The organism is Streptomyces sp. NPDC001507, from assembly GCF_042894765.1.
Lineage (GTDB): Bacteria > Actinomycetota > Actinomycetes > Streptomycetales > Streptomycetaceae > Streptomyces.
Window position 1 is genome coordinate 115,929 of the sequence record NZ_JBIAVV010000013.1, and the last position, 55,928, is coordinate 171,856.

Annotated in this window: 54 protein-coding genes and 2 pseudogenes (2 of these 56 cut by a window edge); 24 read left to right on the forward strand and 32 right to left on the reverse strand. The window is 71.6% G+C overall.

From position 1 onward, the window contains the following. A protein-coding gene (locus ACFY0K_RS36565) for a YceI family protein (RefSeq protein ID WP_390643467.1) crosses the window boundary here: on the reverse strand, positions 1–688 show its 5' portion. It extends 227 nt beyond the left edge of the window; the window shows 688 of its 915 coding nt (coding positions 1–688); its start codon is at positions 686–688; its stop codon lies off the left edge, out of view. Between the two features lie 283 nt (positions 689–971). On the opposite strand from ACFY0K_RS36565, the gene ACFY0K_RS36570 reads away from it, so the two are divergent. Beyond that, a complete protein-coding gene (locus tag ACFY0K_RS36570) occupies positions 972–2,675 on the forward strand; it encodes a helix-turn-helix domain-containing protein (RefSeq protein ID WP_390643468.1) in 1,704 nt (567 codons plus the stop codon). A gap of 51 nt (positions 2,676–2,726) precedes the next feature. Then, positions 2,727–3,104 (forward strand): annotated as a pseudogene (locus ACFY0K_RS36575) (FAD-dependent monooxygenase); the annotation flags it as partial. Here the strand turns inward: ACFY0K_RS36575 and ACFY0K_RS36580 are convergent. Both ACFY0K_RS36580 and ACFY0K_RS36585 read right to left on the reverse strand, forming a co-directional pair. Beyond that, positions 3,083–3,568, reverse strand: a complete 486-nt coding sequence (locus tag ACFY0K_RS36580; protein ID WP_390643682.1) for a DUF5990 family protein — start codon at positions 3,566–3,568, stop codon at positions 3,083–3,085. The pseudogene ACFY0K_RS36575 and the gene ACFY0K_RS36580 overlap by 22 nt on opposite strands. A gap of 103 nt (positions 3,569–3,671) precedes the next feature. Continuing rightward, the gene (locus ACFY0K_RS36585; RefSeq protein ID WP_390643469.1) at positions 3,672–5,009 is read right to left on the reverse strand and encodes a jacalin-like lectin; all 1,338 of its coding nucleotides are present in this window, start codon (positions 5,007–5,009) and stop codon (positions 3,672–3,674) included. Positions 5,010–5,504: 495 nt separating this feature from the next. Between ACFY0K_RS36585 and ACFY0K_RS36590 the strand changes: the two genes are divergently transcribed. Continuing rightward, positions 5,505–6,185, forward strand: coding sequence for a lamin tail domain-containing protein (locus ACFY0K_RS36590; protein ID WP_390643470.1), 681 nt, complete (start codon positions 5,505–5,507; stop codon positions 6,183–6,185). Between the two features lie 73 nt (positions 6,186–6,258). Here ACFY0K_RS36590 and ACFY0K_RS36595 read toward each other — a convergent pair whose 3' ends face one another. After that, positions 6,259–7,215, reverse strand: a complete 957-nt coding sequence (locus ACFY0K_RS36595; RefSeq protein ID WP_390643471.1) for a ScbA/BarX family gamma-butyrolactone biosynthesis protein — start codon at positions 7,213–7,215, stop codon at positions 6,259–6,261. A gap of 399 nt (positions 7,216–7,614) precedes the next feature. On the opposite strand from ACFY0K_RS36595, the gene ACFY0K_RS36600 reads away from it, so the two are divergent. Beyond that, entirely contained in the window at positions 7,615–8,349 is a 735-nt protein-coding gene (locus tag ACFY0K_RS36600; protein ID WP_390643472.1) for an HAD family phosphatase, read from the forward strand. Positions 8,350–8,708: 359 nt separating this feature from the next. After that, complete coding sequence (locus ACFY0K_RS36605) at positions 8,709–9,374, forward strand: ScbR family autoregulator-binding transcription factor (protein ID WP_390643473.1); 666 nt, start codon at positions 8,709–8,711, stop codon at positions 9,372–9,374. 749 nt (positions 9,375–10,123) lie between these two features. Here ACFY0K_RS36605 and ACFY0K_RS36610 read toward each other — a convergent pair. Then, positions 10,124–11,395, reverse strand: a complete 1,272-nt coding sequence (locus tag ACFY0K_RS36610; protein WP_390643474.1) for an FAD-dependent oxidoreductase — start codon at positions 11,393–11,395, stop codon at positions 10,124–10,126. Positions 11,396–11,681: 286 nt separating this feature from the next. On the opposite strand from ACFY0K_RS36610, the gene ACFY0K_RS36615 reads away from it, so the two are divergent. The 4 genes from ACFY0K_RS36615 to ACFY0K_RS36630 all read left to right on the forward strand — a co-directional run bounded on the left by ACFY0K_RS36615 (position 11,682) and on the right by ACFY0K_RS36630 (position 14,705). Beyond that, on the forward strand, positions 11,682–12,884 hold the full coding sequence (locus ACFY0K_RS36615) for a hypothetical protein (RefSeq protein ID WP_390643475.1): 1,203 nt from the start codon (positions 11,682–11,684) through the stop codon (positions 12,882–12,884). Between the two features lie 171 nt (positions 12,885–13,055). Further along, entirely contained in the window at positions 13,056–14,141 is a 1,086-nt protein-coding gene (locus ACFY0K_RS36620) for a hypothetical protein (RefSeq protein WP_390643476.1), read from the forward strand. 22 nt (positions 14,142–14,163) lie between these two features. Beyond that, on the forward strand, positions 14,164–14,571 hold the full coding sequence (locus ACFY0K_RS36625; protein WP_390643477.1) for a hypothetical protein: 408 nt from the start codon (positions 14,164–14,166) through the stop codon (positions 14,569–14,571). Beyond that, complete coding sequence (locus ACFY0K_RS36630) at positions 14,556–14,705, forward strand: hypothetical protein (RefSeq protein ID WP_390643478.1); 150 nt, start codon at positions 14,556–14,558, stop codon at positions 14,703–14,705. The genes ACFY0K_RS36625 and ACFY0K_RS36630 overlap by 16 nt, the downstream gene beginning before the upstream one ends. Before the next feature lie 13 nt (positions 14,706–14,718). On the opposite strand, the gene ACFY0K_RS36635 is transcribed toward ACFY0K_RS36630, so the two are convergent. Both ACFY0K_RS36635 and ACFY0K_RS36640 read right to left on the reverse strand, forming a co-directional pair. After that, the gene (locus tag ACFY0K_RS36635) at positions 14,719–16,599 is read right to left on the reverse strand and encodes a glycoside hydrolase family 5 protein (RefSeq protein WP_390643479.1); all 1,881 of its coding nucleotides are present in this window, start codon (positions 16,597–16,599) and stop codon (positions 14,719–14,721) included. A 175-nt stretch (positions 16,600–16,774) separates the two neighbouring features. Then, positions 16,775–17,485: an alpha/beta fold hydrolase gene (locus ACFY0K_RS36640; RefSeq protein WP_390643481.1), complete on the reverse strand. Its 711-nt coding sequence runs from the start codon at positions 17,483–17,485 to the stop codon at positions 16,775–16,777. A 158-nt stretch (positions 17,486–17,643) separates the two neighbouring features. Here ACFY0K_RS36640 and ACFY0K_RS36645 point away from each other — a divergent pair, with 158 nt between their 5' ends. Then, positions 17,644–18,333: a DUF6215 domain-containing protein gene (locus ACFY0K_RS36645; protein ID WP_382734780.1), complete on the forward strand. Its 690-nt coding sequence runs from the start codon at positions 17,644–17,646 to the stop codon at positions 18,331–18,333. A gap of 90 nt (positions 18,334–18,423) precedes the next feature. Here ACFY0K_RS36645 and ACFY0K_RS36650 read toward each other — a convergent pair whose 3' ends face one another. The 4 genes from ACFY0K_RS36650 to ACFY0K_RS36665 form a co-directional block, all read right to left on the reverse strand. Further along, positions 18,424–19,029, reverse strand: coding sequence for a hypothetical protein (locus ACFY0K_RS36650; RefSeq protein WP_390643482.1), 606 nt, complete (start codon positions 19,027–19,029; stop codon positions 18,424–18,426). Between the two features lie 588 nt (positions 19,030–19,617). Then, the gene (locus ACFY0K_RS36655) at positions 19,618–21,648 is read right to left on the reverse strand and encodes an NAD(+) synthase (RefSeq protein ID WP_390643483.1); all 2,031 of its coding nucleotides are present in this window, start codon (positions 21,646–21,648) and stop codon (positions 19,618–19,620) included. 191 nt (positions 21,649–21,839) lie between these two features. Continuing rightward, positions 21,840–22,676 carry a PaaX family transcriptional regulator C-terminal domain-containing protein gene (locus tag ACFY0K_RS36660; RefSeq protein ID WP_390643484.1) on the reverse strand — a complete coding sequence of 279 codons (837 nt, stop codon included), beginning with the start codon at positions 22,674–22,676 and terminating at the stop codon, positions 21,840–21,842. Positions 22,677–22,765: 89 nt separating this feature from the next. Beyond that, entirely contained in the window at positions 22,766–23,758 is a 993-nt protein-coding gene (locus ACFY0K_RS36665; protein WP_351961085.1) for a phospholipase D-like domain-containing protein, read from the reverse strand. A 263-nt stretch (positions 23,759–24,021) separates the two neighbouring features. Here ACFY0K_RS36665 and ACFY0K_RS36670 point away from each other — a divergent pair, with 263 nt between their 5' ends. The 3 genes from ACFY0K_RS36670 to ACFY0K_RS36680 all read left to right on the forward strand — a co-directional run bounded on the left by ACFY0K_RS36670 (position 24,022) and on the right by ACFY0K_RS36680 (position 27,369). Then, positions 24,022–24,378 carry an FAD-dependent monooxygenase gene (locus ACFY0K_RS36670; protein WP_390643683.1) on the forward strand — a complete coding sequence of 119 codons (357 nt, stop codon included), beginning with the start codon at positions 24,022–24,024 and terminating at the stop codon, positions 24,376–24,378. Positions 24,379–24,380: 2 nt separating this feature from the next. After that, a complete protein-coding gene (locus ACFY0K_RS36675) occupies positions 24,381–26,765 on the forward strand; it encodes an ATP-binding cassette domain-containing protein (RefSeq protein ID WP_390643485.1) in 2,385 nt (794 codons plus the stop codon). Positions 26,766–26,862: 97 nt separating this feature from the next. Beyond that, entirely contained in the window at positions 26,863–27,369 is a 507-nt protein-coding gene (locus tag ACFY0K_RS36680) for a MarR family winged helix-turn-helix transcriptional regulator (protein ID WP_390643486.1), read from the forward strand. 113 nt (positions 27,370–27,482) lie between these two features. Here the strand turns inward: ACFY0K_RS36680 and ACFY0K_RS36685 are convergent, their stop codons facing one another. From ACFY0K_RS36685 to ACFY0K_RS36715, 7 genes are all read right to left on the reverse strand, one after another. Continuing rightward, the gene (locus ACFY0K_RS36685; RefSeq protein ID WP_351961088.1) at positions 27,483–27,920 is read right to left on the reverse strand and encodes a universal stress protein; all 438 of its coding nucleotides are present in this window, start codon (positions 27,918–27,920) and stop codon (positions 27,483–27,485) included. A 219-nt stretch (positions 27,921–28,139) separates the two neighbouring features. Continuing rightward, a complete protein-coding gene (locus ACFY0K_RS36690) occupies positions 28,140–28,994 on the reverse strand; it encodes a DMT family transporter (protein ID WP_390643487.1) in 855 nt (284 codons plus the stop codon). 70 nt (positions 28,995–29,064) lie between these two features. Beyond that, complete coding sequence (locus ACFY0K_RS36695; protein WP_390643489.1) at positions 29,065–29,985, reverse strand: NADP-dependent oxidoreductase; 921 nt, start codon at positions 29,983–29,985, stop codon at positions 29,065–29,067. 149 nt (positions 29,986–30,134) lie between these two features. Further along, the gene (locus ACFY0K_RS36700) at positions 30,135–31,088 is read right to left on the reverse strand and encodes a PfkB family carbohydrate kinase (RefSeq protein WP_390643490.1); all 954 of its coding nucleotides are present in this window, start codon (positions 31,086–31,088) and stop codon (positions 30,135–30,137) included. Continuing rightward, positions 31,085–32,563 carry a purine-cytosine permease family protein gene (locus tag ACFY0K_RS36705; protein ID WP_390643491.1) on the reverse strand — a complete coding sequence of 493 codons (1,479 nt, stop codon included), beginning with the start codon at positions 32,561–32,563 and terminating at the stop codon, positions 31,085–31,087. Before ACFY0K_RS36705 ends, ACFY0K_RS36700 begins: the two co-directional genes overlap by 4 nt. Before the next feature lie 80 nt (positions 32,564–32,643). Further along, complete coding sequence (locus ACFY0K_RS36710; RefSeq protein WP_388603749.1) at positions 32,644–33,636, reverse strand: ADP-ribosylglycohydrolase family protein; 993 nt, start codon at positions 33,634–33,636, stop codon at positions 32,644–32,646. Beyond that, a complete protein-coding gene (locus ACFY0K_RS36715) occupies positions 33,633–34,352 on the reverse strand; it encodes a GntR family transcriptional regulator (protein WP_390643492.1) in 720 nt (239 codons plus the stop codon). Before ACFY0K_RS36715 ends, ACFY0K_RS36710 begins: the two co-directional genes overlap by 4 nt. 184 nt (positions 34,353–34,536) lie before the next feature. On the opposite strand from ACFY0K_RS36715, the gene ACFY0K_RS36720 reads away from it, so the two are divergent. From ACFY0K_RS36720 to ACFY0K_RS36730, 3 genes are all read left to right on the forward strand, one after another. Beyond that, the gene (locus ACFY0K_RS36720) at positions 34,537–34,743 is read left to right on the forward strand and encodes a DUF2180 family protein (RefSeq protein ID WP_351716927.1); all 207 of its coding nucleotides are present in this window, start codon (positions 34,537–34,539) and stop codon (positions 34,741–34,743) included. A gap of 73 nt (positions 34,744–34,816) precedes the next feature. Further along, positions 34,817–35,260 carry a Fur family transcriptional regulator gene (locus ACFY0K_RS36725; protein WP_390643493.1) on the forward strand — a complete coding sequence of 148 codons (444 nt, stop codon included), beginning with the start codon at positions 34,817–34,819 and terminating at the stop codon, positions 35,258–35,260. A 209-nt stretch (positions 35,261–35,469) separates the two neighbouring features. Next, a complete protein-coding gene (locus tag ACFY0K_RS36730; protein WP_390643494.1) occupies positions 35,470–36,705 on the forward strand; it encodes an MFS transporter in 1,236 nt (411 codons plus the stop codon). 24 nt (positions 36,706–36,729) lie between these two features. Here the strand turns inward: ACFY0K_RS36730 and ACFY0K_RS36735 are convergent, their stop codons facing one another. After that, positions 36,730–37,413: a hypothetical protein gene (locus tag ACFY0K_RS36735; RefSeq protein WP_390643495.1), complete on the reverse strand. Its 684-nt coding sequence runs from the start codon at positions 37,411–37,413 to the stop codon at positions 36,730–36,732. Positions 37,414–37,663: 250 nt separating this feature from the next. Here ACFY0K_RS36735 and ACFY0K_RS36740 point away from each other — a divergent pair, with 250 nt between their 5' ends. Both ACFY0K_RS36740 and ACFY0K_RS36745 read left to right on the forward strand, forming a co-directional pair. Further along, complete coding sequence (locus tag ACFY0K_RS36740; protein ID WP_390643496.1) at positions 37,664–38,332, forward strand: Type 1 glutamine amidotransferase-like domain-containing protein; 669 nt, start codon at positions 37,664–37,666, stop codon at positions 38,330–38,332. A 147-nt stretch (positions 38,333–38,479) separates the two neighbouring features. After that, positions 38,480–38,962 carry a hemerythrin domain-containing protein gene (locus ACFY0K_RS36745; protein WP_390643497.1) on the forward strand — a complete coding sequence of 161 codons (483 nt, stop codon included), beginning with the start codon at positions 38,480–38,482 and terminating at the stop codon, positions 38,960–38,962. 33 nt (positions 38,963–38,995) lie between these two features. On the opposite strand, the gene ACFY0K_RS36750 is transcribed toward ACFY0K_RS36745, so the two are convergent. From ACFY0K_RS36750 to ACFY0K_RS36770, 5 genes are all read right to left on the reverse strand, one after another. Continuing rightward, on the reverse strand, positions 38,996–39,973 hold the full coding sequence (locus tag ACFY0K_RS36750) for a hypothetical protein (protein WP_390643498.1): 978 nt from the start codon (positions 39,971–39,973) through the stop codon (positions 38,996–38,998). Positions 39,974–40,044: 71 nt separating this feature from the next. Further along, complete coding sequence (locus ACFY0K_RS36755) at positions 40,045–41,766, reverse strand: MFS transporter (protein WP_390643499.1); 1,722 nt, start codon at positions 41,764–41,766, stop codon at positions 40,045–40,047. A 101-nt stretch (positions 41,767–41,867) separates the two neighbouring features. Then, on the reverse strand, positions 41,868–42,272 hold the full coding sequence (locus ACFY0K_RS36760) for a MarR family winged helix-turn-helix transcriptional regulator (RefSeq protein WP_390643684.1): 405 nt from the start codon (positions 42,270–42,272) through the stop codon (positions 41,868–41,870). 158 nt (positions 42,273–42,430) lie between these two features. Beyond that, positions 42,431–43,087, reverse strand: a complete 657-nt coding sequence (locus tag ACFY0K_RS36765; RefSeq protein WP_390643500.1) for an NAD(P)-binding domain-containing protein — start codon at positions 43,085–43,087, stop codon at positions 42,431–42,433. A 294-nt stretch (positions 43,088–43,381) separates the two neighbouring features. After that, positions 43,382–44,143 (reverse strand): IclR family transcriptional regulator, encoded by a 762-nt coding sequence (locus ACFY0K_RS36770; RefSeq protein WP_390643501.1) that lies wholly within the window; start codon positions 44,141–44,143, stop codon positions 43,382–43,384. A gap of 192 nt (positions 44,144–44,335) precedes the next feature. Between ACFY0K_RS36770 and ACFY0K_RS36775 the strand changes: the two genes are divergently transcribed. Continuing rightward, entirely contained in the window at positions 44,336–45,649 is a 1,314-nt protein-coding gene (locus ACFY0K_RS36775) for an amidohydrolase family protein (protein ID WP_390643502.1), read from the forward strand. After that, positions 45,646–45,963 carry a hypothetical protein gene (locus tag ACFY0K_RS36780; protein ID WP_390643503.1) on the forward strand — a complete coding sequence of 106 codons (318 nt, stop codon included), beginning with the start codon at positions 45,646–45,648 and terminating at the stop codon, positions 45,961–45,963. Before ACFY0K_RS36775 ends, ACFY0K_RS36780 begins: the two co-directional genes overlap by 4 nt. On the opposite strand, the gene ACFY0K_RS36785 is transcribed toward ACFY0K_RS36780, so the two are convergent. The 3 genes from ACFY0K_RS36785 to ACFY0K_RS36795 all read right to left on the reverse strand — a co-directional run bounded on the left by ACFY0K_RS36785 (position 45,924) and on the right by ACFY0K_RS36795 (position 47,214). Next, a complete protein-coding gene (locus tag ACFY0K_RS36785) occupies positions 45,924–46,253 on the reverse strand; it encodes an NUDIX hydrolase (RefSeq protein WP_390643685.1) in 330 nt (109 codons plus the stop codon). The genes ACFY0K_RS36780 and ACFY0K_RS36785 overlap by 40 nt on opposite strands. 3 nt (positions 46,254–46,256) lie before the next feature. Next, positions 46,257–46,418 carry a hypothetical protein gene (locus tag ACFY0K_RS36790; protein ID WP_390643504.1) on the reverse strand — a complete coding sequence of 54 codons (162 nt, stop codon included), beginning with the start codon at positions 46,416–46,418 and terminating at the stop codon, positions 46,257–46,259. Between the two features lie 232 nt (positions 46,419–46,650). After that, positions 46,651–47,214 carry an NADPH-dependent FMN reductase gene (locus tag ACFY0K_RS36795; RefSeq protein ID WP_390643505.1) on the reverse strand — a complete coding sequence of 188 codons (564 nt, stop codon included), beginning with the start codon at positions 47,212–47,214 and terminating at the stop codon, positions 46,651–46,653. A 141-nt stretch (positions 47,215–47,355) separates the two neighbouring features. Here ACFY0K_RS36795 and ACFY0K_RS36800 point away from each other — a divergent pair, with 141 nt between their 5' ends. Further along, on the forward strand, positions 47,356–47,850 hold the full coding sequence (locus ACFY0K_RS36800) for a MarR family winged helix-turn-helix transcriptional regulator (RefSeq protein ID WP_382724327.1): 495 nt from the start codon (positions 47,356–47,358) through the stop codon (positions 47,848–47,850). 220 nt (positions 47,851–48,070) lie between these two features. On the opposite strand, the gene ACFY0K_RS36805 is transcribed toward ACFY0K_RS36800, so the two are convergent. Together ACFY0K_RS36805 and ACFY0K_RS36810 are read right to left on the reverse strand one after the other, a co-directional pair. Beyond that, entirely contained in the window at positions 48,071–49,570 is a 1,500-nt protein-coding gene (locus ACFY0K_RS36805) for an MFS transporter (protein WP_390643506.1), read from the reverse strand. A gap of 242 nt (positions 49,571–49,812) precedes the next feature. Continuing rightward, a complete protein-coding gene (locus ACFY0K_RS36810) occupies positions 49,813–51,150 on the reverse strand; it encodes a PLP-dependent aminotransferase family protein (RefSeq protein WP_390643507.1) in 1,338 nt (445 codons plus the stop codon). 93 nt (positions 51,151–51,243) lie between these two features. Here ACFY0K_RS36810 and ACFY0K_RS36815 point away from each other — a divergent pair, with 93 nt between their 5' ends. After that, positions 51,244–51,867, forward strand: a complete 624-nt coding sequence (locus tag ACFY0K_RS36815; RefSeq protein ID WP_390643508.1) for a DJ-1/PfpI family protein — start codon at positions 51,244–51,246, stop codon at positions 51,865–51,867. Positions 51,868–51,944: 77 nt separating this feature from the next. Here the strand turns inward: ACFY0K_RS36815 and ACFY0K_RS36820 are convergent, their stop codons facing one another. Beyond that, a complete protein-coding gene (locus tag ACFY0K_RS36820; protein ID WP_390643509.1) occupies positions 51,945–52,838 on the reverse strand; it encodes a dihydrodipicolinate synthase family protein in 894 nt (297 codons plus the stop codon). Positions 52,839–52,933: 95 nt separating this feature from the next. On the opposite strand from ACFY0K_RS36820, the gene ACFY0K_RS36825 reads away from it, so the two are divergent. Next, on the forward strand, positions 52,934–53,407 hold the full coding sequence (locus tag ACFY0K_RS36825; RefSeq protein WP_382724332.1) for a winged helix-turn-helix transcriptional regulator: 474 nt from the start codon (positions 52,934–52,936) through the stop codon (positions 53,405–53,407). Positions 53,408–53,522: 115 nt separating this feature from the next. On the opposite strand, the gene ACFY0K_RS36830 is transcribed toward ACFY0K_RS36825, so the two are convergent. Both ACFY0K_RS36830 and ACFY0K_RS36835 read right to left on the reverse strand, forming a co-directional pair. Then, on the reverse strand, positions 53,523–53,924 hold the full coding sequence (locus ACFY0K_RS36830) for a tautomerase family protein (protein WP_390643510.1): 402 nt from the start codon (positions 53,922–53,924) through the stop codon (positions 53,523–53,525). A gap of 230 nt (positions 53,925–54,154) precedes the next feature. Next, a pseudogene (locus ACFY0K_RS36835) lies at positions 54,155–54,547 on the reverse strand (enoyl-CoA hydratase/isomerase family protein); the annotation flags it as partial. A 563-nt stretch (positions 54,548–55,110) separates the two neighbouring features. On the opposite strand from ACFY0K_RS36835, the gene ACFY0K_RS36840 reads away from it, so the two are divergent. Beyond that, positions 55,111–55,928, forward strand: the 5' portion of a protein-coding gene (locus ACFY0K_RS36840) for an alpha/beta hydrolase (RefSeq protein ID WP_390643511.1). 85 nt of this gene lie beyond the right edge of the window; the window shows 818 of its 903 coding nt (coding positions 1–818); its start codon is at positions 55,111–55,113; the stop codon falls past the right edge of the window.

Consider the following 55,928-nt stretch of genomic DNA (forward strand, 5'->3'; position numbering starts at 1 on the left):
GGCTGACGCCGTGCATCGTCAGGGTGCCGAGGAGCGTCCACTTGCTGCCGCCCCGGTAGGCGAAGCGCGTACTGGTGAAGTCGATGTACGGATACCGCTCGACGTCCAGGAAGTCCCCGGAGCGCAGGTGGTTGTCGCGGGTCGTGTTCCCGGTGTTGATGCTCGACGCGTCGATGCGCACCCGGACCGTCGAGCGGCTCATGTCCGGGGCGACGCTGACCGAACCGTCGAAACGCTCGAACCGGCCGTGGACATGTGCCATGCCGACATGCTTGGCGATGAAGCGGATCGCGGTGTGCGGTGGATCGAAGACCCAGCCGCCGGTCGGCGGCAGCGGCAGCTGCCGGGCCGGCTGCAGCCGGATACGGGCGGGTTCCGGGCAGCTGCCGGCGACGATCTCGACGGTCTCCCGGTGCGGGTCCAGACCCTCGGCGACGATCAGCAGGCTGTAGCGCCCGGGCGGCAGTGCCGCCACGAAGAAGCCGAAGGGATCGGTGGTGCCCCGGGCCGCCACCTGGTGGGTGTCCAGCGCGGTGACCGTGACGTCGGCGCCGCCGAGCGGCTGGTCGACGGGGTCCAGGACGGTCCGGGCGACCCCGCCCGCACCGGGCGGGAGGGGCAGGGTGAGTTCCGCCGGACGGTCCGGGGCGTCCTTGGACCACCGGCGCCTGAGCAGTCCGAGGGCCATGCTGTTCACCTTTCGTGTTGCGTGCGTGGGGGGGAGTAAGTGGGGGGAGACCAGGGCGGCCGAGGCACCGGCAGGGCCGTCGGCGACGGTCAGGACGTCCGTCACGACGTCGGTGTGCACGGGGAACTCCGGAGGGGAAGGGACGGAAGCCGGCCGTTCAAGATCATGAACCGACGGGGGCGGCCATGGGTGTCTCAATCCGAGACACCCGGTGTGCGGCGGATCCCGGTCGGGCACACCGGTCGTTGCCCCTTCAACTGTTCCCGGTACGGTGAGGGGCGCCATGACCACCGCAGAGCATCCCCCCACGGCCCGCCCCGCGCTCGGCCGGCTGCGCCGGGCCCGCGCCCGCTTCCTCGCCGGGCATCCGCCGCCGGCGGACGTGCCGGACGAGGTGGCGGCCGCCTGGCGGCGCGCCCGTTTCCACGGTGTACGACCCGACACCGCGACCCCCGCCGCGGGCCGCGCCCCGCAGTCGCCCGAACCCGAACTGCTGGCGGTGGCCCGCCCGGTGCTGGAGCGGCTCACCCCGGTACTCGACCACGAACGCGCCACCCTCCTCCTCACCGATGCCCGGCTCCGGGTGCTGTGGTCCGCCGGGCACGCCCCGCGGGACACCCTCTGCCGCGACTTCTCCGAGGAGAGCGTCGGCCCCAACAGCGCGGCCCTGGCCCTGCGCACCGGCCACCGCGCCGAGCTGCACGGACCCGAGCACATCCTGGACGTGTGGCAGGAGGTCTCCGCGGTGAGCGTGCCGCTGCGGGCCCCCGGCGACGCCAGGCCGGTCGGCACGGTCACCGTCGCCTCGGCCCTCGGCGGCCGCGCACCGCATCCGCAGGCGGCCCTGGCCGAGGCGACGGCCGCGGTGGTGGAGGCGGAACTGCGGGCGCACCTCCGTCCGCCGGAGCGCGCCGTGCTGGATGCCTACCTCGCGGCGTGCGCGCGGCAGGAGCGGCCGGTGGTGGCGTTCGCGGGCCACAGCCGGCTGGTGAGCGAGGCGGCGGCCCGGCTGCTGTCGGCGCGGGACATCGAGGAACTGGAACGCGCCGTGCACGAGGTGCTGCGCAGGGACGCGCCCGGCACCCGGCTCCCGGACGGCGCCGCGGTCGAGATCGTCCGCCACCTGGGCGAGACCGCCGGCGCCGTCGCCGTACTCGAACCGGTGCCCGGCCGCGCCCCCGCCGCTCCGGCGGGACGCCCGGCCGGCGCGCTGGCCGGGCACTCGGTGCCGTGGCGGCACGCCACCGAACGCGCCGCCGAACTGGCCGCCGCGCACGGCCCGTTACTGCTCGTCGGTGAACGCGGCACCGGAAAGACCGCCTTGGCCCGCGAGTTGCTCGGCGCACCCGAGCCACTCGTCTTCGACGCGGCCGAGGGCGACCTGCACGAGACGCTGCCCGCAGTCCCCCACGGCGGTCTCGTGCTGCGCCACGCCGAACGCCTCGCGCAGTCCGACGTGGCGGCGGTCGTCGCCCTGCTCGAAACCCGGCCTGGTACACCCCTGCTGGTCACCTACACCCCGGGAGCGCCCCCCGGCCCGTGCCTCCAGCGGCTCCTCGACACCCTGGCCGCCCGCTCGGTCACCCTGCCCGCCCTCCGCGAACGTCCGGAGGACATAAGGGAGCTGCTCACCGCGGTGGCCCCGGCGCCGGAACCCGGACAGCCCCCGCTCACCTGGACACTCGACGCCCGCCGCGCCCTGGAGAGGTACCCGTGGCCCGGCAACATCACCGAACTCGCCCACGTCGTACGGTCGTTGGCGCACCGGAGACGGCCGGTGGGACCGGTCAGGCGCGCCGAACTGCCCGACCCCGTACGCGAGGGCCCGGCCGGCCGCACGCTGAGCCCCATGGAACACGCGGAGCGCACCGCGATCCTGGAAGCCCTGCGCCGGCACGGCGGCAACAAGGCCCGCACCGCGGCCGCCCTGGGCATCGGCCGCGCCACGCTCTACCGCAAGCTGCGCACCTACGGCGGCCACGCGTAGCCACCCGGCCGCGCCGCGCACCGGCGACGGCCTCCCGGCTCGCCGCCCGCCCGTCCCGGGGAGCGCGTCTTCGTCGCGGGGGACGCCGCTCACATCCATCCGCCGATCCGCGCCCAGGACATGAACACCGGTATCCAGGACGCCTGCAACCTCGCCTGGAAACTCGCCCTCGTCCTGCGCGGCGAGGCCGGACCCGCCCTGCTCACCAGCTACGACGCCGCCCGCCGCCCAGTCGGCGAGGAGGTCGTCGGCCGCACCGTGCACGGAACGGCCGCCGACCCCGACGTCTCAGCCGGAGAGTTCGCCCGGCTCTACCGCCCGGACGGCCCCACCGGCTTCGTCATCCGCCCCGACGGGTACCTCGGCGCCCGCTTCCCGCTCACGGACACCGAGACCGCGCTCGCCGACTACCGCGAGGCACTGGGCTGAGGACCCTTCCCGGCGCTCCACTCGACGGCCGGCGGTACGACCCGTGCGCACAGCGGCATGCCCCGGCCGTCGGTCAGCCCGAGCCGGCCGACCAGCAGCCCGTCCCGCGCCGCCGCTTCTGCCACCGCGCCGGGGACGGCACCGAGCATCAGCTTGGCGCGGCGGAACATCGTGAAGGCGCCCCCGGCGTCCACGGTCCCCCAGGACAGGTAGACGAACCGGCCGCCGGGACCGCCCTGGACGTAGGGCCCCGTGATGTCGACACCGGTGACCGAGACCGCCGTGTCGCACGGCAGGGTCCAGGTGGCCGCGACGGCGTCGCCGGGCTGCGGGCCGAGCAGCTCGGCGGGGCGGTTGCGGCGCTGTACGGCGACGTGGATGTCGCCGTACAGGGAGAAACCGCTGTCATCGGGTGCCGGGCAGGAGCGGCCGGGCAGGTCGGTGGCGTCGATGCGGAGGTCCATGGCGGCCATCCGCCCATCATCGCCGATGTGCCGCGGCGCCCCGGTCGGCCGGCGGGTGTCCTGAGCTGACGTCATGAACGGCTCGCCGGCCGGCCGGGCGCGGTCAGCGCTTCGTGTAGATGAAGCCGACCTTGTCCAGCTCGTCGCCGGAGCGGCCGTGGAAGCCGGCGATCTGCCAGCCCGACGGGGCGGTGCGGGTCACGCAGTCCGAGGTCGTCGTACCACCGGCGAGGGTGCGGCCCAGGCTGGTGGTGAACCTCGCGTAGAAGATGCGGGTGGTGTTGTTGTACTTGCCCTCGCACAGGTACGCCGTCGTCACGTACTCGCTGCCGCCCAGCGTCAGTGAGGACGCCGTGCCGCCGGTGCCGCCGTGGGTCAGCGTCGTGCCGTCGGCGAGGGCGATGCCGACCTGGTCCACCCGGGAGCCGGAGCGCAGCGAGATGCTGGTGGCGCGGGCGCCGGCGGCGACCTTGTCGATGTCCTGGTAGTAGTCGCCGTGCGGACCGCCGAACTGGTCGCTCAGCTGGAAGTTCGCGTTCTCGGACCAGGAGAAGCCGACCGTGATCGGGTCGTGGTCGGAGAGCATCAGGCCGTCGCTCGTCAGGAACTTGGCGTGCTCGTTGTTGTACGAGGTCGCGTTCAGGTTCACCAGCTTGCTGCTGCGGTACAGGACCTTGTCGACGACCTCGCAGGTGTTGGGCACGGTCGCCCCGGACTGGTCGCAGACCAGCGCGTCGCTGCCCTTGGCCGGCGCGCTGCCGCCGCGGATCAGCTGCACCCAGGCGTCGGTGAGCCCGTTGTTCGAGGCGAACTCCGCGATGGTGTCGGCGGAGCGGGTGTAGCGGGTGTTGGTGTCACCCATCACCACGACGGCGTTGCCGGCCGAGTGGGTGCTGATGAAGGACGTGAGCTGGCTGAGGTTGTCCGCCCGGGAGGCCTCGTCGCCGTCGTTCGTGCCCGCGTTGGTGTGCAGGTTGTAGAAGTCGACGTAGACGCCCTCGGCGAGCCGCTCGCGCATGAAGGTGAAGCCCTTCGGCGTGAGGCAGTCGCCGGAGTCGATCTGGCAGGAGTTCCAGCCGACGCGCTGGAAGTCGTCCTCGTCCCAGTCGTAGTCGGAGACGGTGTTGAGGCCGCTGCCGATGCCCGCGCCGCCGCTGGTGGCGGTGCGGTAGGGGTGCGTGTCGGTGGCGTACAGGTACGCGTGGTAGTTGAAGTCCTCCTGGACGTTGACGATGTCGTACGGCGCGATGCGCTTGCCGATCTCCGTGGTGCTGGTGTCGCGCGGGGTGGGTGCGCTCGACAGGCCTTCCGGAAGTCCGGCGACGTTGTACGTGAGCACGCTGAACGTGCCCGAGCCGGCGGCCGCGGCAGGGGTGGCCGTCGCCGTGAGCCCGCCGAGAGCGGCGACCGCGGCCGCCAGACAGGCAACGAGTCTGCGCATGGGGGTGTCTCCTACGGGGAGGGTGTGCGCTGAGGGTTGTGGGCATGCCAATGAGGCACGGCAAAACGTAGCGGTAAACGCTTTCTCCCGAACCCCCCTTGTTACTAACCAGTTTGGAAATTCCTCGTGACGCGCGGAAGATCGGCTTCTCGTGGTGCGGCCGACCGGGCGCTGACTGTTACTCACTTTCGGGTGACCCGGACCTGTGCACCGGCCGGTCCGTGGGTGGCCGAGGCCGTTGCCCGCGGGGCGGAAGAGGGTGAAGGGGCGTCAAATCCACCCATTCAACTAATAAATGGACGTTACATCCGAGAGTCATAGGAAAGCGAAGGATCCGTAATAGGCGCCGTGTGGCGCCCGGTCCGCGCCCGGCCGGGGCGCAAGGTGTGGCTGCGCGGCCGACCGGTCGCCGTCCCGCTCCACACACCCCTCGCGGCCTGCGACTTCGTGCCGCACGCGGCCGGGGTGTGCTCGAACCCCGCGAAAGGGGACCACGTGTCCGTTTCCGTCTCCGTGACCGCCCGCCGTCTCGGTTCCGCCGCCGCCGTCGCGGCCGCCCTGGTGGGCGTCACGGCCCTGCCGGCCGCGGCGGCCACCGACCGGCCCGCGATGCCGCACCGCGACGCGGTCGTCATCAGTGCCGTACAGCACGACCTGCAGGGCCGCGCGGTCTTCTCCGGCCGCGCGCTGAACCGGGAGTGGGTGGACGTCACGAACACCTCGCGCCGGGACGCCGACCTCAGCGGCTGGTCGCTGTCGGACGCCGCGGGCAACACCTACACCTTCCGCCACTACCGGCTGGCGGGCGGTGCCACGGTCCGCGTCCACACCGGGGTGGGCCGGGACTCCCGGACGGACCTGTACCAGGACCGCCGCTCCTCCGTGTGGAACCGTGACGCCGACACCGCCACCCTGCGCAACGACCGCGGGCGTTACGTCGACTCCGCGTCCTGGGGCCTGCACCACCACCGTGCCGCGGACGGGCGGCACGCGGTCGCCCACCGTCCGGTGGAGGAGCGGCACGGCGTCGCCCACCGTCCGATGGAGGAGCGGCAGGGTGCTGCCCACCGTCCGATGGAGGAGCGGCACGGCGTCGCCCACCGTCCGATGGAGGAGCGGCACGGCGTCGCCCGCCCGGCCGTGGAGGACCGGCACGCCTTCAGCCACCGTCGCTGACCAGTGACACGTCCGCCGCCGGGCCCCTGCGCAGGGGCCCGGCGGCGGACGTGTGTCACGGCGATGCCCCGTATCAGGCCAGGACGACCGGCCCGCTCACCGTGGACGTGAAGACCACCTCGCCGTCCTGCACACCGACGACGTCGACGGTCGCCGTGCCGTCGTCCCTGGCCGTCATCCCCGTGACGTCGATCCAGCAGGGGCTGTCGAGTTCGACGTAGCGGTTGAACGACGAGGACGTGCTCGCCGGGATCAGCGCACGCGGCGCCAGCCGGGCGCAGGCAGCCTGCCGGGCGCCCTCCATCAGGACCATGCCGGGCAGGTGGTCGCCGCCGTGGTCGAACAGGATCGGGTGGTCCAGGTCCGGGGTGAGCAGCCAGCGGTCCGGCACGTCCGTGGCCGTCAGCACCACGTCGGCGGGGGAGGTGCGGCCCACGGACGCCGGTGGCATCGGATCGGCCGCGACGGCGGGGCCGGCCGAAGCCGGCTGTCTCGCGGGCCGGTTGGCGCGCAGCCGGGCGTACACGGGCGGCGTGACGACGGAGTACCGCCCCTCCCCGTGGGCGACGCGGACGCCGTCCCGGCGCAGGGTGAACCCGATGCCCATCCGGCGCGCGGAGGCCCGGCCGCGCGGTGCGGGGTCCGGGCAGGTCACGTCGAGCCGGAAGTCGGTGGGGCGGGAGGCTATCCGCAGCCGCTCGAGATCGGTGTGGCAACTGAGCGACCACAGCACGAAGTGGTGGCCGAGCGGCACACCGTGTTCCGCGTGCGTCACGAACATGCCGGCCTGCCGAAACGTCTCTGCGGCCTGGAGCGGGTCATGGTTCGAACCGTCGGCGCTGTTGAAGAACGTGTGGGCGCGGGGCCACTGTCCGGTGAGGGAGAACCGCCGCCCGTCGTCCTGGGCGGTACAGCCGGTGAGGAACACCTCGGCGAGGGAGGCGCGGTGGACGTACTCCTTGGGGACCGTGGTGGTCAGCCGGGGCAGTTCGGGCAGACCGACGCCGATCTCGCCGGCGGAAAGACTCACGGATGACCCCCCGTCGGAGTGCTCTTCGTTGGCTTGAATCCCTGTTCGACGCCTATAAGATACGGACCTACCGGTTTTCTCGGGTCGGCCACTAGGTAAAGGATTCACCAAGTGTGGTTCGACTCGATCCATGCATGACTCCGCTCAGTGGTGGTTTGGCCAAGTATTTTTGCCCTCAACCATGCCGATCGGCACGGCGAAAAGCGGACTGACTGGCGGATGTCGGCGGCTCGTTGGCGATGACGGGGAAGCGCGCACCGCTCTCGAAAAAACCCGGCCGACGGTTTCTTTTGGCCAGATTCCAGGGCGTTGGCCCGGCCGCCGTGACCCCTGATCCTCACCCCCCGCCGGACGGCCCCTGCATGATGGTCGAACGGCCCGCGAGAGGGAGAGACCCCGATGGAACCACTGCGCACCCTGCGCCTCGCCGCCGTCAACATCGACGGCGTCCTGCTCAACGACAGCTTCAGCCCCGTCCTGCACCGGCTCGTCCTCAAGTACGGCGGGGTGTACACCCGGGAGCTGGAGCAGCGGCTCTTCTCGCAGTCCCGGCTCGCGGCCGCGAAGGTGCTGCTGGAGGAGACCGGTGCCGGGGTGAGCGAGCAGGAGGCCATCGCCGACTACTTCGCCGAACGCGAGCACCACCTGCGCGACCACCCCGTCCACACCCTCGACGGTGCCGAGGAGCTCCTGCACCGGCTGCGCGGCCTGGGCCTGGACGTCATCTGCTACGGCGGCCTCGACGAGACCCACTTCCGCCGTCATCTGGGCACCTGGGAGCACCTGTTCACCGCGCCCCACTACATCTGCACCGACGACTTCCGCCCCGGCATCCGGGAGATCGTCCGGGACCGCTTCGGCCTCGGCTACCACCAGGTCCTCTTCATCGACGACGTCGCCCGCTTCGCCGGCCACGCCAAGGAACTGGGCGTGCCCTTCGTGGGCCGCCCCAGCACCTTCGAACACGGCTTCCAGCGCGAGCTGATGCGCGATCTCGGCGTCCGCCACCTGGTCGGCCGCCTCGCCGAGATCGACGAGGAACGCCTGCGCACCCTCGACCGCGAGGCCGGCCTCGGCACCGTCTGGCAGGACGTGGACTCCCTCGCCGATCCCTCTCCGACGCGGGGCGGGTGACCCGGCGGCCTGCCGGGTTCACCGTCGAACCGTACGACCGCTCTCTCCGTGGCCGCCGTCGAGTACACTCCGCTGTCCCGTGCCGCCGGTCCGGAGGAGACCGGGGAGGCCGCAGCCCGGCCGTGGGGCGACCGGGCGAGCTTCGTCACGAGTGCCCCGTCTACCGTGGACGGCGGGGCGCACCGCCTGGTGAACTGCCCGGAAGGGTCTCCCGCGCCGACGCCCCGGCTCCGGCGCGCGATCGGGGTGGGACGGCGGCGGGACCGACCGGGAGCCCGCCCCGTGCGGCCGAAGTGCCCGTCCCCGATTGGGGTAAGGTACGTCACGTCCGGTTTTGTTTTGACCGAGGAGGGGTCCCCATGGCGCGTCAGGAGCGTGCGATTCGGACCCGCCGCGCTGTTGTCGAGGCCGCCGCCGCGGTCTTCGCCGAACGCGGGTACACGGCGGCGACGATCGCCGAGATCCTCGAACGGGCCGGAGTCACCAAGGGCGCCCTCTACTTCCACTTCGACTCCAAGGAAGCCCTCGCGCGGGGTGTGATCAACGCCCAGATCAGCGACGACTACTGGGTGCCGCGCGAGCTGAAGCTCCAGGAGTGGGTGGACATCGGCATGACGCTGGCCCACCGCATCCCCAAAGAGGTCATTCTCCTCGCCGGTATAAGGCTCTCCGCCGACATCCAGGGGCGCTCCCTGTTCGGCAGCGCCTGGCCCGCCTGGACCGAACTGGTGACGGACAAGCTGGTGGAGGCCAAGGAGCGCGGCGAGGTGCTGCCGCACGTCACACCGCGCGAGACCGCCGAGTGCTTCCTCGGGGCCTGGATCGGGACCCAGTTCATGTCGGAGGTGGTCTCCGACTGGACCGATCTCAACGACCGGATCTCCGTCCTCTACAACCACGTACTGCCGGCCATAGCCACTCCCGCGGCCCTGATCCGGCTGGACACCGCGCCGGACCGGGGGGCCCGGGTGGTCGAGGAAGCCGAGCGCCGCCGACTGGAATCGCCCGTGCCCACCGAGGTCTGACCAGGCCCGGACCAAACCGTCTGTCTGGTTTGCTGCGTACCAAGGTCAACCGGGGCCGGTACCTTGACGGCGGACCGGCGCGGAAGCGGCTGTCGGACCCGGCCGGCCCGCGGACACCGGCAAACCTGCCTATCGTGCTGTCCGCCGAGGTTCTTCGCATCGCATTGCCGCAGGCCCAGGGGGAATCGGATCGTCCAACTCCTCTTATGTCCGGGACAACAGGGGGCGTGGCGGCCGAGCGGCTCCGGCCGGGCCCGGCCCCGGATGGCCCTCTCCCGGCCCCGGGCCGAGAGCGCGCCATCCGGTCGCAGTGCGGTTTGACAGACCGTCCGCGCCGTTTTCGACCCGGGGTTGCCCAGGAACCGCCAGGTGCTCACCGTGCTCGCGCTGCACGCCGACCGGGCGGTGACCGTCGGCCCGCTGACCGAGGAGCTCTGGGGACGACAGCCGCCGCGCAGCGCACGCGCCACCCTGCAGACCTGCATCATGCGCAGCGATGCCCCGGACGCCTACCGGCGACTGCGCACCACCCTGGTGCGCGACCAGGGCCTGGAACCCTCGGCCGCACTGGGCCGGATGCGGCGGTCGGTACTGTCGGCTCCCGCCGACGACCCCCGAGCTCCCGCCGACGAAACCCAGGCACCGGTACGGCGGACCCGCTCGCCCGGACCGGCTGGCGGGGCCGCCCGGACCGACCGATGGGCCCGCCCGGACCGACCGATGGGCTGCCAGGTCGGCGGGCGGGTTTCTCAGGCGGCCGCGACGTGCCGGGCGATGCGTACGGCGGCGAACTCCGTGCCCGCCACGAAGCGCATCATCGGCCCGAACACCGGCGCCGCGAGCGAACCGGTGAAGTACAGGCCGGGCACGGACGACTCGAACGTCCCCCGCAGCGCGGGCGCCTTCGAACCGGGCACGCACGCCACGGTGTCCCGCACCGCGGGCGACAGGAACGGCAGCGCGTCCAGGTCCAGCCGGTAACCGGTGGCCGCCAGCACGTGGTCGACCGCGAGGGACTCCCGCTCGCCCCCGGGGCCGGCGACGTCCAGGCGCACCTCCGGTCCCTGGACCACGGCGCCGGTGACCCGGCGCGAGGTGCGCACCGGTACCACGCCTTCCACCCGGTCCCGCAGCCACCAGCCGCCCGACGGGCCGAGCGCCCGCCGGAACAGCAGCAGCCGGGCCGCCGCGGGCAGCCGGCGCACAGCACCCGGCGATGCGCAGACCCCGGCCAGGATCCAGCCCGTGCCGAGCGGCGAGGCAGGTTTGGCCACCCGCTGCGTCCAGGGCCGCGACAGCTCCGGCGTCATGCCCCACAGCACCGTCCGCTCACGCACCAGGACCTGCGCCTCGGCGCCCGCCTCGTGCAGCAGTGCGGCGCTCTCCAACGCGGACTGACCGCCGCCGATGACGGCCACCCGGCGTCCCGCGTACGTGGACAGGTCCGTGTGGTGGCTGGTGTGCGACACCCGCGCCTGCGGGCCCGGCCCCTCGGGCGCGAGCCGCCGCAACTCGTCCGGGACATGGGCGAGACCGTTCAGCCCGGTCGCCACCACGACGGCCGAGGCCGCCAACTCCGTCCCGTCGTCCAGCCGGACGACGAAGCCGGGTCCGGACACCGCCCGCTCGACGGCCGTCACCCGGGCCGGCTCGACCTCACCGACGTACCGCTTCTGGAACCACTGCCCGTACCGGACGAAGACGTCGCACGGGATCGGTGTCAGCTCGGTCAGTTCCGGCTCGCTGTGCGCGCGCCGGAAGTCCGCCAGAGTGCCGCCGGGCTCCGGCGCCGACAGATCGGTCGCGTCCGGCGTCGATTTCAGGTACATCCCGGTGGCCATGGCGTGCCGCCAACTGCCCATCACGTCACCGAAGACGCGCACCGGCGCCCCCGCCGCCCGCAGGTGGGCGGCCACGGACAGGCCGTAGGGCCCGGCGCCGATCACGACGACGGGTGGCCGCCCGCGCCCCGTGAAAGCCTGCTCCTGGGCAGGGCGCTGCCCCGGAAGCGACTGCGTCATGCATTCCTCCGCTGGTCCGCCCGCCGCCTTCCCCTGGGCGACGCGACACTGCGGGATGGCACGTCCGGCGTGAAACGGGCGTGCTCGTCCCCCCTCCGCGGGTGAGTCTGTCCCACGGCCGGGCGCCTGGAAACGATATCGACGCACGTTGGCCAAAACTTGGTCGAACCATACGACAAGTGACACTAGTCATGTCATCGACGTGTCGTGGGCGGCTGCGGGTGATCACGGGAGCGACAAGATCGATCGGCGCGCCGGGTGTGCCCCGAGCGCCGAGAGGCGGCGCGTGCCGACTGCGCCCACCGGGTTCGCCCGCCGCCCGGAGACCGCGACGTCCCCGCCGGACCGGCCCGTTCGCAGGGCCACTCCCGATCCCCACGGCCGCCGTGCTGTGGGGACCACCGCGACCGCCGGTTCCCTCGCCCCCGCCGGAGTACCGGCCGCCGCCGTCGGTGCCGCCGGCCTGGCCCTCGGCGGCCTGCTCCTGTTCCTGACCGCACCCGCCGCCCGCTCCCTGCCCGGGGCCTGCACCGGCGGCGAATGCCGGCTGATCGCCGTGGGTACCCTCGCGGTGGCCGGCTACCCGCTCACCTTCTACCCCGCCGTGGCACGCACCGGCGTGGCCGTGGCCCAGCCGAAGACGATCACCTACGAGGACGACGATCAGGACATCGCCAACGCCAAGCGCGAGGAGGCCCGTTACGAGGCGGAGCGCTCCGAGGACGAGGACGAGGAGAGCGGCTCGCGTTCGTCGCGCGGTGGCAGGTCCTCGTACCGCTCGTCGTACCGTTCCTCCTACCGCTTCTCCTACCGGGGCCCCACCGCCGCGGAACGCGCCGCCGAGGCAGCCCGCGCGGCCCGCATCGCCGCCGCCCGCAGGCCCGCGGTCCGCGCGGCGATCCGCGCCCACGCGGTGAAGCTCACGCACTCGATCGGCACGGCGACGCTGAGCGTGACGCACAGCGCCCATCTCAAGCACCTGGGCCCGGTCACGAAGCTGAAGATCGCGCTCTCGCTGGCGGCGATCAGGATGGGGCCGACGGAGAACTTCTACTTCTCCGGAGGGGCCTCGGACGAGGAGTCGGACGGGTGCGGAAGCGCCGGCTGGATCAAGTACGGGGACCGGGACGCGGCGAACGGCAACCGGGCCACGGGCGTTGACGCCTGTCCGACCGATCCGTTGCAGAAGGGGTCGAAAGCGAAGACCTCCGAGGTGCCCGGCTACAAGTGGGCGCAGGACTATTCCGACGAACTCGGCGTCGAAAATCCCAAGTATTCGGTGAACGCCTGCCACCTGCTCGGTGCTCAACTCGGCGGAAAGGGCAGGCTGGAAAACGAGGCAACCTGCGGCAGATCCACGAACGCCAATAAGATGGACGAAACAGATCCGGGCCGTGCCGGGAACATGCGAATTCGAGGACGATACAAGGGTGGAAGTTCTGGCCGGAGCCGACGTCCACTACCACGTCGAACCGATGTATGCGGGTAACCGCACGGTCTCTTATGCCTTCGTGATGGTGGCGGCGAGTACTACCGGCGATCTCCGTGCCGATATCGTTCCCAATGTGATCTGCAGTCCGGACCGGCATGCCTGGGTGAACATCGGACTCACCTCCTGCTCGTCCTGCTCAAGCACCTTGTCGACCCCTGGAGTCCGCTGATGAAACCCGAGAAGGACAACGGCATCCATCCCGCGGTCCGAAGTCTGACAGAACTGCTTCCGCCCCCTCCGGCCGGGGTCGACGCCCCGTCCTGGAGCGACGTTCGGACCTCATGGGGAACGGCGTTTCCACGGGACTACCGCGACTTCATGCGTGTCTATGGCCCAGGGGACATCGACAACGTCATCGCGGTGGACACACCGGAGAACCGGCACGAACCGGGATACCTCACCGTGCGCCGCGTGACCCCCGAGACCGGAGTCAAATTCCGGACCTTCTACGGGGAGCGGAATTTTCCGGCGTGGCCGGCCCTGGGATCATTGATCGGGTGGGGAGCCACTCCGATCGGCTACGACCTGATGTGGCGGGTTTCTGGCAACGACGCGGACGACTGGCCGGTGGTCCTTGCCGGACACCGGGACGGAGCAGCGTACGAATTTCCCTATGGCATGGCAGAGTTCCTCGTCCGCATGCTCGGAGACCCGGTGGACCGCCCAACCGACCTGCCAGGCGTTCTCGGCCACCCACACTCCCGTTTTCTTTCAGTGCCGGAGGTACGCACGTTCCGTGCTGCCCGCCAAGACCCTTGGGAGTACGTGGACGAGTTCATGGAAGAACGCGAGCGGGAGCGCATGGAACGGAGCCCGGTCACCTGGATCCCGGGGCCTGGGCGGCCCACGTACGATCTCCCCCCGGTGCCCCGCATGACGCTCGAAGGATTCGGGGCGGATGAGAACGCGCTCCGGATCACGGCGACTCTGGACGTAGAACTCGGCGAACCCGTCCGGGCGAGGGTGTCGATCGAGTCACCCGATGGCGGTCTCCTGGACCGGGCGGAGGTGGTGGCGACGGTTGAGAGGCTGAACGGCCTGCTCGTGCTCGACATCCGGCTGCCCGAGGAGGCGAACGACTCCGGCATGACGTGGCGGGAGACGGTGAACGCCATGAACCGTGAGGAGGACTGGACTCTCGACGTGTGGGTGCAGGACCCGGCGATCGGCGAGGCCCGCGCCCGGCACGGCATCGTCGTCGGACACAACATGCAGGAGAGCGCCGTCGACATCGCCATGGCGATGTGGCCTTAGCGGCAGGACCCCCGTGCACCCCATGGTGAGCCGTCTGACCCGGTTGCTCCCGCCGCCCCGTACGGCGGTGCAGCCACAGCCCTGGGAGGAGACCCGGGCCACATACGGCACGACGATGCCGCGCGACTTCCAGGACTTCGTCGGCAGCGGCGGCGCGCCGTCCGCCCCGGCCCCCGTCTCGCACGTCGACACCGCCACCCGCGCCTGTCTGCTGACTGCGACGGACGCGGGCACGGACACGGACACGACGGGCACCCTGGCGGCGCTCGGACAGGTGGCCCGCGCCAGCAGCGGGCACCTGATCGTGCAGAGCTATCGGACGCCGACCGGGGTGAAGCCTGCGGCCTACGTCAACTCGCTTGTCCAGCTGGGCTGTTCCACCGTCGTCACCGCGGCGACAGGGCCCGTGCGGCGGTGGCCGCCCGCCTGACGGAGCGGCCTGCGCCGAAGGCCCGGTTCGTGGTGGTCGGCGGCCGCGCGCTGACCGGCGCCGCCCGCCTGAGTCCGGACGCGGTGAGCGTCCAGGCCCTGTCCAGGGTGGTGACCGGCGCGGCGGCCCGGTGACCGACGGGCCCGGTCAGGACGGCAGGGGGACACACAGCACGGCGGCGGGCCCCTGCGCGCTGCCCACCCGGGTGGTGAAGGCGACGCCCGCGATGAACTCGCCGGCGGCGCACTGACCCTTGTAGGCGCCGTACGCGAAGTCGTCGCCCGCGCCGTCGGCGGGGCGGTTGTCGGAGCGGTCGAACCACACCGTCCGGCCGGCGGCGTTCGGCGTGGCGCGCGCCGGGGCACACAGGGCCGCCGAGACCCGCTCACCACGGCGGCTGTAGCCGATGACGAACTGGCCTGCCGGGCACTGGAATTTGGTGTACCCGGACGCCCAGTCGCCGCCCGCCGCGACGTACCGCTCGTCGGTGACCACCGTCTGGGCGTTGCCCGCGGCGCGCAGGTCGCCGGCGGTGGCGTCGGTGCACAGGCCCCGTCCGCCGGAGTGCGCGAGACCGATCAGCCGCAGCCCGTCGGGGCAGACCGCCTTGTAGGCGCCCGAGTCCCAGTCGCCGCCCGCCCTCGCGCGCAGGGACTCGACCTGGTCGCCGTGGTCCGTGGACAGCATGCGCCAGGTCGTCCCCGGCTCGACGTACCCGGTGCGGCTCGCGGCGTTCATGAGGTGGTCCCATGCGGTGGCCCGCCAGTCGCCTCCGTCGAGGATGCCGGAGCGGTGCCCGGAGGTGTCGTAGTTCAGCAGCGCCCAGTCGTCGTGGCCCGCCCAGCCGACCAGCGGCCAGTAGGCGAAGTCGGCGTCGTGGCCGGCGAAGTAGTCGGTGATGTTGCCGAACCAGGTGCGGGCGGCCGTGCCCGTCTCGTTCGCGCCGATGCCGAACTCGCTGATCCAGACCGGCGCGGTGTAGTGCCTGCCCTCCGTGGTGACGAAGAAGGCCTCGTCGGTGAGGGCCTGGTAGAGCTCGTCGCGGGTCAGGTCCTGGTAGCGGGGGTCGCTGGTCTCGCCGATGCCGGTGGCGCCGCTGTGGTGGGGGCCGGTGTAACCGTAGAAGTGGGCCGAGTAGACCAGTTTGTGCGCGTCGACGAGGGTGTGGGAGAGGGTGCGGACGGGGGTGAGCATCGGGCGGCCGTGGGGGAGTCCGTCGACCGGCAGGCCGGTCCAGTTGATGCCTTCGATGACGATCAGGAGGTTCGGGTTCGCCTCGGTGAGGATGCGGTCGCCGGCGAGCTGGGCCGCGGCGTACCAGTCGTGGCCGTCGCCCAGGCCCCAGTTGGGATCGTCGAAGACGTCACGGCGTACCTCGTTGTAGAGGTCGGCGCCCACGACACGGGAGTTGGCGGCGTAGCGGCGGGCCATGAAGACCCAGTCGTCGGCCCACTGCTGGGTCGACTGGCTGCTGTTCCAGCGCTCGTTGCCGTCGACGCCGCAGCACCAACGCGAGGTGTTGGTGTGGTTGTTGAGGGTGACGGCGAAGCCCGCGCCGGTGAGGGCGCTCACGACGGCGTCGTAGACCTCCAGCGGGGTCCTGCCGCGCAGCTGCGGGTTGGCGGCGACCGCGGCGTCCGGCACCGGGGCCGTGGTGTGGATCATCTCGTTCGAGAAGGGCAGCCGGATGCTGTTGATGCCGAGTGCCTGGAAGTCCGAGAGGAGCTGGGACAGGGGCGCGCGGTCCAGGCCGAGGGGGATGCCGTGGGAGTCCTGGCCGGCGTGGTGGTTCGCGGGATCGTCGGTGCTGCCGCTGCCCGTCCAGGAGCCCTGTGCGCCGTCCCAGTTGGCGGCCTTGAGGCGGAAGCGGTTGCCCGCGGCGTCGACGATGTACCGGCCCCGGGTGGACAGCGGGGGCTGCCAGGTGCCGGTGGCCTGCGCGGCGGACTGCGCGGACCGCGCGGCACGCGTGGACCGCGGACCGGCGGTGGCCGGGGCGGTGCCGAACAGGGTGAGAACCAGGAACATGACTGTCAGGTACGTGACAATCCGGAACGATCGTGCGATCGGCATCGGCGGCGGTCCTCTGGTTGGATGTCCCGTGCGGGTGGGTGTCCGGTGCGGGTGGATGTGCCATGCGCGTGATGGGTGTCCGGTACGGCCGGATGCCCCATGGGGGCGAGGCACCTTACCAGGGTGCGGATCAGCGCAGAAGCGGCTCGTCCGACGCGCAGGCCTCGGCCGTCCATCCGTCGAGGCCGCGCTCGGGGCGCAGCAACCGCCTGATGGCGGCCGCCGAGGCCCGGTGCCAGTCACGGCTGCGGCGGAGCATCGCGTGGTCCCCGCCCCTGAGCAGCACCATCCCGGCCTGCGCACCGGCGCTGCGGGCCTGCCGTACGTACGCGGCCGAGTCGGTGGGAGCGGTGGTCCGGTCCCGGTCCCCGTGCAGGACGACGATCCTCGTCCCCGCGAGATCGTCCACGGGGTCGCCGGGCGGGCACCAGGGGGCCAGCGCGAGCACCCCGCGCACCGAGGGATCGGCCGCCGCGCGCAGCGCCGCCCGGCCGCCCATCGAGTGGCCGACCAGCACCACGGCCGCGTCGCCGGCCAGGCCGCGCAGTTCGTCGAGCGCGCGCAGGGTGTCCTGGAGCGGGTCGGCGGCGTCGTTCCAGCCCTGGTAGCGGTAGCGCACCTGGCCGATCAGCACGTCGCGGGGCGAGGAGACCGACGCGGCCGCGCTGACGAAGGGGCGCATGCGCAGCGCGGCAGGCTGCCAGGAGCGCGCCGGGCGGACGCCGTTCTCCTGCCCGCCGTGCAGGACGAGCACCGCGGCGCGGGTCCGCTCCCGCGGCCTGCGACGCACCACCAGCGCACTCCCGCCCGCCTCGACGACCCGTCCGCGTCCGTCGGTCACCGCGTCCCCCCGCTTCCTCCGGCCTGCAGTGTGCTCCCGCCATCAAACACTCCCGGAGGAATCCACTGCCACCGGCCGGTATGTGCGGCGCGTGCCTTGCCCGTGAACATCGGTTAGGCTCCAGCGCGCACAGGGGACGCACAGCGGGGGTGGGGGACATGACCGAGAGCTTCGCCGAGCCCGAAAAGGCCGGCAGACCGGGACTTCAGGCGATCGCGGCGGTGGCGTTGTTCGCGGCCGTGGTGGGCGCTCTGTGGGCGCAGAAGGAGTTCGTCCACCAGAAGGACACGGTGGGCGAACCGGCGGCCTGCTCGAAGCCGGACGACCATCTGCCGGCCCGCTACGTGTCCGGCGGCCGGCTGTGCAAGGCGCTCAACCGGCCGGACCTGCCGGCCCTGCTGGGGACCTCGCACGAGCAGGCCGAGACCGCCGACGGCAGCGGGGAGTGGCTCACGCTCGCCGGGGGCACGAAGATCGCCGAACCCGAGGCGACGGTGACCCTCGCGACGTACTCGGTGAAGCTGACGGCGTCGTACGACCACATGACCGTCGCCACGGCGGGCGACCTGATGGACGACGCCCGCAGGACGACCGTCCTCGGCCACCCCGCCGTCCTCTACTCCAGCCCGACCATCTCCATCGGGTTCAACCTCGGTGGCGGCAAGGCGAGCACGGGCCCCGGCGGCACCGCGCGCTGCCTCCTGGTCTCCAAACACGGCAAGGACGACGGCCAGGGCACGTTCGAGGTCGCGCTCTGGCGGCAGGACGACGTACCACCGGACGACACGGCACTGGTTCGGGTCGCGGAGCAGGTACTGCCGACCGTCCCCGGCTGGAACGGGCACTGACGGGGGCGGGAGCGGGCAGGCGCGCCGCCGGGCCGGCCGGAACCTCGGCCGGCCCGGCGGCGGGGAGAGCGCCGACGCGGTGTCAGTTCCTCACGGGGCGACGGTCGTGGCGGCCAGGCTGCCCGCCGAGGGCAGCGCGGGCAGCGACGGCAGCGAGGGCAGGGCGCCGAGGAGGCCGGTGACCGCCGCGAGGATGGGGGCCAGCAGCCCGGTGACGGCGTTCAGTACCCCGCCGAGGTCGAGCGAGGTCAGTGCGCCGAGCAGCTTCTTGACGGCGTCCTGGATCGCCTTCAGCAGGTCCGAGACGGGGTCGGCGGCGCGGTGCGCGCGGTCGGTGGCACCGGCGTCCAGGTGCCGCAGCCGCTCCTGGACGGTGCTGCTCCACTGCCGCAGCGCCTTCGCGTAGGCGGCGGCCTGCGCCGGGTCGATGCGGGTGCCCTGCGCCGCCGCGAAGCCGGGCAGTGTGTCCAGCAGGGGTGTCAGGGCGCGGTCGTACTGTGTCGGGTCGATCGCTTCGATCCGGTCGAGGAGCGTGGCGAGATCGGTGCCGGGCGGCAGAGCCGTCTGCGCGACACCGGGTCCCGTCGCTTTTCGGCCGGCGTCGGCGGCGGCAGCGGAGGCGGCCGCCGGGCCGAGGACCAGGGCGGCACAGACCAGGGGGGAGACGAGGAGGCCGCGGGAGGCAAGGGCGCGCATGGGTTTCCTTTCGAGAACTGCTGTCTTTCGCCCACCGTGGAAAGCGGGGTGTGGGCCCGCAACCGGTCACCCGCCGTGGCGCGCGCAGGCCGTGCCGGGGCGAAGCCTCTGACCAGGGGGTTCGTTCCGGTACTTGGCTCCGTCCGGGTGTCGGTCGGGTGTTCGCCCGTCAGAGTGTGCCCGGCAGCCGCGGCGCGGGCCGTACGCGAAGAGCCCCGTCCCTGACGGATCAGGGACGGGGCTCTTCGCGTGGAGCGCCGGGCAGGCCTTGCACCTGCATCTCCCCACAGGAAGCGGGGCGTCTTTCCTTGGACCACCAACGCATCGCGTGCGACCCGGAGTTGGGTGCCGCGCTCATGATCGAGCCTACCGCGGCCGGGCACCGGCCACAAACCGCCTCCGCGCCGTGCCACCGCGCCCGCGCCGTGACGACAGCTCACGACGACCACGGCGGGCCGCCGCCCGGAGAGCGGCGGACCGGCCCGCATCACGACCGGCACCCCGAGGAGCCACTCGTGACGACCACCTGCCTCGTCACGCGACCGGCCGGCGACCGACGGCGGACGGGCCGGACCCACGCGTGGGCGGCTACTGCGGGACGCGGGCCAGGTCGTGCAGCCAGGCCTTCGCCGAACTGTCCGACGGAGCACGCCAGTCGCCGCGCGGGGAGAGCGAGCCGCCGGCCGAGACCTTCGGCCCGTTCGGCATCGCCGAGCGCTTGAACTGGGCGAAGGCGAAGAAGCGGCGGCAGAAGTAGTCGAGCCAGTGCCGGATCTCCGCGAGGTCGTACGCCTTGCGCTCGGCCTCGGGGAAGCCGGGCGGCCAGGCGCCCGCCTCCCGGTCGTGCCAGGCGTGCCAGGCCAGGAAGGCGATCTTCGACGGCCGGAACCCGTGCCGCAGCACCTGGTACAGGGTGAAGTCGTGCAGCGCGTACGGGCCGATCTTCGACTCGGTGGACTGCAGTTCCTCGCCCGGCACCAGCTCCGGGCTGATCTCCGTGTCGAGGATCGCCGCGAGGGTCTTGCCGGTCTCCGCGTCGAACTGCTCGCTGCTGATGACCCAGCGGATCAGGTGCTGGATCAGCGTCTTCGGCACCCCGGAGTTGACGTTGTAGTGGCTCATCTGGTCGCCGACGCCGTACGTCGACCAGCCCAGCGCCAGCTCCGACAGGTCCCCGGTGCCGAGCACGATGCCACCGCGCTGGTTGGCCAGCCGGAACAGGTAGTCGGTGCGCAGACCCGCCTGCACGTTCTCGAAGGTCACGTCGTAGACCGGCTCGCCGGCGGCGAACGGATGGCCCATCTCCTGCAGCATCAGCCGCGCGGTCGGCGTGATGTCCAGCTCGGCCGCGGTCACCCCGAGCGAGTTCATCAGCCGGTGTGCGTTGCCCTTGGTGTGCTCGCCCGTCGCGAAGCCCGGCAAGGTGAACGCCAGGATGTCGCTGCGCGGCCGGCCCGCACGGTCCATGGCACGGGCGGCGACGATCAGCGCGTGCGTGGAGTCGAGGCCGCCGGACACCCCGATGACCACCTTCGGGCCGCCGATCGCCGCCAGCCGCTGCTGGAGCGCGGCGACCTGGATGTTGTACGCCTCGTAGCAGTCCAGGGCGAGCCGCTGCGGGTCGGCCGGGACGAAGGGGAAGCGCTCCACGCGGCGCCGCAGCCCCAGGTCGGCCGTCGGCGGGTCGAGCCGGAAGGCGACGGTCCGGAAGCCGCCCGTGCGGGCCGCGTGGGTACGGCGGTTGTCGTCGAACGAGCCCATCCGGGCCCGCTCCTGGCGCAGCAGGTCGAGGTCGACGTCGGCCACCGCGTACTGGTCGTCCAGCGGGAACCGGTCCGTCTCGGCCAGCAGCGAGCCGTTCTCGTAGATCATGGTCTGGCCGTCCCAGGACAGGTCCGTCGACGACTCGCCGAGCCCGGCCGCGGCGTAGACGTACGCCGCGAGACAGCGCTGCGACGCGGAGCGGCACAGCAGCTTGCGGTCCTCCGCCCGGCCGACCGTGATCGGGCTGCCCGACAGGTTGAGCAGCACGGTCGCGCCGGCCAGTGCCGCCTCCGCGCTCGGCGGCACCGGTACCCACATGTCCTCGCAGATCTCGGCGTGCAGCACGAGCCCGGGAACGTCCGCCGCCTCGAAGAGCAGGTCCACCCCGAACGGCACGCTCTCGCCGCCGATCCGGATGGTGCCGCCTCGCTCGTCGTCGCCTGCGGCGATCTGGCGCCGCTCGTAGAACTCCCGGTAGTTCGGCGGGTACGACTTGGGCGCGACCCCGAGGATCCGGCCGCGGTGCACGAACACCGCGCAGTTGTAGACCCGGTTGCGGTGGCGCAGCGGGGCGCCGACGACGAGGACCGGCAGCAGCCCGGCCGAACCGGCCTTCACCGTCTCGACCGCCTCCTCGGCCTGGTCGAGCACCGCGTCCTGGAGCAGCAGGTCCTCGATCGAGTAACCGGTCAGGCCGAGCTCCGGGAAGACCGCCACCGCGACGCCCCCCTCGGCGCAGCGACGGGCCTGCCGCAGCACCGCCTCGGCGTTGGCGCGCGGGTCGGCGATGACGGTGTGGCCCGTGCACGAGGCGACGCGCGCGAAACCATGCTCATAGATCGACCAGAAGTTCAACGGGGCTTCCTCGGGAGAGCGGGCGAGACGGACACGGTGCGGACACCGGACAGGGAGCGTCGCCGTACCCGGGCACCCTCTCCTTCGACGGTCCGGCGAACCTCCTGCCCCCAGCAGCATAGATCGCCGCGCGATCCGGGCTGATCAGGGATTCTGTGCGGGCCGCGGGCAGGTCCGCCGTGCACGGCGGGTCACAGGGGCGTGGTCTCCAGCAGGGCCGCGGCCGTCCGGCGGGCCGGGGCCTCGGTTTCGGCCGCGACGCGGTGGAACGTCCGCTCCGCCTCCCGGGCCGGCCAGCCGGCGGGCAGGTGCCGGACCGGCAGCCTGGGATCGGTGCGGATGATGCCCAGCCACTCGCTGACCAGCCGCAGCCGGGTGGCCACGGCGTCGTCGGCGGGGCCGGAACGCCATGTCTCCCAGCGGGCGCGGAAGTCCTCGTACCGGGCCGCGACGGACGCCAGGTCCCAGGTGTCGCGGATCATGAGGTCGATGTCGGTCGCCTCGTCGGCCAGCGCGTGGAAGATCTTCACGTGGGCGGAGAGCCCGAGTTCGCCGACGACGGCGGAGACGTCCACCCGGCCCGGCGCGATCCACAGCCCGCTGTAGAGCGGCCCGAAACCCGACCAGCCGAGCCGGGAGCGCAGGTCGTGGCGCTGGCGCTGCCAGGACTCCGGCAGCGAGAACCCGAACAGGGTCCAGGAGCCGTCCCAGTCGTCGTTGACGGCGCCGGTCTCCCAGATGCGGCGCCGGCCGTCCTGGAGGATCTGCGTGGCGAGGGGCGTCAGGCCGAAGTACATCTTGCGGCCCTGCCGCCGGCGTTGCAGCAGGTTCCGGTTGACCATGCGGGTGAGCGTGGAGCGTACGGCCTGCTCGCCGACGCCGGCCCGGCCCAGAACGGTGATGATGCTTCCCGAGTACACGGCCAGCGGGCCCTGCTCCAGTACGTGGTTGCCGAAGAAGGCGAGCAGCAGCGACTGCGGCCGGGGCTGCGGGGCGTCCAGGGGGTCCGGGGTGGTCTCGGCGTTCACCCGCGCAAGGTTACGGCCAGGTGGCCGACGCGCGGGGTGCGGGTGGCACGCCGGGCAGCGGCCGGCCGCTGCCCGGCGGAACCGGATCGCTACGCGGCGGTGCCGCCCGCGTAGTCGCTGTTGAACGTGGTCTCGACGGTCGTGGCCACCGACTGCGCCACCCCGGTGCCCGTGAGGATGATGCCGAGCTCACGGTTGTTGGAGAGGGAGTTGCTGCTGACGTTCATGGAGCCGGCCTCCACCTCCTGGGTGGACAGGCCGTAGTCGGCGACCATGGCCTTGGCGTGGATGTAGAAGCCGTTGGGGTCGGAGTAGCCGACGACCGTGCCGCCCGCGGCCTTGATCGAGGAGACCTCGCTGGAGTAGTCGCCCGGCGTCTCCAGGACGACCCGCACCTTCACGCCCGCCTTGGCTCTGGCGACGATGGCGTTGACCACCGTGCTGTCGCTGAACTCCAGTTCCTCGACGTCGAGCGTCTTGGTCGCGGCGTTGACCACGGTCAGCAGGCGGCTGCGCGAGTCGGTGGGGGACCACAGCAGGTGGTCGCCGTCGGTGGGGGTGACGGAGGTGCCGGCGTAGTCGGCGTTGAAGACCTTCTCGATCGCCGCGACGTCCCGGGTGTCGTCGGTGAAGACGCCGTAGTCCCGGCCGGTCGAGTAGTACTGGGAGGTCAGGTTGCCGGTCAGGACGAGTGACTTGGTGCCGTCGACCGTGATGGTCTTCTGGTGCGTGTAGACGAAGCTGGACGGTGACCACACCACGCCCACGCCCGCGTTCGTGAGGGAGGTGTAGGCGGAGTTGTTGGCGCTCTTGTGCGCCTGGTCCAGGACGACCCGCACGGTGACGCCCTTGTTCTTCAGGGCTATGAGGTCGTTGACGGCCGTGGTGTCCTCCAGCTCGTACATCGTCATGTCGAGCGAGCTGGTGGCCGAGTTGATGAAGCCGTAGATCGTGGGCTCGCTGCTGCTGAGCGAGAAGGCGAACGCGGAGTAGCTCGCGGCGTTCGCGGGGACCGCGGTGGCGACCACGGCCGCACCGGCCGCCAGGGCGACACCCGCGCGAACGAGAAGCTTCGACAGCATGTGCGTGACTCCTAGTCGAGTAGACGCTCACGTGGGGGGTGGGTGAGCGTGGGCATGACACCACGCGCGTAGACTGCCGAGGAAGAGAAGCCGGGTGAACTCGCCGTTACCTGTGGGGCGTACCGGCGGACATAGCGGACTCGGGGCAGGTGGGGGCCGGTTCATGGGCGTACCGCGAGAACGCAAAATCTTCGTAGCCGAGCACGGCGGGCCCGTCCGCCCGCGTCATCGCCCCCGACGGGTGCCGGGCGCCCGAAGGACCGCTGCATGCCGGTGACGGCCCGGGCCGCGAGTCACCCGTCACGGCCGACGAGGTGCGCGAGGCGCTGCACGCCGTGTACGGACGGGACACGGAGTCGGGAGAACTGCGCGCGGCGTCCCGGTTCAGCGACGCCGTCCGGCAGGTCGAGCGCTACCGCGAGGGACGGGTGTTCTCCGCCGGGGACGCGGCGCACATCCACGCGCCGATGGGCGACCAGGGGGTCAGGCCCTCACCCGGTGGTTCGGCTGAACCCCGCGCACGCGAGCCGGTCAGGAATGGAGAAGCGTTAGGCTGCTGGCCCCGGCTAGCGTGGCGGCGATCGACCAGGACCCCGCGCAGCAGACGGAGACGGGTTTGAGCATGGCCACAGAGACCGAGAAGACGACGTCCACGCCGCACGTGGCCGACAGCCACGGACTGATCCGCGTGCACGGAGCGCGGGAGAACAACCTCAAGGACGTCAGCATCGAGATCCCGAAGCGCCGGCTGACGGTCTTCACCGGAGTCTCCGGCTCGGGCAAGAGCTCGCTGGTGTTCGACACCATCGCCGCCGAGTCGCAGCGGCTGATCAACGAGACCTACCCCGCCTTCGTCCAGGGCTTCATGCCCAACCTGGCCCGGCCCGAGGTCGACGTCCTCGAAGGGCTGACCACCGCGATCATCGTCGACCAGCAGCGGATGGGCGGCGACCCGCGCTCCACCGTCGGCACCGCCACCGACGCCAATGCCCTGCTGCGCATCCTCTTCAGCCGCCTGGGCAAGCCGCACATCGGCTCGCCCAAGGCGTTCTCCTTCAACATCGCCTCGATCAGCGGGGCGGGCGCCGTCACCGTCGAACGCGCCGGCCAGAAGGTGAAGGAGCGCCGCAGCTTCAGCATCACCGGCGGCATGTGCCCGCGCTGCGAGGGCCGGGGCGCCGTCACCGACCTCGACCTCGCCCAGCTCTACGACGAGACCCTGTCCCTCAACGAGGGCGCGATCACCGTTCCCGGCTACAAGGGCGGCGGCTGGAACTCCCGCCTCTACATCGAGTCCGGCTTCTTCGACCCGGACAAGCCGATCAGCAAGTTCACGAAGAAGGAGCTGCAGGACTTCCTGCACCGGGAGCCGACCCGGATGAAGATCGCGGGCATCAACATGACCTACGAGGGTCTGATCCCGCGCATCCAGAAGTCGATGCTCTCCAAGGACAAGGAGTCGATGCAGCCGCACATCCGCGAGTTCGTGGAGCGTGCGGTCACCTTCGCCACCTGCCCCGACTGCGACGGCACCCGGCTGAGCGAGGGCGCCCGCTCCTCGAAGATCGACGGCATCAGCATCGCCGACGCCTGCGCGATGCAGATCAGCGACCTCGCCGAGTGGGTGCGCGGCCTCGACGAACCCTCGGTGGCACCGCTCCTCGCCTCGCTCCGGCACACCCTGGAGTCGTTCGTCGAGATCGGCCTCGGCTACCTCTCACTCGACCGGCCCGCCGGCACCCTCTCCGGCGGCGAGGCCCAGCGGACCAAGATGATCCGCCACCTCGGATCCTCGCTCACCGACGTCACCTACGTCTTCGACGAGCCCACCACCGGCCTGCACCCGCACGACATCCAGCGCATGAACGGCCTGCTGCTGCGGCTGCGCGACAAGGGCAACACCGTGCTCGTCGTGGAGCACAAGCCGGAGGTCATCGCGATCGCCGACCACGTCGTCGACCTCGGCCCCGGCGCCGGGGCGGGCGGCGGCACGATCTGCTTCGAGGGCACCGTCGAGGCCCTGCGCACCGGCGGCACCATCACCGGCCGCCACTTCGACGACCGCGCCGCCCTCAAGGACACCGTCCGCAAGCCCACCGGCACGCTGGAGATCCGCGGCGCGAGCACCCACAACCTCCAGGGCGTCGACGTCGACATCCCGCTCGGCGTCCTCGCCGTCGTGACCGGTGTCGCGGGCTCCGGCAAGAGCTCCCTGGTGCACGGCTCGATCCCGGCCGGCGCCGGGGTGATCTCCGTCGACCAGGGCGCCATCCGCGGCTCCCGGCGCAGCAACCCCGCGACGTACACCGGGCTGCTCGACCCGATCCGCAAGGCGTTCGCCAAGGAGAACGGCGTCAAGCCGGCCCTCTTCAGCTCCAACTCCGAGGGCGCCTGCCCCACCTGCAACGGCGCCGGCGTGATCTACACCGACCTGGCGATGATGGCGGGCGTCGCCACCACCTGCGAGGACTGTGACGGGAAGCGGTTCGAGGCGTCCGTCCTCGACTACCGCCTCGGCGGCCGGGACATCAGCGAAGTGCTGGCGATGCCGGTGACCGAGGCCGAGGAGTTCTTCGCCGCGGGCGAGGCGCACACCCCGGCCGCCCACCGCATCCTCCAGCGGCTCACGGACGTCGGCCTCGGCTACCTCGCCATCGGCCAGCCGCTCACCACCCTGTCCGGCGGCGAGCGCCAGCGCCTCAAGCTGGCCACGCACATGGCCGACAAGGGCGGCGTCTACGTCCTCGACGAGCCGACCGCGGGCCTGCACCTGGCCGACGTCGAGCAGCTGCTGGGGCTGCTTGACCGGCTGGTCGACTCGGGCAAGTCGGTCATCGTCGTCGAGCACCACCAGGCGGTCATGGCCCACGCCGACTGGATCATCGACCTCGGCCCGGGCGCCGGCCACGACGGCGGCCGGATCGTCTTCGAGGGCACCCCGGCCGACCTGGTGGCCGCCCGCTCCACCCTCACCGCCCAGCACCTCGCGGAGTACGTCGGGGCCTGAACCGGGCCGGTCCGCGGGGCGGGGGCCAGGTCCCCGCCCCGCCCGCACACCCCCACGTAGGTTTGAACATTCAAACGCGGCTCGTTAGGCTGCGCCCATGACCACCACGCCACGCTGGCTGAACCCCGAGGAACGACGGGCGTGGCTCGCCTACGTCCAGTTCTCCACTCACCTGTCCGACCACCTGAACCGCCAGCTGCGCCGCGACGCGGGGATGACCCACGCCGACTACACCCTGCTCGCCAACCTCTCCTCGGTCAAGGATCACAGCCTGACCATGTCCGAGCTGGCCGAACGCCTGAAGATCACCCGGAGCCGCCTCACCCACGCGGTGACGCGTCTCCAGGAGGCCGGCTACGTCGACCGCCGCGAGGACCCCGTCAACCGCCGCAATCAGCACGCCGTCCTCACCCCGGCCGGCCTGAGCCTCCTGGACCGCGCGGCCCCCGGCCATGTGGAGGCGGTCCGCCGGGCCGTCTTCGACGTCCTCACCCCCGAGCAGGTGACCCAGTTCGCCGCGATCGGCGAGGCCGTGAACGCCGCCCTCCAGCGCATGGACGCCGACAGCGACCACCAGGAGGCGCTGCCCTGGAGGCGCCGATAGCGCGGCGCCCACGCGACCGGCACGGCGTACGGCCGGACAGCCCCGGAGCCCGCCGCGGACGTCGAATCCGCGGCGGGCCCCGGGGTGACCGGCAGGTTCGGGCCGGTGAGCGGTCAGGCCTCGTCCCGGACTTCCGGGGCCAGCAGGATCGCCGTGCTGGTGCGGTGCGCGACGGCGTCGCTGACCCGCGGGTCGAACAGCGCCTCGACGGAACTGCGGTGGTGCGGGCTCAGCACGATGAGATCGGCCGCGAACTCCTCGGCGGTGTCGGCGATGGCGGCCGCGACCTGGGTGGTCAGCCCCCTGACGAGGGTCCCCTCGGCCTTGACGCCCTGCTCGCGCAGGGCCGTCAGCGCCTCGTCGAGGACCGCCTTGGCCTCGGCGTCCTCCTCAAGGGGCACGATCGCGGCGACCGAGGCGGCGGAGGCGATGACGTGTACGACGCGGACCTCGGCGCTCGTCAGCCGGGCCAGCTCGCCGGTCAGCCGCACGGCGGAGCGGCGAGCGGGGCTGGGGTCGACGGCGACCAGGATGCGCTGGAACACGGACACGGTGTTTCCCCTTCCGGGGGCCTGGAAGGTCTACTCGGTGGTCAGGGACGCCGTATCACGGCGTGACGGGTCGGCGCGTCCGGCGCCGAACGAGTTCTTCCAGCCCCACCCCGTGATCATCTCACCGGCCTCCGGAGCGACGGACGGCGGCCCGTGTAACAGCCACTGAACCGCCGCCGGCCGCACGGTGTCGGCCGCGCGGCCGAACCCCCGGCCCCCTCACCTCATGACGTCGACGAGGTGCGGCACGACGCGGGTCAGCCGGGTCACGCCCCACAGGATCAGACCGGCCCCGGCCACCTCGGGCAGCAGCCACCACCCGGTGCGGACCGACTCGTCGAACAGCGCGACCCCCAGCAGCAGGCTCACCGCCGCGTCGCCGATCGTCAGCGCGGGCTGCGAGGCGACGAGCGGACCCGCCTGCAGCGCGTTCTCCAGGAGCAGCAGTGCCGCGATCCCGGTCAGCGCGAAGCCGTAGGTCTGCCAGGCGGTGAGGAACGCGGCCAGGCCGTCGTCGGCGAGACGGCCGGTTGCCGACTTCATGAGCGCGGCGGTCAGCGCGTTGCCGATCGCGGCTCCCGTGGCCAGGGCCGCCGCACGGAACAGCGGCGACGAGGAGGACCGGACGAGCAGCACGGTGACGGCGATGGCGCCCAGGGTGAGGGCGAGGACCGGGATCCAGCGCTGCATGGACGCCTGCTGATGGCCGCCGGACGGGGCCGCCGCGGCGAGCAGCAGGGCCAGGCCGGCCACCACCACGGCGATCGTCCGCCACCCCTCCGGGCCCGGCCGGCGGTGCATCAGCGGCACCGCGATCAGCAGCGCGAACGGCAGCTCCAGCATGAACAGCGGCTGGACCAGCGCCATGGGCCCGTTGACCAGGGCGAGTGCCTGGAAGACCGCGGCCCCGGCCACTCCGGCGATACCGAGGGCCCAGGCGGGCCGTCGTACCAGCACCAGCATCAGACGCAGTCCGCCGCGGCCGGGCGCGGTGGACGCGGCCTTGCGCTGGAAGGCCGTGCCCGCCGCATTGCTGACGGCACCCAGGACGGCGAAGAGCACGGCGAGCACCATGGTTCCAGCATGCCTGCCACACCCCGCCCGCTCAGCCCCGGCGCGCCCCGGCCGGTGGTCCGGAGCAGGGCTACGGCCGGAGCACGATCTTGCCCTGGGCGTGCCCCCGCTCCAGATCGCGGAACGCCTCCCGTACCTGTTCCAGCGGGTAGACGCGGGCGATCGGGACGTCCAGGTCGCCCCGGGCGGCGAGCCGCGCGAGTTCACCGACCACGACCGCGGCCGCCGCCGAGCCCTCCCCGTAGGTCCGTGCGCCGACCCGGGCCGCGGCCCGCCAGTCGCGGACGGTGTTGATCCGCTCGGGCCGTACGCCCAGATCCACGGCCATGTCCACGTAGCCGTCGCCGAACGTGTCGATGAACGCGTCCACGCGCCTGCCGTCGGCGGCCTTCCGGATCCGGTCGGCCGCCCCCTCTCCGTAGACGACCGGTACGACGCCGTGGGCCGTCAGCCAGGCGTGGTTCGCCTCGCTCGCCAGCCCGACGACGGTTGCACCCCGCCGCCGCGCCAGCTGTACGGCCAGTGCCCCCACACCGCCGGCCGCGCCGGAGACCACGACGGTCTCCTCCGGCCGGGGGTCCACCGCGAACACGCTCGCGTACGCGGTGGTGCCGGCCACGTACAGCGATCCGGCCACCTCCCAGGACAGGCCCTCCGGACGGGTCACCAGGTGGACGTCCTCGGCCACCACGTACTCCGCGTGGCTCGCCCGGTCGTGGGTGAAACCGAGAACCTCGTCGCCCACCGCGAAGCCGCGCACCTCGGGGCCGGCCGCCACCACGACGCCGGCCAGGTCGCTGCCCTGCCCGGAGGGGAAGACCGCGGGCCAGCGCCCGTGCCGGGCCCCCTCGCGGATCATCACCTCGCCGGGCTGGATCCCGGCCGCGCGGACCTCGACCAGCACCTGTCCGGGGCCCGGCACCGGCCGCTCGACCTCCTCCACCCGCAGCACGTCGATCCCGCCGTACGCGTGGAACCGCACCGCCTTCATCGCGTGATCACCGTTCCTCCTCGCTGAGCGAAGCCCTGGCCGACGAGCCGTCGGCCGGTCACACACCGGCCGGGGCTCCGCGTTCAACGGCCCGGCAGTGCAACTCTCTTCCCGGGAACGGCATCGGGGGCCGTCAATTCCCGCATGCGTCAGGAGAGTTGCCCGGCGAGCGGATCGCCGGCCAGGAACGCGGCCAGTTCCGCGCGGTCGGGCGCCGTGGCCGGGCCGCGACGGGTCACCGAGAAGGCCGCCGCCGCGTTGGCGCCGCGTGCGGCCGTCAGCGGGTCGAACCCCTGGCCGAGCAGGGCGAGGAACGCGCCGACGTGCGCGTCGCCGGCGCCGTTGCTGTCCAGGGCGGTGACCGGGAAACCCGGTACGTGCACGGGCGGTCGACCGGCGGAGGTCAGCCAGCAGCCGTCCTTGTCGGCCCGGACGAGCACCCCGGCGCCGGGGGCCAGCCGCCGGCCGAGTTCGCTCGCCGCGGTACGCGGATCCTCGTGCCCGGTCATGATCCGGGCCTCGCGTGCGTTGGCGCTGAGCCAGTCGGTGCGGGCCAGCACCGGGGCGAGGACGTGCTCGGGGATGTCGGCGACCAGCGGTCCCGGATCGAGGCAGAGGGTGCTGCCGGCGGGCAGCTCGGCGGCCAGCCCGGACAGCAGCGGGCCGTTGCCCGGCAGGGCCAGCCCGTACCCGGAGAGCTGGACGAGGTCGTCGGGGCGCAGCTGGGCCCCGACCGTGGTCAGGTCGGCCGGTGCCAGGGTGGCCTCGGCCCCGAAGCTGGTCACGAAGGTGCGTTCGCCGCCGGAGTCGACCAGGGCCACCGTGAAGCCGGTGTCGCGGTCGGTGGGGGCGGGCAGCAGCGTCCCGATGCCCTCGGCGGCCAGCGCCGCGCGCACCAGGTCGCCGTGCGGCCCGGTGCCGTGCAGACCGGCGTACACGGCCTCCGCGCCCAGCCGGCGGGCCGCCACCAGCGTGTTGAAACCGCCGCCCGCGGTCGTCCCGGTGTGGGTGCCCACCACGTCGCCGCCGCGTTCGGGCAGCGCCGGAATCTCGATCACCACGTCGGCGATCACGTTCCCGGCGAGCACGATCCGCCGGTTCACCGGCCGGCTCCCTGGAGGCGGCCGGCGACGGGTTCGCCGCTGTCACCGCGGGCGGCCGTGCCGCGCCGGCCGCACAGTCCGTACACCGCCGCGCCGACGGCCATCGACACCGCCCAGCCGAGGCCGTTGACACCGAACCAGGTGTCGCTGAGCGGCCCCGCGAACCAGACGTCGTCCGCGCTCGTCGAGGCCTTGGTGAAGAGCAGGCCGGCGACGATGGCGAGCGCCCAGCCGAGGACCGCGGGCAACCGGAAGCCGCCCGAGTACCAGTAGGCGCTGGACCGGGAGGTGTCCATCAGGGCCGGCGGGTCGTAGGTGCGGCCGCGCAGCGAGTCCACCGCGATCACGCCGATCCAGGCCGAGATGGGCACGGCCAGCAGCGTCAGGAAGGTCGAGAACGGCCCGTAGAAGTCGTCGGCGACCAGCATGAAGTAGATGCCGCCCGCGAACATCAGCACGACATCGAGCGCGACCGCATAGGCGCGCGGCACCCGCAGGCCGAGGGTGATCATCGTGAGCCCCGCCGAGTACGTGGAGAGGTGGTTCGACATCAGCAGCCCGCCGAAGGCCGCGACCAGGTACGGGATCGCCATCCAGGAGGGCAGCATCGCGTTGATCGCGGCGATCGGGTCGGAGGCGGTGGCGAGCGTCCGGTCGCCCGCGGAGAGCAGCGAGCCCAGCGAGATCAGCAGCACCAGCGGGATGCCCGCGCCGAACGCCGAGGCCACCACCAGGCGCCGGCCCGGGATCGCGCGCGGCAGATAGCGTGCGTAGTCCGCACCGGCGTTGGCCCAGCCGATGCCCGTGCCGGAGGCGATGAAGCCCACCCCGGCGACCACCGCGCTGGTCGGCCCCGCCGGGGCGTCGAGCACCTTGGACCAGTCGACGGTCGAGACCAGGAAGCCCATGACGACGAGGTTCAGGACGCCGAAGCCGACCGTGGCCCACTTGTTGATCCACATGATGGTGGCGTGACCCAGGCCGCTGATCAGGAGCGTGCAGGCGATGAAGACCAGCAGGCAGACCACGGTGAGCGCGGTGTTCTGCCGGATCCCGAACGCGGTGTCGAGGAGCGCCAGCAGCGCATAGGCCGCGGTGGTCGTGGAGATGGTCTCCCAGCCGACCCGGCTCAGCCAGGTGATCAGGGTCGGCCCCGCGTTGCCCCGCTGCCCGAAGACCGCACGGGACAGGGTGAGCGCCGGGGCGCCGCCCTTCTTGCCGGCGAGGCTCAGAGCACCGACGAGGGCGAAGGACCCGAAGGATCCGAGAACGGCCACGAGGACCGCCTGCCAGATGTCCAGGCCGCGGAACGCCACCAGGGTGGCACCGAGCGGCAGCCCGAGGATGCTGATGTTGGCGGCGAACCAGGTCCAGAACATCTGGCCGGCGTGACCGCGCCGTTCACTGTCGGGGACCGGTTCGATCCCGCGGGTCTCGACGGTACCGACGCGATCGTTCGTCTTCGAAACGGCCATGACGGAACCTCCTTGCAGGGTGCGGAAGGGTGGATGGCGGGGGCAGGGCGCCGGCCGGGCGACGCGGGTGACGGGACGGTTCAGCGGTGGGCCAGCAGGGCGGCCGTCAACGGCTCCAGCTCCAGGGAGTTGACGGTGCGAAGGGTGCGGACGGCCTCGGCGGGCAGCGCGGAGAACCCGGCGACCGAGCCGGCCACGGCACCGGCGATCGCCCCGATGGTGTCGCTGTCCCCGCCGAGGTTGGCGGCGAGCAGGGCGGTCCGCCACGGGTCGCCGTCCGCCAGGGCGAGCACCGCGAACGCGGCGGGCACCGACTCCTGGCTCGCCACGCTGGTGCCGACGAGCGTGACGACCCGGTCCAGCGCCTCGGCCTCGCCGAGGCCGTGCACCAGCTCCCTCGCCCACTCGATCCGGGCGGCGATGTCCGCCCCGGCGATCCAGTGCCCGCGCCGCGCGCCGGCCCGCGCGGCGGCCACGGCGGCGGTGACGGCCTCGTCGAGCGAGCCGCCGCCGACCCCCGTACTGACGGCCGCGGCCACGGCGGCCGCGCCGGCGATACCGACGGTCGTGTCGTGGGTGACCTGGCAGGACTCCACGACCCGGTCGACGAACGGGCCGAGCGGGTCGGCGGCGAAGGCGATCCCCACCGGGGTGACGCGCATCGCGGCGCCGTTCGTCGTACCGGTGCGGCCCGCCTCGTGCGGCGGGACCCCACGGGCCACCGCGTCCAGCGCGGCCTTGGTGGACGGGCCGAGGAGGTCGAAGGAGCCCTTGGCCTTCATCTCCTTCTCCCAGTCGAGCAGTTCGTGGGCGAGCCGCAACGGATCGATCCGGCCGCGTCCCTCGACGAGGAGCCGGCCGACGATGACGGCCTGGTCGGTGTCGTCGGTGACGGACCCGGCCGGCATACCCGCGCTGACCGGGTTGTCCGGACGGGCGGCCTCGAAGCCGGTCACGGTGCCGTACACCCGTACGACGTCCTGCCTGGACATCACCTGCGTGGGCATGCCGAGGGCGTCACCGAGGGCGAGTCCGTAGAACGCGCCCAGGGCGCGGTCGAGCCGGCCGGTCACGAGCGGCCCCCGTTGCCGGAGCGGACGTGCAGTTCGAAGCGGGCGGGGTCGAGCAGACTGCCGACCTGCTCGACCACGGAGCCGTCCGCGGCCCGGTACACCTGCTCGAGGCGGAGGAAGGATTCGCCGGGGGAGCGGTGCAGGACGGCGGCCTCGGCCTCCGTGAGTCCGCGTACCGAGACGACACCCTCGCCGGAGTCGCTGACCCGGCCCGCCGCGATCAGCTCGCGGCTGAGTGAACCACCGTCGAGACCGCGCTCCGGCAGGCCGGCCAGACCCTCGGTGACCGGCACCCTGCTGCGCTCCAGCGACACACCCTGTCCGCCGGGCAGTCGCCTGACCCGGTCCAGGGCGAGGAACACGTCGGAGGCGAGCGCGAGATGGGCGGCCAGTTCCGGATCGCTGATCTCCTCGAAGCGGAGGATCTCCGTCGTCAGCTCGGTGCCCTGCGCGGCCAGTGCCCGGGTCCATCCCAGGCGGTTGTCGAGCGGCGCCCCGTCGAAGGTGACGAACGAGCCGATGCCCGCGTGGGTGGCGATGAGTCCCTCCTCGCCGAGAACCTGCAGGGCCTGCCGCAGGGTGGTGCGGCTGACGCCGAACCGCTCGGTGAGTGCGTGCTCCCCGGGGAGTCTGCTGCCGTCGGCATGGACCCCCGCTCGGATCTCGTCGGCGAGCACACGGGCGATGCGTTGATGCTTGTGAACCTGTCCAGGCATGTCTAGACAGTAGGTGAACAAGTCCCGGCGGTCCAGAGATTCCGATCCGCTTCCTACATTTGACTCGATCAAAACTAGCGCGTTATGTTCGATATGTGCCGAGGTGGCGGAAGCCCGTCGGCGCACGGCCGTCACGCACCCCACCGCGCAAGGCGAGTGGGCCGACCTCATCGGGAGAAGCGACATGCACTGTTACGACTGCGCCCAGTCGGGACGCCACGAGAGCAACGGGATCGGCGCCTGCACCCGCTGCGGCCTCTTCACCTGCGCCGACCACGCGCGGGTCCTGCAGACCACCGTCCAGCGGCCCGTCGGGGTGATCCCCATGACGAGCGCCCTCCCGTCCAGGCGCCTGGTCTGCGGCACCTGCCGTACGGCCGAGGCCGCCTAGAACTGACCGGGTCAACTCTGGTTGTATCGTGCCCCCACGGGGCGGAACGGCCGGTATGCCGTAGGAGAGCGACATGACCATGGAGCAGCTTGCGAGCGACCTGCTCAGGCGCAAGGGCCTGCGCAGCACGGCCCAGCGCAGGGCCGTGCTGACCGCTCTGCAGGGCCATCCGCACTCCACGGCGGCCGACCTGGAGACCCGCATCGGCACGGACCGGGCCGAGGCCGGCGGTCTCTCCCGGCAGGGCCTGTACAACGTGCTGGAGGACCTGACCAAGGCCCAGCTCGTCCGGTGCATCGAGCCCGCCGGCTCACCCGCCCGCTACGAGCTGCGCGTCGGCGACAACCACCACCATCTCGTCTGCCGCCGGTGCGGCCTGATCGAGGACGTCGACTGCACCGTCGGCGTGGCTCCGTGCCTCACCCCCGACGAGGACCGGGGATTCGCCGTCGACGAGGCTGAGATCACCTGGTGGGGACTGTGCGCGCAGTGCCTGCGGGCCACCGCGCAGGAATAGGTCCGCCCGGCACCGGCTCACGTGACACAGGTCACCGCGCCGCATGAGCCGAACCAGGAATGCGCGCTCGCCGCATCCCGCTGCAACGTTGCAGGGGGTGGACTGGGCAAGGGCGCTCGGTGCGGCCGGCCACGGACGGCGAAGAAACCACCGCTGCCGCCGGTCACCCCTCCCGAACCCGCCGTCCCCGAAAGGTTCCCCCGCTCATCATGCCTCTGGCTCTGCTTGCCCTTGCCGTCGTCACGTTCGGCATCGGCACCACCGAGTTCGCCACCATGGGTCTGCTGCCCCAGATCGCGGACGGCGTCGGGGTGTCGGTGCCGCATGCCGGCAACCTCGTCTCCGCCTACGCCCTCGGGGTCGTCGTCGGCGCCCCCCTGCTCACCGGCATCGGCGCCCGCGTGCCCCACAAGCGGCTGCTGCTCCTGCTGACCGGGCTCTTCGTCGTCGGCAACACGGCGTCCGCGCTCGCCCCGAACTTCGGCCTGCTGTTCGCCGCCCGCTTCCTCGCCGGACTGCCGCACGGCGCCCTCTTCGGCGTGGGCGCCGTCGTCGCCTCCCGGCTGGTCGCGGCCGACCGCGCGGCACGCGCCGTCTCCCGGGTCTTCCTCGGCCTCACCATCGCCAACATCGTCGGCGTCCCCGCCGGCACCGCCCTCGGCCAGCACCTGGGCTGGCGGTACGCCTACTGCGCGGTCGCCGTCATCGGCCTCGTGGCACTCCTCGCCCTCGCCCTGCTCGTACCCCACCAGCCCCGCGGCCCCCAGGCCGGCATCCGGCAGGAGCTGCGCGCGATGGGCAACCGGCAGGTCCTCATCGGCCTGGCCACCGCCGTCGTCGGGTTCGGCGGTTTCTTCGCCGTCTACAGCTATCTGGTCCCCATGCTGACGCACCTGACGGGCCTCTCCGACGCCTCGACCACCTGGGTCCTCGCCCTCTACGGCGTCGGCATGACCCTCGGCACCCTGCTCGCCGGCCCCCTCACCGACCGCGCCCTGCGCCCCACCCTGTACGCCGGGATCACCCTGCTGGGGGCCGCGCTGGTGACGTTCTACTTCACCGTCCACAGCACGGTGCCGGCGCTGGTGACGGTCACCTTCATCGGCGCGATGGGCGCGCTCATCACCACGCCGGTCCAGATGCTGCTGATGCTCAACGCGAAGGACGCCCCGACGATGGCGGCGGCCTCCAACCACTCCGCCTTCAACATGGCCAACGCGGCCGGCGCCTGGCTCGGCGGCCTGGTCATCTCGGCGGGCTGGGGCTGGGCCGCGCCCAACCTGGTCGGCGCGGTCCTCGCGGCGGCCGGCCTGGCACTGGCCGTCACCGGCGGCCTCCTCGACCGCGGCAACCGCCCCTCGAAGGTGGTCACCGGCCAGGAAGCCGCAGAACCGGACCGCCCCACCGCCCCCGCCCAGGGCGTGACCGAGCCGAACCGGGGCTGACCTCGGCGGTTGCGGGCGGGCCGATCAGTAGCGGTGGCCGGGCCAGTGTGGGTCCTCCCAACGGCCGTCGCCGGTGAGGCCGAGCAGCCGTACTCGGTGGAGCAGTTCCTCTGAAACGCCGTGGGCCCGGAGCCGGGCAGGGGCGTTGCGGACCAGCCAGGCGGTCAGCTCGGTGCGTGTCTCTTCCTCGTTCTCCCAAGAGTCCCAGGGAAGTTGGTCTCCGAGCAGGTCGTACTCCCAGTGTGCCGCCGCCTCGGCCAGGTGGCCGTCGGCCGGGTGGCCGGTCAGCGCTTCCCACCTGGTGAGCCATGGGGTGAGCGTGGCGGATGCCTCGGTGATCAGTGCCAGGACCTCGTACGCGGGCACCGCGGGAGCGGGATCGGTGAGCGTGTCGGCCCACCAGGCGTGCAGGAAGTCCCGAACCGCTTCGGCTTGGGCGGTGGGCCACTGCTGCCAATGACCGCGAGCGAACGAGCGGCCGGCTTCCTCCAAGCCGAAGAGCGGCTCGACGGAGCCTTTGACGAGGGCCGTGGCGAACTGGGGCAGGATCCGGCGCAGTACGGAGGCGTGGTCGCTCCAGTCGGGGGCCTGCCAGGTGCGGCGCAGGAGGTCGGGGTCGAGCTCCGTATCCGGAACCTTGAGCTGCGCGAGTTCTTCGGCGCTGCCCCAGTGGCACTCGCAGTTGTGCTCGTCAGGGTGGGCTGTCATCCCGCCGAAGGTGGCGGTCAGGCCGTCGAGAGCGGTAGCGAGGCGATGTCGTGCGGAGGGCTGGTCGGGGTTCATCGTGGCGTTCGCATTCAGGACTCCGGGAGCTTCTGCCATCCGAAGATCGCCAACTTACCCGGGAGGTTCTCGGGCCGCCATCGACTTGTTGCGTCCGCACGGGGCCCGAACGGCCACCAGACGCCCCGCCACCGGGTTCGTTGCGTGCGCCCGTCCCTCGTGCTTGGCTCGCCCGATGAACTTTCTGCTGACGGCGAGTGGGCTGCGCAACGAGACGCTGCGAGACGCGCTGCGGGACATGCTGGGAAAGCCGTTCGGATCGGCGAACGTCGTGTACGTTCCCACGGCGTCCGTCGCCGAGCCCGGGGACCACGGATGGCTGGTCGCCGACATGAACCGGCTGCACGGCCTCGGCTGGCGCGAGTTCGACATCCTGGAGCTGAACGGCCTGCCCCGGCAGATGGTGCTCGACCGGCTGCGCCACGCCGACGTCATCTATGCCGGGGGCGGCAACCACTACCACCTCGCGCGCAGCATCACCGGCAACGGCCTCGCCGACGGCTTCCTGGAAGCGCTGGAGAACCGGGTCTACGTGGGGCTCAGCGCCGGATCGATGATCTTCAGCCGCCACCTCACCGCACACTCCGCCGACGTCATCGGGGACGCCAAGGACCTGCACGTACTCGGCGCGACGACCGTGGACCCGCCCTTCGGCCTCTTCGACTGGTACCTCAAGCCCCACCTGTACTCGCCGGATTTCCCCGAGCGCGACGACGCCTGGGCCGATCGCATCGCCGAACGGGCGGACTTCCCGATCTACTTCATCGACGACGAGACGGCCGTGCGCGTCAGGGACGGCAAGTTGGACGTCGTTACTGAGGGCCGGTGGCGGTTCCATCCGTGAGCACGTGCTCCTGGCCGGCGGTGCCCGGGGCGGCCGGGCAACCGTGCTTGCCGTTGCACGGCGTCGCGTGATCGGATGGCTCCGGCATCGCGTGCCGGTGACGGTCTGCGTCAGGCATGGAGGTGCGGGAACGAAGGGGCCGCACCCGTGGCTTCCCGTGACGGCGAGCGCGCAGTCGCCCTGAGCCGGCAGCTTGCGCAAGCGCATCAGGAACTGCGTCGCCAGATCCGTGAGATCAGGACAGGTCTGGGACACCGCCGGCTGGGCGACGACGTCCTGCTCACCCATTGCCTGGCTTTCTGTACCGCGTTGACCACGCACCATCAGGGTGAGGACACCGGGATGTTCGCTCAACTGCTGCGGGAACGCCCGGATCTCGCTGCTACGGTCGCGAATCTCGCCGAGGACCATGGACTGATCGCCTCGATCCTGTCCCGGGTGAGCGAACTCGCCGACAGGGCTGTTGCACCGCGTGGCTCAGCCCTGGAGGAGATCGGGCGTGAGCTCGACGGACTGGCGGCGATCATGGAGTCCCACTTCGGCTACGAGGAGCGCACGATCAGCGAGGCGCTCGACGCCGGGAAGCCTGACACGGACTGGCCCGACCTGGTGTTCGGGTTCGGGAGGTGACGTGGAGTGCCTTCGCCGGAGCCCACGGGGTGGTCAGCGGGCCCCCGCCTCTGTGACCAGCGCGTCGATCGTCCCACGCACTGCCGCCAGTTCGGCCGGGGTGGGGTCGGCCGGTTCGTGCGGCACCAGCGCAGCGGGGTTCACCACGGGGGTGGTGCCCTCGGGGCCTGCGGCTCCCGTGGCGCGGGCCAGGGGAGCGCTCATGTCGGTCTCCGGGTCGGTGAGGCCGTCGCCGAGATTGCGCAGCGCGGCCGTCAGGGGAGGCGAAGGGAAGGGGAAGCCCGTGGGCAGCAGTCCGGCCTGCCGGGTGTGGTCGTCGCCGCGGAAGTCCAGGACCCACTCCTCCCAGCCTGGCAACGGCCAGTCGTGAATGCCGGCCACGGTCTGCACCGCCCACAGCGAGACCGCGCGGGCCTGCGGGTCGAAGTGGACGCCGCCGTACGGCATGTCGGTGAGTGGGGGAGTCGCCGACGACGCGGCGATCAGGTCGACCAGGCGGGGGCCGCCGGCGAGGTGCTCGACGGGCTCCCAGTCGCTGCCCCACGCGCGGACGCTTCCGTCGGGCAGCCTTAGGGAGACGACGGAGCAGGGCTTGGTGTACTCGGTGGCCGCGAACCCGGACGGCTCGAAGGTCTCGAACCAGCCCGGCGTACGGGTCAGGTCCCTGCCGAGGCCGAGGTGGTGGGTCAGATCGCCCATGCCGTCGTGTGCGAAGCGGACGTCCCAGCCGGGCCAGGTCCGGATCAGTACGGCGCGGGCGGCGACGAGGTCGGCCCAACTGCCCACGGAAGCGAACCAGAGCAGGGCCCGGCGGTCGTGGTCGACGAGTGCGGCGCCCTCGCACCACACGTCGTCGAGCCATTCGTCGATCTCCCGGTTGGCCCGGAAACAGCGTGTCGCCGCGGCCGGGCCGGGCAGCAGATCTTCAACGATCCGATTGGCGGCCCAGTGCGAGTAGTACCGCTGCCAGGCGCCGTTCTCCACCACCACGTACTGCGCTCGTGCTCCCATGATCAGCGAGACTAGCGCCGCTGTACGAGGGGCGCCGAGCGAATTTCCGGCGACCGGCCCGGGCCCCGGGATCAGGCCGGCCGCTCCCGGAGTTCGACGAGCGTCGACGCGGTGAGCGGGAGCGGTGCGTCGGCCGGGCCGAGCAGGACGACCGTGCAGGTCGCGGCGTGGGTGAGCGCGGTGGTGAGGCTGCCGTCGGCGAACTGGGCGAGTGGCCCGCGCGGTGAACGGCCGACGGCGACGGCGCGGGCGTGGACCTCGGCGGCGTGCCGGGCGAGGACCCGGCCGGCGGCGGCGTGGTCGCCGACGCTGTCCAGGATCTGGCCGGTCGCGGCGAACCCCTGGGCCGCGAGCCGGTCGAGATGGGCGACGACCGCGGCGCGGGCCTCTTCGGGGGTCTCGGTGTCCGCCGCCAGTTCCTCCACGACGGCGGTCCGCTGGACGTGCACCACCTCCAGCGGGCTGCCGGTGTCCCGCCCGAGCCGGGCGGCGGCGTCCACGACGGCCGCGGCCCCCTCGTGGGCGCCGACGGCCACGACGACCGGCCCCGGTCCGGCCGCGGCCTGCCGCCCGACCGGCGTCAGAGCGGGGACGGCCGGCGCGCCGCCGGCCAGGCGGGCCTCCGCGTCCCGCAGCAGCCCGTGCCCGCTCGCCAGCACCGGAATCGCCAGCAGGAAGGTGCCGGCGCCCAGGTAGAACGGCACGCTCAGGTCGGTCGCGTCCGCCAGCTTCCCGGCGACGTAGGGGGCCAGGCCGCCGCCGATGAAGCGCAGGAAGCCGTAGGCGGAGGAGGCGACGGGACGCTCGACCGGCGAGACCACCATCACCGCCTGGGTGGTGAGCGTGTTGTTGATGCCTATGAAGATGCCGCTGACGATCACCGCGACGATCACGACCCTCGGCGTGGCGACGCCCGCGGCGATGACCGCCATCACCGCGCCGAGGCCGACGAGGTTGGCGTACAGCACGGGCGCGGTGCCGAAGCGGGCCTGCAGGCGCGGCGCGAAGAAGACGCTGAACGCGGCCACCAGCAGCCCCCACCCGGTGAAGACCAGCCCCAGCTGATGGGCGCTCAGCTCCATCGGATACGGCGCGTAGCCGAGCATCGTGAAGAAGCCCCAGTTGTACAGCAGGGCCATGATGCCCATGGTCAGCAGACCGCGGTGGCGCAACGCCGTGATCGGCGCCAGTGGCGAGGTGCGGCGCTCGGGCCTGGGCAGCGCGGGGACGAACGCCAGCGTCGCGACGAGCGCTATCGCCATCAGGACGGCGACGCCGAAGAACGGGCCCCGCCAGCTGATGCCGCCCAACTCGCCGCCCAGCAGCGGGCCGACGGCTATACCCAGGCCGAGGGCGGTCTCGTAGAGGATGATCGCGCCGGCGAAGCCACCGCTCGCCGAGGCGACGATCACGGCCAGTGAGGTGGCGATGAACAGGGCGTTGCCAAGACCCCACCCGGCCCGGAAACCGACGATGCCGTTGATCGAGCCGGAGGTGCCGGCGAGCGCGGCGAACACGACGATGATCGCGAGACTGGTGACGAGGGTGCGCTTGGCACCGATCCGGCTGGACACCCAGCCGACGATCAGCATCGCGACGGCGGTCACGATCAGGTAGCTGCTGAACAGGAGTGAGACCTGGCTGGGGGAGGCGTGCAGGCTCTCGGCCAGTGCGGGCAGGATCGGGTCCACCAGGCCGATGCCCATGAACGAGATCACGCAGGCGAACGCCACGGCCCACACGGCCTTCGGCTGCCTGAAGGGGCTCGCGGCCCTCTGGTTCGGTGCGCTCATCGACGGTCCTCTCTCCGGATGCGGACGGACGGGATGGATGGGACGGCTGGGGCGGCTGCGGGAGGGTGTTGCTGCTGGACGCGTGCGGGTCCGCGGGTGCCTCAGCCGCGCGCCCGGTGTTCCTCGATCGCGCGGGCCAGGGCCGGCAGGGCGAGCCGTACGGCCCGTTGTTCGGGCTCGGTCAGTTCCTCGACCAGTTCCTTGAGGGCACGGGTGCGTTCGGCGCGGCGCTGCCGGAAGACGTCGAGGCCGGTCGCGGTGATCTCCACGAGAACCCCCCGGCCGTCGGTGCTGTCGGCGTTCCGTCCGACCAGTCCCGCGCGCTCCAGCCGGCCGATGAGCTGGGTCATCCCCGGCTGCGAGACGCCTTCGGCACGGGCCAGTTCGGTCAGCCGCAGCGGACCCTCCCGGCCCAGCCGGGCCAGCGTGGCGGAGGCGGTGGTGCTCAGGCCGCCTGCGGTGGCGCTGTGCCGGACATGCCGTACCAACTGCTCGACCGCGGTCATCAGTTGCTCCGGTGCCCCGGCGGGATCGGGGTCGCCGTCCGGTCGGCCGTCGGCGCCCCGCTCTTCTTCCCGGTCATCCATAACGGCATTATGCATCTAGATGTAGTGTGAAACAAAGGGTTCGGGAGTTTCTCTCGGCAAGCCGGTCCCGATGACCTTCACAGGTCCACGCGTGCGCCCAACCCCCGCGCCAGTGCCACGTCGTAGGCCACCCGGACCGCCGCGACGTCCAGCGCCGCGTGCCCGGTGGACTTGAAGACCGTGAGGGCCCCGGTGTCGCCGTCCCGCCCTGGATGTTCGCCGGTGAGAACGGCGCCGAGGAGGGTGACGGGCCGTCCCGGCGGCAGGCCCTGGAGTTCGTGGGCACCTGCCGGTGGCGGCGACGCGGACGCGCCGGCCCACTCCGTGAACAGGGCCGCGTCCCGGACCGTGGCGGGATCCAGTTCGGGCCCGTGCGAGCCGCCGACCGAGGAGACGTGGACGCCGGGGGAGAGCCACTCCCTGCGGACGACGGGAGCGGTGGCGCCGGTGCAGCAGAACACCACGTCGGCCGTGCGCACCGCGTCCTCCACGCCCGCGACGACCCGCGCGCCCGGGAACAGCGCGGCCGCCTCACCCGCCCGCACCGGGTCACGGCCGGCCACGACGACCTCCGCCTGCGGACGGACGGCGGCGAGCAGCGCCAACTGGGCCCGCGCCTGAGCCCCTGTACCCACCACCGCCACTCGGCCGAGACCGGGGCGCGCGGCCAGGGCCAGCGCGCTCTGCGTGGCGGACGCCGCGGTCCGGACCCCGGTCAGCGCCTCGGCGTCCACGAGCGCGAGAGCCCGCCCGTCGTTCGTCGAACAGGACCACGAGCCCCCGGTGGAAACTCCGTCCGGGGTGCTCCGGGTCGGCGGTCACGGTCACCAGTTTCGCCGCCAGGCCCAGCCCGGTGACGTAGCCGGGCATCGCGCCGAGCAGGCCGGCGGGTGTCAGCGCGGCGATCCGTGGCGGAACGGAGACCTCGCCACGGGCGACGGCGACGAGCGCCCGGCCCACCGCGTCGAGCACGGCGGCCGGCTCCAGCGCGGCGGCCGTCTGCCGGCTGTCCAGCACCAGCACCCCGCTCACCGGCCCGCCTCCGGTCCGCCGGCGGTCAGCGCCGCCACCAGTTCATCGGCCGCCGCGGTCAACTCCCGCTCGACGGCGGCGAGTTTCGCGCCGTCGAACTCGGCCTCCGGCCCCACGACGGTCAGCGCGCACACCGGCGCCCCCGGGTCGGGCACCACTGCCCGGCTGACGGAGGCCACCAGCTTGTCGTTACGGCCGTGCTCCACGGCGAAGCCGGTCCGCGCCACCTCGGCCAACTCCCGCGCCAGGTCGGTGTCGTCCCCGGGGAGCCGGTCCAACCACCGCTTCCGCGCCTCCGGTTCGAGTGCGGCGACCAGCGCCAGCGGCCCGGCGAACCGCCGTAGGGGCAGCAACTCGCCCCGCAGATGGCTGATCATGGCGAGCCGCTCGGGCCGGACGACGTCGATCACCCGGCCGCCGCCCTCCTCCAGCACCTGGAGGTTGACCATCATCGAGGTCGTGGCCGACAACCGCTCCAGCACCGGACGGGCCAGCGCGGTCAGCGAGTTGCTCGCGGCCGACGCGGACATCCGCAGCACGGCGGCGCCCGGCAGATAGCGGTCACCGGCCCGCAGCACCCAGCCCCGCCGGACCAGGTCCAGCAGGATCCGGTACGCGGTGGCGCGGTGCAGCCCGACCTCGGCGGCGAGATCGGTCAGCCGCACGGGGTGCGGCGCGCGCGAGACGGCCTCGACCAGGTCGAGGGCCTTGTCCACGGCTGACCGGGGCGGTCCCTGGGCGACGGATGCGTCGGGCATGACGGCGGCTCTTCCCTCTCGTCCCCGGCGCCACCACGACCGTGGCCCGGCACGTCGTGTCCGGTACGTCCGGTACGGGCCCTTGCGGCGGTCCGCCGGCTGCAGAGTACAGTTAGCTGGATTTTCGCCACACGATACAGCTGTTACGCACCGCGTAACAAACCAATAGCCTCAGCGGACCGAAGGGTGACCATGACCGACCTGCCCCCGGGCGCCCCGACCCCCTGGGCCGCTCCGCCCGCCGGAACCGTCACCGTCTACCGTGGCGCCACCCTCTTCGACGGCACCGGCGGCCCGCTCCGGCCGAACACCACGATCGTCACCGACGGCGCCCGCCTGCACACCGTCGCCGGCGACGCCGACCCGCTGCCCCCGCACGCCGCCGACGCCCCACAGGTCGACCTCGCCGGACGGTTCGTCGTGCCCGGCCTCATCGACACCCACCAGCACCTGGCCACCCCGCCCGACCGGCCCGTCGCCGAGGCGGTGCTCCGCCGCCTGGTGCACAGCGGGGTCACCGCCGTCCGCGACATGGCCGACGACCTGCGCCACATCGGCGACCTCGCCCGGGCCACCCTGGTCGGCGAGATCCCCGGCCCCGACATCCGCTACGCCGCCCTGATGGCCGGGCCCTCCTTCTTCGACGACCCCCGCACCCACGAGGTCTCCCGCGGAGCCGTTCCCGGTGCCGTCCCCTGGATGCAGGCCGTCACCCCCGGCACCGACCTGCCGATCGCCGTCGCCCTCGCCCGCGGCACCCACGCCGCCGCGATCAAGGTCTACGCCGACCTGGACGCCGCGACCGTCGCCGCCGTCGTCGCCGAGGCACACCGCCAGGGCATCGCCGTCTGGGCACACGCCACCGTCTTCCCCGCCGGGCCCGGCGAGGTCGTCGCCGCGGGCGTCGACAGCGTCTCCCACGTCACCCTGCTCGCCTTCGAGGACCCCACCGAGCCGCTGACCAGCTACAAGACCAAACCGCCGGTCGACCACGACCGTTTCGCCGCCGGCGACGCCCCGGAACTGGCCGCCCTCTTCGCCGAGATGCGCCGCCGCGGCACGGTCCTGGACGCCACGGCTTCCATGTGGACCAGCGACGAACTCCGCGGCGACACCGCCGAGTCCGCCGAACGGGCCGCCCGCAACGCCGACCTGGCAGCCGCCGTCACCGCCCAGGCGTACCGGGCCGGAGTCGACGTGTGCACCGGCACCGACCACGAGACCGACCCCGGCGACCCCTTCCCCGCCCTGTACGGCGAACTCGCCTTCCTCGTCGAGCGCTGCGGCATCCCCGCCGCCGACGTCCTGCGCTCGGCCACCCTCGTCGGCGCCCGCGCCGCCGGCACCGAAGCGGACATGGGCACCGTCGAACCCGGCAAGCTCGCCAACTTCGCCGTCCTGGACGAGAACCCCCTCCACGACGTCGGCAACCTGCGCACCATCACGTACACCGTCAGACGCGGACACCGCTTCGACCGCGCCGAGTTCGACAAGGACGCCCAGTGACCGAGACCGCCGGCGCCACCGGCCGCCCCGTGATCGTCAACGCCCTGGGCCAGCTCGACAACCCCAACACCCCCGCCGCCCGGGCCGCCGCGACCCAGCTCAACCCCGCCAGCGACCAACTCGCCGTCGACGCCCGCGCGCTCGCCGACGCCCACGCCTCCGGCCTGACCGCCGTGAACATCACCCTCGGCTACACCATGGGCGACCTGCCGCCGTACGAGCACACCCTCGCCGAGATCGCCGTCTGGGACCGGATCATCGAGGCGCACCCTGTTCATCTACGGTCTTGCAGAGCCTTCGCAATCAGGCCGTGAATGAGGTACTCACCAGGGGCTCGGTTCTCCTTGAGACGGTGGAGGTCCTCCGGCCCGAACCAGCCGTAGGCAGTGTGCTTGGACCACTCCGGAGCGGGGTTGTCCAGGTCGCCGTCGACCTCGACGAGGTAGTCGGCCTCGCGCCGTGTGCCGTCACCGTCGTCGCCGGTCCACGTGGCGATCCCGAGCAGGCGCCGTACCCGGCGCACACGCCAGCCGGTCTCCTCATCGACTTCCCGAACGAGCGTGTCCAACGGGGACTCGCCCGGGTCGGCATGGCCGCCGACGATGTCTCAGCAGTCGGGGAAGAGCCGCCGGTCGGGCCTGCGCTTTTGCGCGAAGGCGTGGCCGTCCCGGTTGAGGATGACCGCACCGGCCGCCCAGACCTCGCCGCCGGCGGGGACCGGGATCTCGACGCCGCGGTCCACTTTCACATAGGACGGATCCTCTGCCACGGCCTCACTGTAGGGCGGGTGTCCGATCACAACACGGGACTCATCAGGTGTCGCTCTCACCTCGGCTCAGCCTCTGCGTCGGATCACACCCGTAACGGGGCCCTGGGTCACCAGGGCCCCGTTACGGGTCCAGCCGCGGAGCCGACCGAACAGGCCACTGGCGCGGCGCTCGGGTTCGCACTCGGCTACGGCGACAGAAGTCCTCTCGCCCGCCTTCCGGCGAGCGAGGGTGTCAGACCCGGACCGTCTTGAGGGCGCGGCCCCAGGATTCCAGCTGGTCGAAGAGGATGGTCGCGGCGGCGTCGTGCTGCTCGGCCGGCTTGAAGAGTGAGAAGTTCTCGAAGTCGGTGAACAGCGAGAAGGACAGCTGCTGACGCACGTGAGCCAGCTGTAGTTCGCTGGCCACGCCCCGCAGGTGCTCGATGGCCCGAGCGCCGCCGAGAGAACCGTAGGAGACGAAGGCGGCGGCCTTGTTGTTCCACTCGCCGTACAGGTAGTCGATCGCGTTCTTGAGTACGCCCGAGGTGGAGCGGTTGTACTCCGGCGTCACGAAGATGTACCCGTCGAACTCGGCGATCTTGGCCGCCCATGCCTGGGTGTGCTCACCCTGGTACTGGCCCATGGCCGGCGGAATGGCCTCGTCCAGGTGGGGCAGCGGGTAGTCGACCAGGTCGACCAACTCGTACTCGACGCCGGCGCGGGCGCCGGAGCGGTCGACCACCCAGTCCGCGACAGCCTTGCCGTTGCGACCCGGCCGGGTGCTGCCGAGGATGACGGCGATCTTCAGGTCACTCATGTGGTCTTCTCCTTGACGGGCCGGCCAGCACGAGGCGGACCCTTTTGCTTGAATTTTCATATCACAGCCTAGACCGCCGACTCATGAAGCTTCAAGTCAAATCCGTGTCTCGTGAATGTTCATGCCGGATAGACTCCGGGCATGCCTGAACAGCCTCGGCACCCGAACCCTCAGCCCCGCTGGCTAACCGCGGCAGAACGGGAGACCTGGCAGCAGTTCGCCATGATGCTGCACAGGCTGCCTGCCGCCCTGGGGGCTCAGCTGCAGCAGGACGCAGACCTCAGTTACATCGAGTACTACGTCCTTGCGGGACTGTCCGACCAGCCGGAACACCGCATGCGGATGAGCGACTTGGCCGTCCTCGCCCACTCCGAGCAGTCCCGCCTCTCCCACATGATCAGCAGGCTGGAACGCCGGGGCTTCGTCCGCCGCGAGCCGGACCCCACCAACGGCCGCTACACCCACGCGATCCTGACCGACGCCGGCCATGCCCATCTCGTCGAGGCGGCCCCGGGACACGTGGCCCGGGTACGCGACCTCGTCTTCGACGTGCTCGACCCCGCCGAGCTGGACAACCTGCGCACCGCCGCCCAGAAGATCAGCGAGAGCATCGACCGCAGGGAGCAGCGGAAGTAACCCCGCAAGACACCGCCCCTCAGCTGTAGCAGCGGGACGCCACGCCGCCGCGGCCAGTTGGGGGAGCTCGCCGACCAGGGCGTCACCGTACTGCGGCGCAGGGCGCCGGGCCGTGGCTCCGCCGAGTCGCTCACTCGGGGAGCCGGGGTAGGCCCCGGAAGCCGTGGGTACGGGGCGTCCTCTCCTCGCGCCCACGACGGCTTCCTCAGGGGGTGGTGTCTCAGCGGGCAACAACCGGCACCGCCACCTCGACCTCGACGCCCCCGCTGCCCGGGCGGCGGTTGACCAGGGTCAGGACGAGGAGTGTGGCGATCGCCAGCATGCCGACGGCGAACCAGATGGCGATGATGTAGCCGTGCACTACGCCCTGCAGGTGGACCAGCTGCGGCTTCGTCGCGGCGTGGACGAGGTGGCCCTTGACGTACGAGGTCGTCACGGACGTGGCGATCGTGTTCAGCAGGGCGGTGCCGATCGCGCCGCCCACCTGCTGCGAGGTGTTGATCATCGCAGAGGCGACACCGGCGTCCCGGGGCTCGATACCCAGAGTAGGCAGGGACATGGCGGGATTGAACGTCGTACCCATGCCGAGACCGAGCAGCACCAGCGCCGGCAGCACGGTCGAGGCGTACGACGAGCCGATCTCCAGTCGCGTCAGCAGGAGCATTCCGGTCATGGCGACGAGGAAGCCGGGGCCTATCAGGAACCGTGCCGGGACGCGGGTCACCAGACGCGTTCCGATCTGGGTCGAGCCGACCATCATGCCCGCGACCATCGGCAGGAAGGAGAGCCCGCTCTTGATCGGCGAGTAACCCTTCACGACCTGCAGGTAGTAGGTCAGGAACAGGAAACTGCCGAACATCGCGATGACGGCGATGCCGAGGGAGAGGTAGACACCGCCGCGATTGCGGTCGGTGACCACGCGCAGCGGCAGCAGCGGGGCCTTGACCCGCATCTCGGTGATGACGAACGCGATCAGCAGCACCACGGAGGCTCCGAGCAGACCGATGGTGGTGGCGTCGCTCCAGCCGTCGGACTCGGCGCGGGTGAAGCCGTACACCAGCGAGACCAGGCCCAGGATGGACAGGACGACGCCGGGCATGTCGAGGGAGGAACGGTTGCGGCCGCCCTCGGGCTCGCGGACGACGACGTAGGCACCGGCTGCCGCGACGATCGCGAACGGGATGTTGACGAAGAACGTCCAGCGCCAGTCCAGGTATTCGGTGAGCACACCGCCGAGAATGAAACCGACGGCACTGCCGCCACCGGCGATCGCGCCGAAGATGCCGAACGCCTTGGCACGTTCTTTGGTGTCCGTGAACATCACGGCGAGCAGGGAGAGCGCGGCGGGGGCGAGCAGGGCGCCGAAGGCGCCCTGGAGGGCGCGGGCGCCGAACATCGCCCCGCCGGTGGTTGCCGCGCCGCCGAGCGCGGAGGCGGCTGCGAAGCCGACCAGGCCGATGACGAATGCTCTCTTGCGGCCCCACAAGTCGGATACCCGGCCGCCGAACAGGAGCAGACCGCCGAAGGCCAGAGCATAGGCCGTGACGACCCACTGCCGGTCGCCGTCGGAGATGCCCAGGTCCTGCTGGGCAGAAGGTAGCGCGATGTTCACGATGGTGGTGTCGAGGACGATCATCAGCTGGGCGAGCGCGATGAAGACGAGCGCTTTCCAGCGGTTGGCGTGCGCGTCACCGGGAGCCTTGAAAGCTGTTCGGGACATGAAGGTACCCACTTCGGGAAAAGAACGAGCTGGCTGAAGGTGACTGAGAGCGTGAGGGAGACACGGCCCGCCTACATCGACGGTCGACGGCCTCGTCACGCGTGACGTGCACGAGGCGGTCGACGCTCGCCGGCCCGGCGCGAGAGACCATCACTTGAATTTTCAGGTCACACCTTAGACGGCGATTCATGAAGGTTCAACCGTGTACCGCTACGGGCGGGAATCAGCTGGTTGAGCGAAGTTCAGGCGTGGGCGTCCTCGACAACGACTCGTCGCACTGTGCGCAGCGTCGACTGGAGACGGTCCAGATCGGTCGAACCCAGAGCGAGGCGGAGCGCCTGTGGCGTGGGTGTCGAGGTGGTGAAGGGCTCCGCTGTGCTTACTGAGATGTGCTGACGTGCGAGCTCGGCGGTCAGGCGATCAGCGCGTGCGTCGTCGGGCAGCGGAAGCCAGGTGAAGTAGGACGAGGGGTGGCTGACGAGCGGCAGACCTGCCAGCTCTCGTTCGGCGAGTGCTTGGCGGGCTTTGGCGTCCTCTCGTTTCTGCACTTCCAAGTGGTCCACCGTGCCGTCGTCGAGCCAGCGGCAGGCGATCGCGGTGGTGAGGGCCGGGGTGTTCCAGGTGGTTGCCCGAATCGCGCGTTCGAGTGATGGCACCGCGAAGGACGGGGCGAGGACGAAGCCCACCCGGAGGCCGGTGGCGACACTCTTGGACAGCCCCGAGACGTAGACGGTGATGTCCGGCGCGGTCGCGGCCAGAGGAGGGGGTGGGTCCTCGACCAGGTAGGCGTATGAGGCGTCTTCGATGATGAGCGGGCCGTGCTGTCGAGCGATCTTGATCAGGCGGGTTCGGTCGGTTGCCGGCGTGACCCACCCCAGGGGGTTGTGCAACGTCGGCATGGTGTATATCGCCCGTACAGGGCGGGTCGCGCACAGCTTCTCCAGGGCATCGAGATTCGGTCCGGCGTTGGTTGTCGGTATGGGCTCCAGGTCGAGGTGAAAGGCCTGCGCGAGCACCTTGAAACCGGGATAGGTGAGTGCGTCGACAGCGACGACGTCCCCGGCGTTGAGGATGGCCATGACGGTGATGGCGAGGCCGTGCTGTGCACCGTTGACGGTGAGGATCCGGTCCGCGTCGGTGGTGATTCCCCGGCGCCTCAGGTGCCGTGCGATCGAGGCTCTGTCCTGGGGGCGCCCTCGATGGGGTTGGTAGTGCAGCAGCGAGTCGAGATCACCGGAGGTGGCCACGTCCCGCAGGGCCTGCCGAAGGAGATCAGCTTGCCCGGGCAGCGACGGGTAGTTGAAGCTGAGGTCGACCGCATCTGTGGCGACGACCTGCAGATCGATGCCGTGACCGGCGGGAACCGCGATGTCACGCACGAACGTGCCGCGGCCTTGTTCCCGGCTCACCAGGCCCATGGTTTCGAGTTCGGCGTACACCCGGGTCGCTGTCACCACGGCGATGCCCTCACGGGCTGCGAGCCCGCGGTGTGTCGGCAGCCGCACGCCTGCGGCGAGCCGCCCGGCCCGGATGTCGGATGCGAGCGCATCGACCAGCTTTTTGTACCGCGAGGCTGCCATGCACCGAATTGTATCCATGACAATTCTTTGACTGTCCTGCTCGCGGGTCCTTACCGTCAAGACTCACCCCGCTCATAGGGAAGGACAGCCGCCGTGCACATCGCCATCCTCACCTTCGAGGGCTACAACGAGCTCGACTCCCTGATCGCGCTCGGTGTGCTCAACCGCATCAGGAGCGACGACTGGCGCGTCACCATCGCCACCCCCAGCCCCAAAGTGACGTCAAGGAACGGGGTGGTCATCGAACAGATGGCCACTCTTGAGGAAGCGTGCGCCGCTGACGCCGTCATCGTGGGCAGTGGCATTGCTACCCGCGAGGTCGTCGAAGACCCGGCGATCATGAACATCCTGCGCGCCCTGGACCCCACGAGCCAACTCATCGCCGCGCAGTGCTCCGGCGCGCTCGTACTGGCCAGGCTCGGCCTGCTCAACGACATCCCCGCCTGCACCGACCTGACCACCAAGCCATGGGTCATCGCCGCCGGCGTCGAGGTGCTCAACCAGCCCTTCTACGCCAAGGACAACATCGCCACCGCCGGCGGCTGCCTCGCTTCGCACTACCTCGCCACCTGGATCATCGCCCGCCTCGCGGGCAACGACGCCGCCGAAAACGCACTGGACTACGTCGCCCCGGTCGGCGAGAAGGAGGAATACATCGAGCGCGCCTGGCGCAACATCACTCCCTACCTGCCCGCACCCGCACCGGCGCTCGTCTGACCCATCGCAGGCAGTGCAGCGGTCGGGGCACGCCGGTGCCGCAGTCCGAAGCCCGGATGCGGACGCGCTGTGCCTGCTCAGGTCGTGAGCTGGAGGGCGTCCAGTACGGCGGTGACGTCCCGGCGCGAGGCCTCGTCCAGGCCGCGCAGGGGGCGCGGCAGGTTCGGCTCCGACGTCAGGCCGAGGTGGGACGCTGCGGCGGACAGGACGCGCAGACCACCGTGCTGACGGAGCAGCTCCCACAACGGCTTGAGCGCGTCGGACGACTCGGTGGCCCGGCCCGCGTCACCGGCCAGGGCTGCGCGGGCGAGGGCGAGTGCGGTACGGGGGAACAGACCGCCCGCGGCCGAGTACCAGACGTCGCACCCGGCATTCAGGCCGCTCACACCGGCCCAGTCGCCGCTCACGCCGATGGTGACCGTCTCCGGGATCGCCGCTCGCAGCGCGTCGATCCGGGCCTTGGCCTGGCCGAAGTCGTCCGGAACAGCGGGGATCTTGATCGAGCGGACGTTCGGCAGCCGGGAGATGCGGCCGTGCAGCTCGTCGGTGAAGTGCACCTGGGTGGTGCGGGGGTTGTCGTACACGCACAGCGGCACGGACAGCTCGCGGGTGACGTCCTCGTAGAGGCCGAACACCTCGTCGTCCGTGAGCGGTTGGTACGTCACCGGTGCGAGCAGCACCGCCCGCGCTCCGGCCTTCTGGGCGTCCTCGGCCAGAGCCAGGACGTGGGAGGTGCGCGGCGCGCCGATGGAGACCATGACGGGAACGCCGCCGGCGGCCTCGACCGCGACTTGCGCGGTGCGGGCACGCTCTTCGCGGGTGAGGTAGGCGTAGCCCCCGGTGGAGCCGAGCGCCCCGATAGAGTCCACTCCGGCAGCGGCGAGGCGGGCCACGAGCGCGGCGTACGCGGTGTAGTCGATGCCCTGATCGTCGGTGGGTGTCAGGGGGAAGGCGCTGAGGCCGTGGAACATGACGGTTCTCTCGGCAATCGATCGAAGTGATGCAGGGCAGCTGCACCAAGTGTATGGTTTAATTATAAAACTAGCATTTTCGGGAGGTGGCATCCGTGCGCAAGACGGACCTCAGTGGGGCCACCTGCCCCATCGCTCGCTCACTCAGTGACATCGGTGACTGGTGGTCGCTGCTCATCGTCCGGGACGCATTGGCCGGCATGACCCGCTTCAGCGAGTTCCAGCGCAGCCTCGGCTGCGCCAAGAACATCCTCAGCGCGCGCCTGGCCAAGCTCGTCGAACGTGAGGTGCTCACCCTCGCGCCGGCGTCCGACGGCAGCGCCTACAGCGAGTACCGGCTCACCGAGAAGGGCAAGGCCCTGCGGGTCCCCCTCGTGGCACTGCGGCAGTGGGGCGAAGAGTTCCTCTTCGAACCCGACGAGGAGCGGCTCGGTCTCGTCGACAAGCGGGACGGCCTGCCGGTGGCTCCCCTCGCACTGCGCGCCCAGGACGGGCGGCCCCTGGGGCCCGACGACGTCCGGGTCAGCGCGTCCCTGCCTGAGGCCGGCACCCTTCCCGATCCTGCTTGATCCGAGGCCACGCCTGGTCCGGCGGGCCCCCGGCACGGCGGTCCCTCGTCGCGACTGCGGAGCGCTGGTACGCGCCGCCCCGGCGACGGAGTCCCTTGCGCGCCGGGCCGCAGGGTCACCAGCGCGGCTCGTCCTCGGCGAGCTGAAGCTCACCCCTCCCAAACGAGAAGCTTTCGTTCGGGACCGGAATCAGCGCGATGAACACGTCGTCGGGTGAGATGCACAGAGCCTCGACCACCAGTCTGTTGATGGCTGCGGCCACGGCCCGCTTGTGCTCGAGAGGCCGATGGGCACCGAGGAGAAGGGTGATGATCATGGCGTCGTCGCTGCGCTGCATCCCCATGAAGGTCGGGTCGAGGTACAGCTCGTTCTCGCCATGCTCACTGATCATGATGAATCGGTCACCCTCGGGAATTCCGAGTGCCTGTACCAGCGACTGGTTGAGCGCGTCGGCGAGTGCGCGCTTCTGGTCCGGCGAGAAGCGGCCGGCGGGAACGTGAGCGTTGAAAACGGGCATGACGGGCTCCTGCGGGAGTGGGGTGTGGGTGTTTCTGCTTGGTGAGGGACAGGGCGGACCAGGGCGCCGGAAGGGCGGTGATACCCCGCCGTCCTGATGCGAGTCGTGACGCCCCGGGCCGGTGGACGGCGTGAAGCGTCCGCGGCCACGAGGCGATCCGGTCCGGGGAGAGCGTGCGGTTCGGGACGGGCGCGTGGTCGGGGCGACCGGCTCCCTTCGGTCCGGGCTGCTCACAGCTCGCCGAGTACCGAGCCGAAGTCGAGTTCGGTGTGAGAACGTTCCTCCATGCCGCGCTCCATGAGGGTGCCGAGCCGGGCGGCGCTCGATGTGTCACGTGCCAGGATCTGGAAGCAGCCCGCGTCCACCTGCACGTCTTCCTTGGCGGGGAGGCCGGTCGCGTTGATCCGGCGCTTGGCGAGCCGCACCGCGGCTTCCGGGAATCCCGCGATCCGCTTGGCGAGCCGCTCGACGTAGGGCATCAACTGCTCGTCCGGCAGCGCCTTGTTGACCAACCCGATGCGCTCGGCCTTACGGCCGTCGAGGTCTTCGGATCCGAGGATCACCTGCATCGCCTGGCCTCGTCCGGCGAGACGGACGAGGTGCTGGACCGCGCCTGCCCCCGGAAAGAGCCCGGTGCCGACCGATCAGGTTGAGAGGCGGGTTGTCGATCGTGGCCCACAGCACACCGTCGTCCAGCTTCGTGGTGATGGCCTCGTAGTCCCGCATTGTCATCACTTCCTCATGTATTTCCTGTTTGCGATATGCGAACGACGTGCTCTAGGCTGGCATCGTCGGTTTAAAAATGCAACCAGAATCTCGAGGGAGAGACTGACCGGCCTTCTTGAAGGCGAACGGGGCCGCAATCACGCCGTTCACCCAGGTCACGACGGCCGCAGCCAACCGGTTGAGGCCGCTTGGGACCGTCTCGTACCGCCCGCGTCGAGCCCTTCGTGGCCGGGGCGACCCATCGGGCACCGGTGATCGACCGGCGAGATCCGATCGGCGAACGACAACCGGTGGCCGGCCGGCGTTCCCGACGGAGGTGCTGCGCCGACGGCATCGGCGCCTCCGGCTGGACCGACGACCGAAGAACCGGGTCGCGACACGGCCAGCTCAACGGGTCATCCGGACCGACGGGCTGCCGTCATCGCTCCCACAAGAACCCCACCAGGCAAGGAGAACCACCATGGCCGAGCGCAGCGACGAGCTTGTTCATCTGCCCGACGGAACCGTGCTGCACGCATGGCTGTTCCTGCCGGACGGACCCGGACCCCACCCCACCATCACGATGTCGCACGGCTTCGGTGGCACGAAGTACCACAACATCGAGCCCATTGCCCGAGCGCTCGCGGAAGCGGGATTCGCGGTCTCGCTCCACGACCACCGCGGCTTCGGCGACAGCACCGGCACCCCCCGCCACGACATCGACCCCCATCAGCAGATCGAGGACTGGCGACGCGTCATCGCGCACCTCCAGACGCTCGACAGCGTCGACGCCGACCGCATCGGCCTGTGGGGATCCAGCTATTCCGGCGGACACGCCCTCGTCCTGGGAGCCACCGACCGGAGGATCAAGGCCGTCTACTCCCAGGTCCCCACCATCAGCGGCTCCGAGACCAGCCGCCGGCGCGTACCGCCGCACCTGACGCGGCAACTCGAGGAGTCCTTCGCCTCCGACGAACTCGCCCAGGCCCAGGGCGAGCCACCCGCCACCCAGGCATTCGTCAGCGACAACGTCTCCACGACCGCGTCGTACCGCGCCACCGACGCCATCGACTTCTACCTGGGGCACAGCGCCCCTGCGGGGTTGTGGGAGAACAGCGTCACGGTCCAGTCCAACCGCCGCTTCAGGTCGTACGACCCCGGCTACTGGATCGACCAGATCTCCCCAACTCCCCTAATGATGCTGGTCGCCACCCACGACACCGTCGCCCCCACCGACCTGGCATTCCGCGCCTATGAACGGGCTCTCGAACCCAAGGAACTCGTCGTCATACCCGGCGG

Coding starts and splice junctions, on each gene's coding strand:
- ACFY0K_RS36750 (WP_390643498.1), bottom strand. CDS start 39,973: ATGGGAGCACGAGCGCAGTACGTGGTGGTGGAGAACGGCGCCTGGCAG.
- ACFY0K_RS36570 (WP_390643468.1), top strand. CDS start 972: ATGACCACCGCAGAGCATCCCCCCACGGCCCGCCCCGCGCTCGGCCGG.
- ACFY0K_RS36645 (WP_382734780.1), top strand. CDS start 17,644: ATGACCGAGAGCTTCGCCGAGCCCGAAAAGGCCGGCAGACCGGGACTT.
- ACFY0K_RS36690 (WP_390643487.1), bottom strand. CDS start 28,994: ATGGTGCTCGCCGTGCTCTTCGCCGTCCTGGGTGCCGTCAGCAATGCG.
- ACFY0K_RS36755 (WP_390643499.1), bottom strand. CDS start 41,766: ATGAGCGCACCGAACCAGAGGGCCGCGAGCCCCTTCAGGCAGCCGAAG.
- ACFY0K_RS36740 (WP_390643496.1), top strand. CDS start 37,664: ATGAACTTTCTGCTGACGGCGAGTGGGCTGCGCAACGAGACGCTGCGA.
- ACFY0K_RS36650 (WP_390643482.1), bottom strand. CDS start 19,029: ATGCGCGCCCTTGCCTCCCGCGGCCTCCTCGTCTCCCCCCTGGTCTGT.
- ACFY0K_RS36795 (WP_390643505.1), bottom strand. CDS start 47,214: ATGAGTGACCTGAAGATCGCCGTCATCCTCGGCAGCACCCGGCCGGGT.
- ACFY0K_RS36610 (WP_390643474.1), bottom strand. CDS start 11,395: ATGACGCAGTCGCTTCCGGGGCAGCGCCCTGCCCAGGAGCAGGCTTTC.
- ACFY0K_RS36810 (WP_390643507.1), bottom strand. CDS start 51,150: ATGGCAGCCTCGCGGTACAAAAAGCTGGTCGATGCGCTCGCATCCGAC.
- ACFY0K_RS36580 (WP_390643682.1), bottom strand. CDS start 3,568: ATGGACCTCCGCATCGACGCCACCGACCTGCCCGGCCGCTCCTGCCCG.
- ACFY0K_RS36775 (WP_390643502.1), top strand. CDS start 44,336: ATGACCGACCTGCCCCCGGGCGCCCCGACCCCCTGGGCCGCTCCGCCC.
- ACFY0K_RS36605 (WP_390643473.1), top strand. CDS start 8,709: ATGGCGCGTCAGGAGCGTGCGATTCGGACCCGCCGCGCTGTTGTCGAG.
- ACFY0K_RS36680 (WP_390643486.1), top strand. CDS start 26,863: ATGACCACCACGCCACGCTGGCTGAACCCCGAGGAACGACGGGCGTGG.
- ACFY0K_RS36705 (WP_390643491.1), bottom strand. CDS start 32,563: ATGGCCGTTTCGAAGACGAACGATCGCGTCGGTACCGTCGAGACCCGC.
- ACFY0K_RS36820 (WP_390643509.1), bottom strand. CDS start 52,838: ATGTTCCACGGCCTCAGCGCCTTCCCCCTGACACCCACCGACGATCAG.
- ACFY0K_RS36715 (WP_390643492.1), bottom strand. CDS start 34,352: ATGCCTGGACAGGTTCACAAGCATCAACGCATCGCCCGTGTGCTCGCC.
- ACFY0K_RS36800 (WP_382724327.1), top strand. CDS start 47,356: ATGCCTGAACAGCCTCGGCACCCGAACCCTCAGCCCCGCTGGCTAACC.
- ACFY0K_RS36665 (WP_351961085.1), bottom strand. CDS start 23,758: ATGCTGTCGAAGCTTCTCGTTCGCGCGGGTGTCGCCCTGGCGGCCGGT.
- ACFY0K_RS36720 (WP_351716927.1), top strand. CDS start 34,537: ATGCACTGTTACGACTGCGCCCAGTCGGGACGCCACGAGAGCAACGGG.
- ACFY0K_RS36760 (WP_390643684.1), bottom strand. CDS start 42,272: ATGACCGCGGTCGAGCAGTTGGTACGGCATGTCCGGCACAGCGCCACC.
- ACFY0K_RS36695 (WP_390643489.1), bottom strand. CDS start 29,985: ATGAAGGCGGTGCGGTTCCACGCGTACGGCGGGATCGACGTGCTGCGG.
- ACFY0K_RS36770 (WP_390643501.1), bottom strand. CDS start 44,143: ATGCCCGACGCATCCGTCGCCCAGGGACCGCCCCGGTCAGCCGTGGAC.
- ACFY0K_RS36625 (WP_390643477.1), top strand. CDS start 14,164: ATGGTGAGCCGTCTGACCCGGTTGCTCCCGCCGCCCCGTACGGCGGTG.
- ACFY0K_RS36675 (WP_390643485.1), top strand. CDS start 24,381: ATGGCCACAGAGACCGAGAAGACGACGTCCACGCCGCACGTGGCCGAC.
- ACFY0K_RS36805 (WP_390643506.1), bottom strand. CDS start 49,570: ATGTCCCGAACAGCTTTCAAGGCTCCCGGTGACGCGCACGCCAACCGC.
- ACFY0K_RS36735 (WP_390643495.1), bottom strand. CDS start 37,413: ATGACAGCCCACCCTGACGAGCACAACTGCGAGTGCCACTGGGGCAGC.
- ACFY0K_RS36725 (WP_390643493.1), top strand. CDS start 34,817: ATGACCATGGAGCAGCTTGCGAGCGACCTGCTCAGGCGCAAGGGCCTG.
- ACFY0K_RS36585 (WP_390643469.1), bottom strand. CDS start 5,009: ATGCGCAGACTCGTTGCCTGTCTGGCGGCCGCGGTCGCCGCTCTCGGC.
- ACFY0K_RS36830 (WP_390643510.1), bottom strand. CDS start 53,924: ATGCCCGTTTTCAACGCTCACGTTCCCGCCGGCCGCTTCTCGCCGGAC.
- ACFY0K_RS36620 (WP_390643476.1), top strand. CDS start 13,056: ATGAAACCCGAGAAGGACAACGGCATCCATCCCGCGGTCCGAAGTCTG.
- ACFY0K_RS36635 (WP_390643479.1), bottom strand. CDS start 16,599: ATGTTCCTGGTTCTCACCCTGTTCGGCACCGCCCCGGCCACCGCCGGT.
- ACFY0K_RS36730 (WP_390643494.1), top strand. CDS start 35,470: ATGCCTCTGGCTCTGCTTGCCCTTGCCGTCGTCACGTTCGGCATCGGC.
- ACFY0K_RS36600 (WP_390643472.1), top strand. CDS start 7,615: ATGGAACCACTGCGCACCCTGCGCCTCGCCGCCGTCAACATCGACGGC.